51 protein-coding genes and 1 pseudogene are annotated in these 51,602 nt (G+C 63.0%); 34 read left to right on the top strand and 18 right to left on the bottom strand.

Going from position 1 to position 51,602, the window contains the following annotated elements; all coding sequences use genetic code 11:
• Positions 1-143: 143 nt before the first annotated feature.
• Positions 144-785, bottom strand: coding sequence for an XRE family transcriptional regulator (locus U5A52_RS39215; RefSeq protein WP_321939549.1), 642 nt, complete (start codon positions 783-785; stop codon positions 144-146).
• A 102-nt stretch (positions 786-887) separates the two neighbouring features.
• Between U5A52_RS39215 and U5A52_RS39210 the strand changes: the two genes are divergently transcribed.
• The 4 genes from U5A52_RS39210 to U5A52_RS39195 are packed head-to-tail and all read left to right on the top strand — an operon-like array spanning position 888 to position 5,343.
• Positions 888-2,174: an MFS transporter gene (locus tag U5A52_RS39210; protein WP_321939548.1), complete on the top strand. Its 1,287-nt coding sequence runs from the start codon at positions 888-890 to the stop codon at positions 2,172-2,174.
• A 26-nt stretch (positions 2,175-2,200) separates the two neighbouring features.
• The gene (locus tag U5A52_RS39205) at positions 2,201-3,727 is read left to right on the top strand and encodes an amidase (RefSeq protein ID WP_321939545.1); all 1,527 of its coding nucleotides are present in this window, start codon (positions 2,201-2,203) and stop codon (positions 3,725-3,727) included.
• Between the two features lie 2 nt (positions 3,728-3,729).
• Positions 3,730-4,083: a RidA family protein gene (locus U5A52_RS39200; RefSeq protein WP_233887648.1), complete on the top strand. Its 354-nt coding sequence runs from the start codon at positions 3,730-3,732 to the stop codon at positions 4,081-4,083.
• Positions 4,084-4,110: 27 nt separating this feature from the next.
• Positions 4,111-5,343 carry an FAD-dependent oxidoreductase gene (locus tag U5A52_RS39195; RefSeq protein WP_321939541.1) on the top strand — a complete coding sequence of 411 codons (1,233 nt, stop codon included), beginning with the start codon at positions 4,111-4,113 and terminating at the stop codon, positions 5,341-5,343.
• Positions 5,344-5,377: 34 nt separating this feature from the next.
• Here U5A52_RS39195 and U5A52_RS39190 read toward each other — a convergent pair whose 3' ends face one another.
• From U5A52_RS39190 to U5A52_RS39180, 3 genes are read right to left on the bottom strand one after another with little or no spacing between them, the layout of a single operon-like run.
• The gene (locus U5A52_RS39190) at positions 5,378-6,166 is read right to left on the bottom strand and encodes a MipA/OmpV family protein (RefSeq protein WP_321939539.1); all 789 of its coding nucleotides are present in this window, start codon (positions 6,164-6,166) and stop codon (positions 5,378-5,380) included.
• A complete protein-coding gene (locus tag U5A52_RS39185) occupies positions 6,166-7,071 on the bottom strand; it encodes an alpha/beta hydrolase (protein ID WP_321915251.1) in 906 nt (301 codons plus the stop codon). The genes U5A52_RS39190 and U5A52_RS39185 overlap by 1 nt, the downstream gene beginning before the upstream one ends.
• 16 nt (positions 7,072-7,087) lie before the next feature.
• Complete coding sequence (locus U5A52_RS39180) at positions 7,088-7,864, bottom strand: DUF4118 domain-containing protein (protein WP_321915228.1); 777 nt, start codon at positions 7,862-7,864, stop codon at positions 7,088-7,090.
• Positions 7,865-8,430: 566 nt separating this feature from the next.
• Here U5A52_RS39180 and U5A52_RS39175 point away from each other — a divergent pair.
• Both U5A52_RS39175 and U5A52_RS39170 read left to right on the top strand, forming a co-directional pair.
• A complete protein-coding gene (locus U5A52_RS39175; protein ID WP_321915226.1) occupies positions 8,431-8,937 on the top strand; it encodes a hypothetical protein in 507 nt (168 codons plus the stop codon).
• A gap of 151 nt (positions 8,938-9,088) precedes the next feature.
• Entirely contained in the window at positions 9,089-9,286 is a 198-nt protein-coding gene (locus tag U5A52_RS39170) for a hypothetical protein (protein ID WP_321915225.1), read from the top strand.
• Between the two features lie 7 nt (positions 9,287-9,293).
• Here U5A52_RS39170 and U5A52_RS39165 read toward each other — a convergent pair whose 3' ends face one another.
• Complete coding sequence (locus U5A52_RS39165) at positions 9,294-10,316, bottom strand: hypothetical protein (RefSeq protein ID WP_321939536.1); 1,023 nt, start codon at positions 10,314-10,316, stop codon at positions 9,294-9,296.
• Positions 10,317-10,660: 344 nt separating this feature from the next.
• Between U5A52_RS39165 and U5A52_RS39160 the strand changes: the two genes are divergently transcribed.
• Complete coding sequence (locus U5A52_RS39160; RefSeq protein ID WP_321939533.1) at positions 10,661-11,446, top strand: HpcH/HpaI aldolase family protein; 786 nt, start codon at positions 10,661-10,663, stop codon at positions 11,444-11,446.
• Between the two features lie 150 nt (positions 11,447-11,596).
• Here U5A52_RS39160 and U5A52_RS39155 read toward each other — a convergent pair whose 3' ends face one another.
• The 3 genes and pseudogenes from U5A52_RS39155 to U5A52_RS39145 all read right to left on the bottom strand — a co-directional run.
• Positions 11,597-12,184, bottom strand: a complete 588-nt coding sequence (locus U5A52_RS39155; protein WP_321939558.1) for a YSC84-related protein — start codon at positions 12,182-12,184, stop codon at positions 11,597-11,599.
• Between the two features lie 416 nt (positions 12,185-12,600).
• Entirely contained in the window at positions 12,601-12,924 is a 324-nt protein-coding gene (locus U5A52_RS39150) for an HdeA/HdeB family chaperone (protein WP_321915221.1), read from the bottom strand.
• Between the two features lie 259 nt (positions 12,925-13,183).
• Positions 13,184-13,303: pseudogene (locus U5A52_RS39145) on the bottom strand (DUF3300 domain-containing protein); the annotation flags it as partial.
• Between the two features lie 310 nt (positions 13,304-13,613).
• Here U5A52_RS39145 and U5A52_RS39140 point away from each other — a divergent pair.
• The 7 genes from U5A52_RS39140 (at position 13,614) to U5A52_RS39110 (ending at position 21,736) form a co-directional block, all read left to right on the top strand.
• A complete protein-coding gene (locus U5A52_RS39140) occupies positions 13,614-14,786 on the top strand; it encodes a patatin-like phospholipase family protein (RefSeq protein ID WP_321915219.1) in 1,173 nt (390 codons plus the stop codon).
• A complete protein-coding gene (locus U5A52_RS39135; protein ID WP_321915218.1) occupies positions 14,783-15,523 on the top strand; it encodes an acetoacetate decarboxylase in 741 nt (246 codons plus the stop codon). The genes U5A52_RS39140 and U5A52_RS39135 overlap by 4 nt, the downstream gene beginning before the upstream one ends.
• Positions 15,524-15,639: 116 nt before the next feature.
• Positions 15,640-18,381 (top strand): MGH1-like glycoside hydrolase domain-containing protein, encoded by a 2,742-nt coding sequence (locus tag U5A52_RS39130; RefSeq protein ID WP_321939532.1) that lies wholly within the window; start codon positions 15,640-15,642, stop codon positions 18,379-18,381.
• Between the two features lie 206 nt (positions 18,382-18,587).
• Positions 18,588-19,493: a S1C family serine protease gene (locus tag U5A52_RS39125; protein ID WP_321939556.1), complete on the top strand. Its 906-nt coding sequence runs from the start codon at positions 18,588-18,590 to the stop codon at positions 19,491-19,493.
• A gap of 18 nt (positions 19,494-19,511) precedes the next feature.
• On the top strand, positions 19,512-20,180 hold the full coding sequence (locus U5A52_RS39120; protein ID WP_321939531.1) for a response regulator transcription factor: 669 nt from the start codon (positions 19,512-19,514) through the stop codon (positions 20,178-20,180).
• Positions 20,181-20,522: 342 nt separating this feature from the next.
• Positions 20,523-20,807, top strand: a complete 285-nt coding sequence (locus U5A52_RS39115) for a DUF3303 domain-containing protein (RefSeq protein WP_321915214.1) — start codon at positions 20,523-20,525, stop codon at positions 20,805-20,807.
• 116 nt (positions 20,808-20,923) lie between these two features.
• Positions 20,924-21,736 carry a class I SAM-dependent methyltransferase gene (locus U5A52_RS39110; protein WP_321939554.1) on the top strand — a complete coding sequence of 271 codons (813 nt, stop codon included), beginning with the start codon at positions 20,924-20,926 and terminating at the stop codon, positions 21,734-21,736.
• 98 nt (positions 21,737-21,834) lie between these two features.
• Here U5A52_RS39110 and U5A52_RS39105 read toward each other — a convergent pair whose 3' ends face one another.
• The 4 genes from U5A52_RS39105 to U5A52_RS39090 form a co-directional block, all read right to left on the bottom strand.
• Entirely contained in the window at positions 21,835-22,971 is a 1,137-nt protein-coding gene (locus U5A52_RS39105; protein ID WP_321939529.1) for a branched-chain amino acid ABC transporter substrate-binding protein, read from the bottom strand.
• 181 nt (positions 22,972-23,152) lie between these two features.
• Entirely contained in the window at positions 23,153-24,085 is a 933-nt protein-coding gene (locus U5A52_RS39100; protein ID WP_321939524.1) for an ornithine cyclodeaminase, read from the bottom strand.
• A gap of 11 nt (positions 24,086-24,096) precedes the next feature.
• Positions 24,097-25,155 carry a proline racemase family protein gene (locus U5A52_RS39095; protein WP_321939522.1) on the bottom strand — a complete coding sequence of 353 codons (1,059 nt, stop codon included), beginning with the start codon at positions 25,153-25,155 and terminating at the stop codon, positions 24,097-24,099.
• Positions 25,156-25,255: 100 nt separating this feature from the next.
• Positions 25,256-26,230, bottom strand: coding sequence for a LysR substrate-binding domain-containing protein (locus U5A52_RS39090; RefSeq protein WP_321915209.1), 975 nt, complete (start codon positions 26,228-26,230; stop codon positions 25,256-25,258).
• A 249-nt stretch (positions 26,231-26,479) separates the two neighbouring features.
• On the opposite strand from U5A52_RS39090, the gene U5A52_RS39085 reads away from it, so the two are divergent.
• The 6 genes from U5A52_RS39085 to U5A52_RS39060 all read left to right on the top strand — a co-directional run bounded on the left by U5A52_RS39085 (position 26,480) and on the right by U5A52_RS39060 (position 30,382).
• Positions 26,480-27,280, top strand: coding sequence for a helix-turn-helix transcriptional regulator (locus U5A52_RS39085; protein WP_321939520.1), 801 nt, complete (start codon positions 26,480-26,482; stop codon positions 27,278-27,280).
• A 355-nt stretch (positions 27,281-27,635) separates the two neighbouring features.
• Complete coding sequence (locus tag U5A52_RS39080; RefSeq protein WP_321939518.1) at positions 27,636-27,905, top strand: hypothetical protein; 270 nt, start codon at positions 27,636-27,638, stop codon at positions 27,903-27,905.
• Between the two features lie 205 nt (positions 27,906-28,110).
• Positions 28,111-28,803 carry a CBS domain-containing protein gene (locus tag U5A52_RS39075; RefSeq protein WP_321939516.1) on the top strand — a complete coding sequence of 231 codons (693 nt, stop codon included), beginning with the start codon at positions 28,111-28,113 and terminating at the stop codon, positions 28,801-28,803.
• Positions 28,804-29,187: 384 nt separating this feature from the next.
• Positions 29,188-29,592 carry a hypothetical protein gene (locus U5A52_RS39070; RefSeq protein WP_321939514.1) on the top strand — a complete coding sequence of 135 codons (405 nt, stop codon included), beginning with the start codon at positions 29,188-29,190 and terminating at the stop codon, positions 29,590-29,592.
• Between the two features lie 86 nt (positions 29,593-29,678).
• Complete coding sequence (locus tag U5A52_RS39065) at positions 29,679-30,020, top strand: hypothetical protein (protein ID WP_321915201.1); 342 nt, start codon at positions 29,679-29,681, stop codon at positions 30,018-30,020.
• Positions 30,021-30,037: 17 nt separating this feature from the next.
• Positions 30,038-30,382: a hypothetical protein gene (locus U5A52_RS39060; RefSeq protein WP_321939508.1), complete on the top strand. Its 345-nt coding sequence runs from the start codon at positions 30,038-30,040 to the stop codon at positions 30,380-30,382.
• 21 nt (positions 30,383-30,403) lie between these two features.
• Here the strand turns inward: U5A52_RS39060 and U5A52_RS39055 are convergent, their stop codons facing one another.
• Positions 30,404-31,930 (bottom strand): FAD-dependent oxidoreductase, encoded by a 1,527-nt coding sequence (locus U5A52_RS39055; RefSeq protein ID WP_321939506.1) that lies wholly within the window; start codon positions 31,928-31,930, stop codon positions 30,404-30,406.
• A 144-nt stretch (positions 31,931-32,074) separates the two neighbouring features.
• Between U5A52_RS39055 and U5A52_RS39050 the strand changes: the two genes are divergently transcribed.
• From U5A52_RS39050 to U5A52_RS39040, 3 genes are read left to right on the top strand one after another with little or no spacing between them, the layout of a single operon-like run.
• The gene (locus U5A52_RS39050) at positions 32,075-33,649 is read left to right on the top strand and encodes an efflux transporter outer membrane subunit (protein ID WP_321939504.1); all 1,575 of its coding nucleotides are present in this window, start codon (positions 32,075-32,077) and stop codon (positions 33,647-33,649) included.
• A 37-nt stretch (positions 33,650-33,686) separates the two neighbouring features.
• Positions 33,687-34,838 carry an efflux RND transporter periplasmic adaptor subunit gene (locus U5A52_RS39045; RefSeq protein ID WP_321939502.1) on the top strand — a complete coding sequence of 384 codons (1,152 nt, stop codon included), beginning with the start codon at positions 33,687-33,689 and terminating at the stop codon, positions 34,836-34,838.
• An 11-nt stretch (positions 34,839-34,849) separates the two neighbouring features.
• On the top strand, positions 34,850-37,903 hold the full coding sequence (locus tag U5A52_RS39040; RefSeq protein WP_321939500.1) for an efflux RND transporter permease subunit: 3,054 nt from the start codon (positions 34,850-34,852) through the stop codon (positions 37,901-37,903).
• A 15-nt stretch (positions 37,904-37,918) separates the two neighbouring features.
• Here the strand turns inward: U5A52_RS39040 and U5A52_RS39035 are convergent, their stop codons facing one another.
• Positions 37,919-38,083 (bottom strand): zinc ribbon domain-containing protein, encoded by a 165-nt coding sequence (locus U5A52_RS39035; RefSeq protein WP_321915192.1) that lies wholly within the window; start codon positions 38,081-38,083, stop codon positions 37,919-37,921.
• Here U5A52_RS39035 and U5A52_RS39030 point away from each other — a divergent pair.
• The 3 genes from U5A52_RS39030 to U5A52_RS39020 all read left to right on the top strand — a co-directional run bounded on the left by U5A52_RS39030 (position 38,012) and on the right by U5A52_RS39020 (position 39,518).
• Positions 38,012-38,251, top strand: coding sequence for a hypothetical protein (locus U5A52_RS39030; protein WP_321915255.1), 240 nt, complete (start codon positions 38,012-38,014; stop codon positions 38,249-38,251). The two genes, U5A52_RS39035 and U5A52_RS39030, sit on opposite strands and share 72 nt — an antisense overlap.
• A 397-nt stretch (positions 38,252-38,648) precedes the next feature.
• A complete protein-coding gene (locus U5A52_RS39025; RefSeq protein WP_321915191.1) occupies positions 38,649-38,852 on the top strand; it encodes a hypothetical protein in 204 nt (67 codons plus the stop codon).
• Positions 38,853-39,143: 291 nt separating this feature from the next.
• The gene (locus tag U5A52_RS39020; protein ID WP_321939553.1) at positions 39,144-39,518 is read left to right on the top strand and encodes a gamma-glutamylcyclotransferase family protein; all 375 of its coding nucleotides are present in this window, start codon (positions 39,144-39,146) and stop codon (positions 39,516-39,518) included.
• Between the two features lie 110 nt (positions 39,519-39,628).
• On the opposite strand, the gene U5A52_RS39015 is transcribed toward U5A52_RS39020, so the two are convergent.
• Positions 39,629-40,528: a LysR family transcriptional regulator gene (locus U5A52_RS39015; RefSeq protein ID WP_321915189.1), complete on the bottom strand. Its 900-nt coding sequence runs from the start codon at positions 40,526-40,528 to the stop codon at positions 39,629-39,631.
• A 117-nt stretch (positions 40,529-40,645) separates the two neighbouring features.
• Between U5A52_RS39015 and U5A52_RS39010 the strand changes: the two genes are divergently transcribed.
• Entirely contained in the window at positions 40,646-41,074 is a 429-nt protein-coding gene (locus U5A52_RS39010) for a cupin domain-containing protein (protein WP_321939499.1), read from the top strand.
• Between the two features lie 84 nt (positions 41,075-41,158).
• Positions 41,159-41,848, top strand: a complete 690-nt coding sequence (locus U5A52_RS39005; protein WP_321939498.1) for a carboxymuconolactone decarboxylase family protein — start codon at positions 41,159-41,161, stop codon at positions 41,846-41,848.
• A gap of 149 nt (positions 41,849-41,997) precedes the next feature.
• Here U5A52_RS39005 and U5A52_RS39000 read toward each other — a convergent pair whose 3' ends face one another.
• Positions 41,998-42,816: a sulfotransferase gene (locus tag U5A52_RS39000; protein ID WP_321939497.1), complete on the bottom strand. Its 819-nt coding sequence runs from the start codon at positions 42,814-42,816 to the stop codon at positions 41,998-42,000.
• Between the two features lie 156 nt (positions 42,817-42,972).
• Positions 42,973-43,959, bottom strand: coding sequence for an alpha/beta hydrolase (locus U5A52_RS38995; RefSeq protein ID WP_321939496.1), 987 nt, complete (start codon positions 43,957-43,959; stop codon positions 42,973-42,975).
• A gap of 197 nt (positions 43,960-44,156) precedes the next feature.
• Here U5A52_RS38995 and U5A52_RS38990 point away from each other — a divergent pair, with 197 nt between their 5' ends.
• Together U5A52_RS38990 and U5A52_RS38985 are read left to right on the top strand one after the other, a co-directional pair.
• Entirely contained in the window at positions 44,157-44,318 is a 162-nt protein-coding gene (locus tag U5A52_RS38990; protein WP_158761410.1) for a DUF1328 domain-containing protein, read from the top strand.
• Between the two features lie 72 nt (positions 44,319-44,390).
• Positions 44,391-44,678, top strand: coding sequence for a DUF1488 domain-containing protein (locus U5A52_RS38985; RefSeq protein WP_321915181.1), 288 nt, complete (start codon positions 44,391-44,393; stop codon positions 44,676-44,678).
• Between the two features lie 4 nt (positions 44,679-44,682).
• On the opposite strand, the gene tkt is transcribed toward U5A52_RS38985, so the two are convergent.
• Positions 44,683-46,800: a transketolase gene (gene tkt, locus U5A52_RS38980; protein ID WP_321939494.1), complete on the bottom strand. Its 2,118-nt coding sequence runs from the start codon at positions 46,798-46,800 to the stop codon at positions 44,683-44,685.
• A 538-nt stretch (positions 46,801-47,338) separates the two neighbouring features.
• Here tkt and U5A52_RS38975 point away from each other — a divergent pair.
• The 4 genes from U5A52_RS38975 (at position 47,339) to U5A52_RS38960 (ending at position 51,380) form a co-directional block, all read left to right on the top strand.
• Entirely contained in the window at positions 47,339-48,259 is a 921-nt protein-coding gene (locus U5A52_RS38975) for a TauD/TfdA dioxygenase family protein (protein WP_415774124.1), read from the top strand.
• 62 nt (positions 48,260-48,321) lie between these two features.
• The gene (locus U5A52_RS38970) at positions 48,322-49,377 is read left to right on the top strand and encodes an ABC transporter substrate-binding protein (protein ID WP_321939493.1); all 1,056 of its coding nucleotides are present in this window, start codon (positions 48,322-48,324) and stop codon (positions 49,375-49,377) included.
• Positions 49,378-49,545: 168 nt separating this feature from the next.
• Positions 49,546-50,496 (top strand): ABC transporter ATP-binding protein, encoded by a 951-nt coding sequence (locus U5A52_RS38965; RefSeq protein WP_321939491.1) that lies wholly within the window; start codon positions 49,546-49,548, stop codon positions 50,494-50,496.
• Positions 50,493-51,380 carry an ABC transporter permease gene (locus tag U5A52_RS38960; protein WP_321939488.1) on the top strand — a complete coding sequence of 296 codons (888 nt, stop codon included), beginning with the start codon at positions 50,493-50,495 and terminating at the stop codon, positions 51,378-51,380. The genes U5A52_RS38965 and U5A52_RS38960 overlap by 4 nt, the downstream gene beginning before the upstream one ends.
• The last annotated feature ends 222 nt before the right edge of the window (positions 51,381-51,602 follow it).

Here is a 51,602-nt window from a genome sequence, read left to right as displayed (position 1 = left end):
CCCGGCCACGGGCGTGATGCGCCACGCCGACGCCGGCTACGAACTCGCGCAGCAGACCGCGCGCGAGGCAGGCCTCAAGCTGCCGATGCTCGGCCGATGAGCAACGTGACGCCGCCGCTCGAAAGCGGCGGCGTCACCCTCGCTTAGAGCGTTTCAGGAAGCCGGTGTGAGTCGTTGTCCACGCAACAGACCAGCACCTCGGCATCCTCGGCACCCGTGCTGAGGTACACGTGCCCCACGGCGCTGTCGAAGTAAAGGCTGTCGCCGGGCGACAGTTTGAAGACCGTGCCGTTTTCAAAATGCAGTTCCAGCTCCCCGCCTAGCAGGAACAGAAACTCCTCGCCGCTGTGGCGGATGTAATCGGGAAACGCGTCCATCGTGCGAGCGTGGATGCGTCCGCGCATCGGCACCATGCGCTTGCCGGTGAGGTCGTTGGCGATCATGCCGTACTCGTAGTTCGGCGTGTCGTAAATCATCTGCTTGCCCTCGCGCGTGAGCGACGGTTTCATTGGGCCGGCCGCCTTGCGCTTCCTGCGTCCGAATATCGTGTCGAAGTCCACGTTCAGCGCGTGTGCGAGCGCCGCGAATTTGTCATACGTGAGCGCAATGTCGCCGCGCTCGGCCTTCGAAATCGTCGAGACGGCGATGCCGGACAACTCCGATAGCTGCATCAACGTCAGTTCGCGCGCCTTGCGCGCTTCGCGCAGACGCGCGCCAACGGCCGCGTGATCGATCTCCGTCGGGGCCTGCTCAGTTGTGATCTCTTGTGCTGCGCGCTTTGCCATGGAAGGGACGGCTCCCGGTTAGGGGTTTTGTCGTATACGAGAATTATTTTTTTCTCGTATATGATAACTCGCATCTCGACTCCCCTTTGAAGGAGCAGCGTCGTGGCCTCAATCGCACTGGGAAAAGCCGGCCTATCGAAGGGCCAGGTCATTGCCGCCACCACACTGGGCACGGCGCTCGAGTACTACGATTTCACGATCTACAGCTTCTTCGCGATCCAGATCGGCAAGCTGTTCTTTCCTTCCGCGTCGCCGGTCAATCAATTCTTGCTTTCCATCGGCCTCTTCGGCGTGGGCTTCGTGGTGCGTCCGCTGGGCGGCATCGTCATCGGGGCCTACGCGGACCGCGCCGGGCGCAAGCGCGCCATGGTGCTCACCATCATGTTGATGGCGCTGAGCTGCGCGCTGATCGCCTGCGCGCCGCCGTATGCGGTGGCGGGCATCGCGGCGCCGCTGATCGTGCTCGCGGCGCGCCTGATTCAGGGCTTCGCTGCCGGTGGCGAGTTCGGCCCCGGCACCACGCTGCTCGTGGAATATGCGAGCGACAACACGCGCGCGTTCTTCGCGAGCTGGAACTTCGCGGCGACGGCGCTTGGCCTCGCGCTCGGCGCGGCGGTCGCCACGCTCGTGAACGTGCTGCTGCCCAAGGAGGCGGTCGACAGCTGGGGCTGGCGCATTCCGTTCCTCGTGGGCATTGTGGCAGCGCCGGTAGGCATGCTGATTCGCCGCCGCCTCGAAGAAACGCTGAGCGCGGCGCCCGCGCACGGCGCCAAGCGTAGCGGCGCATTGAAGGCCGCGCTCACTACGCACCTCAAGCTCACGATACTCGGGACCTTCGTCGAACTCGGCGGTTCGGTGTCCATCTACATCACCGCGTTTTTTCTGCCGAACCACGCTGTGCGCGTGCTTCATCTTTCGTCCACGGCGGCGGTCGCGTCGGGCGTGGTCAGCTCGCTCGTGCTGTTCGTCGCCGCGCCGCTCGTGGGCAAGCTCGCCGACCGCTACACCCGCAAGCGCGTGCTCGTGATCTCGCGCGTCGTGCTGCTGCTGAGCGTGTATCCCGCGTTCGCATGGCTTTCCGCCGCGCCTTCCATGGCGCTGCTCTGCGCGGTCTCCGCTTTCCTCTCCGTGTTCGTGGCGGGTCAGGTCGTACCGGTGCTCGTGATGATCCCCGAACTGTTCCCGCGCGAAGTGCGCGCCACCGGCATTGCGCTCACCTATGTCGTGAGCGCCTCGATCTTCGGCGGATTTTCACCGCTTGTGGCAAGCTGGATCGTTGCGCGCACAGGTAATCCGCTCGCGCCCGCCTGGTATGTCGCGGCCGCCTGCGCCATTTCGCTGATCCCGCTCGTCTGGCTGCGCGACCGTACCGGCGAGGCCATCGGCTAAACCTCATTTCATCAGGAAACCGAACGATGCTTGACAAGACCGAACTGGTCAGTCTGTCCGCCGTCGAACTGCGCCGCCTGATCGGCGCAAAGGCCATTTCGCCCGTTGAACTGCTCGATGCGTGCATCGAGCGCATCGAGGCCGTGAATCCGGCCGTCAACGCGATTACGGCAACGTGTTTCGATGCCGCGCGCGAAGCGGCCAAAACCGCCGAACAGGCCGTCATGGACGGCAAGCCGCTCGGCTTGCTGCACGGTCTGCCGCTCGGTGTGAAGGATCTCGAAGATACTGCGGGGCTGCTCACGACCTACGGCTCGCCGATGTCGCGCGGCCACGTGCCGTCTCGCGACGTGGTGCTCGTGGAGCGCTTGCGCGCGGCGGGCGCGATTCTCGTGGCGAAGACGAACGTGCCGGAGTTAGGCGCGGGCGCTAACACGCGCAACCCCGTATGGGGCGCGACGGGCAATCCGTTCAACCCCGCGCTCAACGCCGGCGGCTCGTCGGGCGGCTCGGCGGCGGCACTCGCGTGCGACATGCTGCCGGTTTGCACCGGCTCCGACACCGGCGGGTCGCTGCGTATTCCCGCCGCGAAGTGCGGCGTGGTCGGCTTTCGTCCATCGCCGGGGCTCGTGCCCAATTCGCGGCGCCTGCTCGGCTGGACGCCGATCTCGGTGGTCGGGCCGATGGGGCGCGACGTCGCCGAAACAGCGCTGCAACTCGCGGCAACGGCGGGCGAATCGGCGGGCGATCCGCTGAGCTACGCCGTGGACGCCAACGCGTTCGCGTTTTCCCCGCATATCGATCCATCGACGCTGCGCATCGGCTATACCGAAGACTTCGGCTGCTGCGACGTCGACCCGCAAATTCGCGCCGTGTTCCGTGCGCGCATAGCGGCACTCAAACGCATCGTCCACGCGTGCGAGCCCGTGGAGTTCGATCTTGGCGACGTGCATCGCTGCTTCGACGTGATTCGCGCGGAAAGCTTCGTCGCGGGCCTGCATGCCGCGTACACGCGCGACCCCGGCGCGCTCGGCCCGAACACGCGCGCGAACTACGAAATGGGCGCGAAGATGTCGCTCTCGGACAGCGCGTGGGCGCAAGCCGAGCAAACGCGCATCTTCCAGCGCTTCCAGAGCGCATTCGCGCGCTACGACGTGATCGTTTCGCCCACCACGCCGGTTACGCCATTCCCGTGGAGCGAACTGTACGCCGCGCAGATCGACGGCCGCGCGCAAGAGAACTACTATCGCTGGCTCGCGCTTACTTATGTCGTCACGCTCACCACGCATCCGGCGCTCGCGCTGCCGTGCGGCGTGGATCATGCGGGCATGCCGTTCGGACTCCAGATCGTGGGCCCGTTCCGCGGCGACATGAAGACGCTAGCGGTCTCGCAGGCGCTGGAAACGGCGTTTTCCGCGTATCCTGATCTGCGCCGCCCACGCCCCGATCTCACGCGTTTGGCACAAGCCAATCCGGCGCTGACTTCCATCGTGACGGCGCCTCCCATTTACAACCCAACCGGCGGCGACGCTGCTGGTCTTTCGGCGGTATGAACATGAGCAACGACATTCAAAGACTGCAAACCAATGCGCGCATGAGCCAGGTCGTGATCGCGGGTGGCGTGGTCTATCTCTCGGGTCAGGTGCCGGATACGGCAGGCGCGCCGATCGACGTTCAGGCTACCGAAATTCTCACGCGCATCGACAAGCTGCTCGCATCGGCGGGCGTGGACAAGACGCGCGTGCTGACCGCGAACGTGTGGCTGAGCGACCCGAAGCACTTCGACGCCTTCAATGCCGTATGGGATGCATGGGTTGCGCAAGGCCACGCGCCCACGCGCGCCTGTGTACAGGCATTGCTGATGCGCCCGGGCCTCGATGTCGAAGTGGCCGTCACCGCGCTCGCCTGAGTGCCTTCGAGCCAGGAACATTGCGTGATGAAATTCGATTCGGTCGTGCTTGGCGGCGGTATCGTCGGTGTGTCGGTGGCCTTGCAGTTGCAGCGGCGCGGTCTTGCGGTCGCGCTCGTGGACCGCAGGGCGCCGGGCAATGAAACCTCGCACGGCAACGGGGGATTGATTCAGCGCGAGGGCGTCTACCCTTATGCGTTTCCGCGCGAGCTATCCACGCTGCTGCGCTATGCGCGCAACCGCTCGACGGACGTGCGCTATCACCCGGGGGCCATGCCGAAGCTGCTGCCTTTTCTTTATCGTTACTGGCACCATTCGCGCGCCGACCGGCACGCCGAAATTGCGCGCGCGTATGCCACGCTCATCGAGCATTGCGTGACCGAGCATCGCGCGCTGATCGAGGCGGCGGGGGCTGAGGCGCTCTTGCGTACCAACGGCTGGATGAAGGTGTTTCGCAGCGCGGCCGCCATGGACGCCACGGTGGCCGAGGCACAGCGCTGGCAGCGCGAGTACGGCGTGGGTCACGAGGCGCTGGACGCCGCGGCGCTGCGTGCCGCCGAGCCCGCACTGAGCCACACACTCGTGGGCGGCGTGCGCTACACCGATTCCGATTCGGTTAGTGATCCGAAGGGACTGGTCACGGCCTACTCGAAGCTCTTCGAGCAGCTAGGCGGCCGTGTGCTGGTGGGCGACGCCGCGACGCTCGAACCATCGTGGCGCGTCATGACGCAGGACGGTCCCGTGCTGGCGAAGTCGGCGGTCATTGCCATGGGGCCGTGGTCGGGCGATCTCACGGCGCAGCTGGGCTACACGCTGCCGCTCGCCGTGAAGCGCGGCTATCACATGCACTATGCGGTTGCGAATGGCGCGAAGCTGAACCAGCCGGTGCTCGACGCCGAAGCGGGCTTCCTGATCACGCCGATGCTGCGCGGCACGCGCCTCACGACCGGCGTTGAACTCGGCTTGCGCGATTCGCCCAAAACGCCCGTTCAGCTCGAAGCGGTCGAACCGCTCGCGCGCGGCATCTTCCCGCTGGGCGCGCGGCTCGACGCCGACCCGTGGCTGGGCCGGCGCCCCTGCACGCCGGACATGATGCCGATCATCGGGCCCGCGCCCAGGCACGATGACCTCTGGTTCGCCTTCGGTCACGCGCACCACGGTCTCACGCTTGGCCCGGTCACGGGGCGCCTGATCGCGGAAATGATGACGGGCGCGCCGACCGTGGTGGACCCCCGGCCATTCCGTGCCGAGCGGTTTTGACTCGCAGCGGCGAGGCGAGACCCGGCGTACGCGTTCAGAACCGGTAATTGAGCCCCGCGAACGCCGTGATTTCGCGGCGGCTCTCGGTGATCGGGCTGTCGGCGGCGTAATGCTGAAGGCGCCCGAACGTCGCGTTCACCGAGCCGACCCAGTGCTTCGAAAAGTCGTGCGTCATGTAGAACGTCATGTGCACGTCGCGGATGCCCGCGCCGGGCGAATAGGCCGGCAAGCCGGATGCCGCGCTCTGGTCAGGCGTTACGCCGAATAGCGTGCGCATGTACACGCCGTTGGCCCACGTGAGCCCCGGTCCAACCGAAAAGAGCCACCCCGTCAGCGGCAGCGACACGTAAAGATCCGCCGTTGCCGTCGTACCTTGCCCGTGGCCGCTGATGTCCTGATACATGGCCACGGCGCCCGTGAACGCCCACAGCGTGTAGTCGGCGAAGAGGCGCAGCTTCGGGCCGTCGTCGACGTTGCTCAGGCCATGCAGATGCGGGTCGTCCGACACGGTGCGCGACTGGAAGTCGAAGCTCAGCGAAGCGCCCACATGGTAGTTCGGCGCCGAAATCACGTTCACGCCCAGCACGTCCGGCCCTTGCGAGAAGACGCGGTCGCGGTAGGAGATGTCGAGCGACGGGAACGGATAGACCTTCATGTGGCGCGCGCCCGGATACTCAGGCGCGAAATACGCGCCGGGGCCGATCGAGATTTTCCACGGCGAGTCGGTCGTGGCGGTGCTGGACGTATCGGCGTCGGCCCACGCGTGCGAGGCCAGGGTCAGCGCGGCCACGCACGCCAGCCCTTTCAGTGCTACGGCTTGCATCACGTATTTTTCCTTCCCACTGCCGCCAGTTGGCGCAGACGCCGGGCAAGCGCCTTGGAGACGACCGGCGCGTCTTTCGCGCCGCGTGCGACTTCGCTCTCGCGCAGGAACAGGGCCGTTTCGCGCGCAACGATCTCGCGTTCGTTGTCCGAAGTGATCATGTGATAGGAATCGTCGAGCCATAGCGTGCGCAGGAAGTTCGAGCCGATACGGTCGATCACGTGGCGCGGATTGCGCGGACTCGATGTTTCGTCGTCGATCGCGTGGATGACGAGCGCGTCGTTCTCGATGGCGGGAACGTCCTTGCGGGCCGCGCGTGCGAGGCGCAGCGCCTGATGCAGGGCGGGCAGGGCAATCGTCGAGGGGCCGACTTCGCTAAAGTCGCTGCGCTGCATGGCGCGCGCAATTTTCTTGCGCAGCGCTTCGTTACGCACACCGAACGGTTCGGCCTCGCGATAGCGGTAGCGGTGGCGCAACGGCGTGAAATACGCCCAGTCGAGCAGGAAGCGATACCACGGGATCGCCCAGCCGTCGTAGGCGAGCGTGAGCGAAAGCAGGACGAGCGACTGCGCCGCGGGCCGCTCGCGAATCAGACGCAGCGCGAGCGCGCCGCCAATCGAAAGCCCGCAGATCGAGACGCGCTCGTAGCGTGCCGCGAGTGCGTCGAACTCGCGCGCGGCGTTTTCGACCCATTGCTCCATCGGCAACTGGCCCGTGCCGGCGCTATACCCGTCGATCACGGGCGCACACACTGTGAATCCTTCGCCTTGAAGATAGCGCGCGAGATAGCGCAGTTCGATTGGCGAGCTGGACAGGCCGTGAAGCATGAGGACGGCGTGGCCGTCGCCTTCGCAGAAAAAGCGCGTGGATTGCACGGCTGGCGCATCGGTCGCGGCCAGCTCCATTTCGAGCGTGGCCATGTCAGCTCTCCGTGCGCAGCACGAGAAAATCGCCTGCGTGAGTGGTGAAACGTTCGCAGCTGCAGTTAGCGTGACGGTATTCGCGCTTGTGCTGCTCGCTACGCAAACGCGCGCGATGATGGCCCGGCGAGAGTGCGTGGGTCAGGCGCTGCACGTCGTCGGGATGCAGGGCGTCGAAGAGCGGGCCAGGCGCGACTTCGGCCGCGGCCGGCAGCGCTTGCGACATGCTCTGCCCCACGCTCGCGCGCTGGGCGGCATTACGCTCGAGGCCCTTGATCAGGATGAACCCCTCGTGATGCTGCGCGAGGTGGCGCAGCAGGCGATGCGTCTCGTCGATGGCGCGGCGGGCGAGCGCGCGCTCGTTATCCTGACGCAGCAGCATTTCATAGCGGGACTGCGCGACCGAGGCGATCAACTGCGCGCGGAACTGCTCGCGCCGCAGACGCTCGATCAGCGTGATCACGAGCACCGTGACGAGCGGATACGACACCAGCAGAATCAGATCGTGGGTGTCGAGATACGTAATGTAATTGTAGGGCGGCACGAACATATAGTCCGCAATGGCGAGACCGAGCACCATCACGGTCAGCGCAGGCGCGAGGCCGAGGAAGTATTCGACCAGCGAAGCGGCGATACAGAACGTCGTGCCCGGCATCATCGGGCCGAGCACGGGATGCAGAGCGAAACGGATGGCACTCGCGAGCGCGAGCGCGCCAGCGGCAATACACCAGCGGCGCGGGCCTCTTGGCGCCCACAGGCGGGCGTTACGGACTTTCATGATTTCCCGGGTCGCCCGCCTCGTGACGGGCTGTTGCGCGCGTATTGCGCATGGGCAATCGCAGACGCTCTAGTTGTAAGCAGTGCAAGGAATTCGACAGGAACGGCGGAACGGAGCGGCGGTGACCGACCAATTACTGTCAGTGCTCCGACGGATTTTTTGCGTCCGGGATATTACCACTGTTTACAAGCATGCGATTGGCGACTCCCGACCGCAGGAAACCGCGACGCGAGACAGGCTGGCACGACGGCGGCTCGGGAACGGGAGTGGAGGTCATGCCGGTCGCTACTGTCCATGGCATCGTCACATTGAGAAGACGGGCGAGTTCCAGTCTCGGTAAAGCCGCGAAGTCCGCTCAAATTGATAAGCAGAACAGAGATTCCATTCTGGTGGAGAGAGGCGATTGAAATGAGTTGGCGTGGGCGGCGCCGTTGCCGACGTGAAGATGCGGGCGCAAGACGAGGGAAGACCCCGATTGGTCGTACTTCTGATTGATCTAGACTCCAGGGGCGAGTGCCGCGCATCGATTCGATGCGGCACCAGTTTTCCAACGCAGATTCCGTTCCATGAAGCATCCGATCCAGGGATGGCTTTTGGGTGTCATTCTTCTGGCGCTCGCCAGCGTCTCGGCGGCCGAGCCCGCCAAGGCGGCGCACACCCAGAAGCTTGTCCAGAAGCACGTCCAGAAGCACGCGAGGGGCCACGACGCCCCGAAACACGCCGTCGCGGCCGCGCCTGCGCCGGCGGCGCCTTCAGTCTCCTTGCCCGCCATTGCGAAGCGTTACGAATACCAGTCGCCGTTTGAAAGGCAGTACAACGCGCGTTTGGGGAAAACCACCGCTGCAACGCCTGGCACTCCGGACGACACCAATAGCGCACTCGATGCGGCGGGCAATGGGCTGCGCGCGCCCGGAGCCCAGGTCGACAGTAACGGCATCCCGAACCAGGCGCTTCATCCGCAATCGCCGCCGCTCGTCTCGGTTGGCGACTGGGATCTCTCCGCCGATGCGCATCTTCCGCTCACGCGCTCGCACGATACGGGCGCGGCTATCAGCGCGCGGCACGGGTTCTAAAAAATCCCACGCCGCCCACTTCCTTACCGCCGCCAGGTAATCGGTAAGGGATTGCCGTTGTCACACGTTGCTCCCGGGAATGCGGATAAGGCGAGCCAGTAAGCTGACAAGCTCACATCCCGCAAAAGAATCCTCCCCGGACCCACGCCTTATGTCACAACGACGCCCAACCAGTTCGCGCATCCTGGGTCAACTCCTGCTCCCCGTGCTGCTCAGCTCGACGCTGATGCTGCAAGGCTGCGCCACGACCGCAGAGAACATCGCCCTGGGGTTTGGTATCGGCTCGGTCGGCACCATCTCCGCGCTGGGCTGCCTGCTCGCCTGCCAGATGAACGACGCGCGCTGGTAAGCGGCGCTCAGTAGTACATCCACCGCCCGTACTGCGGCGACCAGTACACCCAGCGCGCCGGCGGTTGCTGGTACTGCGAGCCCCACGGTGCGGGCGGCGGGTAGTAAGCGGGCCGAGGCTGCGCGTACATGGGCGGCTGCTGCGGATATTGCTGCTGGGCGTATTGCTGTGCATACACCGGTTGCTGCTGCTGCGCATAGGCGGGCGGTTGCGCGTAGGCCGGCCGCTGAGGCGCATACGCCGGCTGCTGCTGGGCATAACCGTACGGCTGGGGTGGCGGCGCGTATTGCTGGATCTGCTGTTGGGCCTGGACCTGGGGCGGGACGCGTGGTTGCGCCGGTTGGGAATAGGGTTGGGCGTAACCCTGGCCTTGCGTCGAGTAGATCTGCGCGGAGCGCGGCGGCTCCGATTCGTCGACGGCTTCGTCGTTCGCCAGCGACTCCGGCGGCGCAACGTCGTCCTGCGCGGGCGGCGTTGCCGCAACAGCGTGGTGGTTGGCGCCTGCCTGCGCATAGGTGTGAGGCTGCGGCTGCGCTTGCCGGGCAGCCTGCGCGGGCGCTGCGCTGGCGTTGGCAACGTTCGCGTGTGCAGTCGTCTGCGCGGGCGCTACCGCTTCGGCCGGGGCCGCGGCGGTGGAGTCCTGCACGTCTTGCGCCTCTTGTGCTTCCTGGGTTCCTTGCGCGCCTTGTCCGCCTTGTTCATCCGCGAGCGGCTTGACCACCACCGGCACGGTCATGACCGTCGAGACCTCGCCCGCGTCGCTATATGTGTGCTTGATGTCGAGGATCGGCTTCTGGGCTGCTGCGCCGGCTGCCTTCTTTGCGGGCGCTGTAGCCGGCGCCGCGGCAGGCGCACCCGCCTGCGCCATCTCCTCCCTGGCTGCCTTGTAGCCCCGGTCGTAGGCCGCCTGGACTTCGCGGTCCTGCGCCGCGGCTTCTTCTTCCTTGCTATACGCGTGGGACGCTGCGGATATCGTGCAGCCCACTGCAAGCAATGCGAGGGCTGTAGCGTGCCTTGCGGTCGTGTCCATGGCGGGACCTTTATTTCGTTTTTCGATGATCTAATCGTACTACGCGGCCGATGACATTCAAGCGGCGGGAAACCCCTTGAGTATGCGGCCGAACGCAAGCGCTCAACCCCGGCGACGCTTGCGCCAGCAACCACCGCCGGCACCCGGTCGGGCGGCTCGGCTCGGCGCCGGCTGGATGACGTCGAACACGAGGCCTCGCAATTTATTTCATTTTCCTTTCGGGTTGGCCGCCGGCGATGCGGGACAACAGGCATTCGCCCAGCGATCCTGGCAGACCGCCTGGCAAGGCCGTCGCGCCATGCATAGACTGATTGGCAGCGAGCGTGTACGTGCGAGGAGCCAACATGACGACTGGTATTCCGGCGCCCGGTGGCATCAACCGGCTGAAATCGATGTGGCGAAATGGCCAGGCGGCGCTCGGCGCGATCGCGACAATGCCGTCAGTTCAGACTATCCAGATCATGGCGCGCGCCGGTCTCGATTGGGTCCTCATCGACATGGAGCACGGCGCAATCGATGCGGGCTCGGCGCACGCGATGATCTGCGCGACCTCCGGCACCCCGCTTGTCCCGCTTGTTCGGGTTGCCGCCACCGATGCGTGGCACGCCAAGGTCCCGCTTGACCTCGGCGCTCTCGGCATTTGTTTTCCGATGACGACGACCCGCGCTGCCGCGGAGGCGGCGGTCCGGGCGGTTCGTTACCCGCCCGACGGAGATCGCTTCTGGGGGCCGTTCTACGCGCCGCCGAGATGGGGTTTGTCGATGCGCGAGTATCTGGATTGCGCAGACAAGGAAGTGCTCGCGATTGGCACGATCGAGCATGTCGACGCGATCGGCAATATTGGCGACATCGTCGCGACGCCCGGACTCGACCTTGTCTTCATTGGACCGGGGGATCTTGCAACCAGCATGGGACACCGAGGCAAGACGGATCTTCCAGAGGTGCAAGCGGCGATCGCGCAACTCGAGGCGCCCATATTGAAGAGTCAGGTTTTGCTCGGCGGCGTCGCGCCGAACGCCGACCTGGCGAATGCCATGATCGCACGCGGCTACCGTGCGATCGTCGTCGGTATGGACTGGTCCTTGCTCCAAAGAGGAATCGCATCGGCCGTTGACGGCATTCATCGGTAAAAAGCCTGATGAGCGCAGGCGCCGCTATCGGACCATGGTCCGATAGCGGGCCTCGCGAACGGGGCGCCATTGCTCGCCTCAGCGTGCCGGCGGCAGGCGCACTTCGGGGGGCAAATGCAGCATGCGCGAAGTGGCTCAGCGCAGCCGTCATCAGATATCCAGGGGCGATACGTTGGTTCCCTGCAGTGACAGATTGGCCATCAGTCCCGCGTTGGTCAGCACAATGCACTCGACGGGCTCCGTAGCCGTGGTCGCGTCGATCATGCCGTTCGCGCCGACCTTCACGAGCGCAACCGACGAATCGACGCCAGCCGTCCAGCCTTTCGAACTACGAAACTTCGCGAGCGCATCCTGAGTCATGAACAGGAAGATAAGCGCCTTCGACTGCGCGCCGACCTCGAAGCCAAACGAACCGGAAACGGTGCTGTAGTAGCCAACCGAGGCGCCGCCGACGCGTAACGCGCCCTCGCCATATCGCGCCCCGACGATGAAGCCGGCTTCGATGATCGATGGAAAGACAAGAATTCCATTCGCCTTGGCAACGAGTTCTCGCGATCCGCCCACCGTGGTGTAGAGCCGGGACATCGTGCCGTCGATGCCCGCATCGATCGATTGACGCTTGTCTGAGTTACCCGCGGCTGTTGGCGCCGAGGTTCCCGTCATCGTGCATCCGGTTAGAGCGAAACCTGAGAGCGCGATCGTGGCCCCAGCGGCACACAGAACATTTCGTCGATTCATTGTCGACTCCTTGGTGCTTCGGTCACGTTTCACGCAAGCCAATTGTGCGAGCGGCGTCACGCCTGCGCCCCAACACGCCTGCTTGAGTCATGGCGGCCGCCCATTGACCGTTGGCGTGCGTGCGGTTGGAAACGTCGATGCCCCGCGCAGGTTTCACCGCGTGATGCTGCGCGTGACAGGCAAGCGCTTTGCGCCCGTGTTCGTTTTTCTGCGAATCCGTCACGGGCGACCGGAAAAACGCGTAGTCCTTATCAACAGGCGATTGCGTGTTGTCGTGATTGGCAAACCCATACCGGAACGACATGAATCGCCCAATGTACGGCAGCCATGGAAGGGCTGCGCGACGGGGCCGTCGATGCAATTCCCGCCGTCAATTCCCGGCAGTCCGGCAACACGTGAAAACCGGAACCGCTCTTTCAATGGTGCTCAAAGAGTTTGATCTGACCACTCTTGTACATCTCTTTGACTTTTGTATGGAGCGATGCCTTCGGCGCCTTCTGGCATTCGGCAACAATTGCGGCCACTGGCGTTGCTGTGTCTTCCACCATGGTGTCGGTTTCCGTGACACCGAGCTTGTCTACTCCGACCAGGTAATAGACGACAGCCGGCCGGTAGACTTCGCCGACGGCAAGGAAGTCCTCGCATTTCATCTTCAGAGGATTGGTTTTTGTGGGCGCCTGAGCCCATGACGGTAGCGCGAGGGCTGAACCCAGTAGCAGGGCAACAACGGTACGGATCATCTTGCACTCCTGGAAGTTTCCACACGAAAAAGCCGGAAACTTTCCGCTGGTGCTCTAAACAACGAGAGAAACCGCGGGAAAGCTGACCCGACCTGTTTCGCAGCAGGTACGCGAAGCCTCTGCTGTTCGTGTCTCTTAGGATGATCAGTATTGACACTTGCACCAAAAGTACAATAGGACCTTAGTCCAACATCATGCATGTTGGGCGCGTAGCTTGAACTTGCTTCGCGCCATGCCATCCTGCACGCAGTCCCGCGCACGCGAGAAACGCGTCGCCAGGTTGTTTGACCCACTCCGGTTTCGAGCCCATCGTGGCAATCACCTGTGCAAAGGCAACGAGCGACTGTACGCTCGGATCCCACGGCTCTGATGTGACCGCTGCGCTTTGCGCACAGACTGCGGTGGGCAGCATGACCGTCACGATGAGCAGCGCGGCTGCGAGCGTCGTGCAAAGGAGCGACGCACCGCGGTTTTTCGCGTGCCCCAGGCAGATATACATCCGCCTGGAAAGCGGAGAGGCTCGCGGGGATAGGACCAAGGTCCGATTGTTCACGGGCAGGGGGCGACGTAGGCTCTTTTAGCCCCTTGATCGTCGGCGCGATCTGGTGCGGTGACATGTCCATGCAGGCGGCCTTGCCTATGGAGGCCAGTTCGATCGATCGCAGCATCGCCCACCGCCGGGGACCACCATGGCCCGTACACGCAAAGCGGCATCGCCCATCCCCTCGCTGCCCACCATAAAGTTCGACAACACGATCCTCGTCCTGCAAGGCGGGGGGGCCCTCGGTGCGTATCAGGCCGGTGTGTTCGCAGGGCTCGCCGAAGCGGGTATCGTTCCCAACTGGGTCGCGGGTGTGTCGATCGGCGCGATCAACGCCGCGCTGATCGCCGGCAATCCGCCCGAGCGCCGCGTCGAGCGACTGCGCGAATTCTGGGAGCGCTCCTCGGCATGGGCGCCTTTCAAGCCGCCTTCGTCGCTCGATTCGATGCGCCCCCTCTTCAATCTGTACAGTGCCGCTTCAGCGGTTTCGTTCGGCATTCCAGGATTTTTTTCGCCCCGCATGCTGCCGCCGTTCATCGCACCCGAGGGGTCACTTGCGGCGCTGAGTTTCTACGACACCGAGCCGCTCAGGGCCACGCTGAACGAGCTGGTCGACTTCGATCTCATCAACAGCAAGGCGGTGCGCCTGTCGCTCGGTGCGGTCAACGTCTGTACAGGCGAGTCCGTGTATTTCGACAACACGAAAACGCCGCTTGGGCCCGAGCACGTCATGGCGAGCGGCGCGCTACCGCCCGGTTTTCCGCCCGTGCAAGTGGACGGCGAATGGTACTGGGATGGCGGTATCTCGTCGAACACGCCGCTCTGGTACGTGGTCGACGAAGCCTACCGTGAAAGTGGGCTCGTGCTGCAGATCGACGTGTTCAGCGGCGCGGGCGCGCTGCCGCAAAACCTGAGTCAGGTGCAAGAGCGGATGAAGGACCTGCAGTACGCCAGCAAGACGCGCTTTAACGCCGCCCGCGTCAAGCAGCAGGAGGCGTTGCGCGCGTCGCTGCGGCGCGTGCTGGCGATGCTGCCGGAGGATGCCCGTTCAGACCCGGACGTCGAGCAGCTTGCCGCGGTCAGTACGCGTGGCGAAGTCATGCTCGTGCATTTCACCAACCGCCACGACACACGCTCGTCCGACTTCAAGGACTATGAGTTCTCGCGCGCGACCGTGCTGGATTTGTGGGAAGGCGGCCATAGCGACGTGCGTCACGCGATTGCCACCGAGGCCTGGCGCAATGCAACGGAAATGGCGCAAGGCATCCACGTTTGCGACCTCACACCGACGAATCCTGCTCAACGGGAGCCACCAAGATGACTGAATCCGAAGTGCTGGAGCGTGCATTCGCGATGCCGCTCACGAGCCCGGCGTTTCCCCCGGGCCCCTATCGATTCGTCGATCGCGAATTCCTGATCATCACATACCGAACCGACCCGGACGTGCTCGCTAGCGTCATCCCGGCTCCGCTGGAGATGACGGACCCGATCGTGAAGTTCGAATTCATCCGGATGCCGAACTCGACGGGCTTCGGCGACTATACCGAGAGCGGACAGGTGATTCCTGTGAGGTTTCGCAACGAGTTAGGCGGATACGTCCACGCCATGTTTCTCGACGACGAGGCGCCGATCGCCGGCGGGCGCGAAATCTGGGGATTTCCAAAGAAGCTCGCGGCGCCAGTGCTGCACGTCGAAAAGGACACGATCAGCGGCGTGCTTCGATACAACAACATCCCGATAGCGGTCGCAACGATGGGCTACAAGCATCGCCCGGTGCCGACCGAAAAGATGCTCGCCTCGCTCACGGCGCCGAACTTTCTCCTGAAAATCATTCCCCACGTGGACGGCACCGTGCGCATCTGCGAGCTTGTGCGCTACTTCTGCGAAGACGTCACGGTGAAGGGAGCCTGGGAAGGACCGGCCGCGATCGAGTTGTTCCATCACGCGCTCGCGCCGGTCGCGGCGCTGCCGGTGCTCGAGGTGATATCGGGCGTGCATATTCTGACTGACCTGACACTCGGGCTTGGCACGGTGGTGCACGACTATCTCGCCGGGTAACGCGACGGCGGGCGCCGCGCTCGCTGCGTACAGCAGGCCGGCCATCGCCTGGGCGATGCGTGACGCGACGTGAGTCATGTCGGGCGTTCTCAGCGTGCGTCGCGACGGAGGCAAACATGTGTCCTGCAATGAACGACGCGACAGAAGAAGAAAAGCGTCTGGACGACGCGCGGACTGCGCAAGTGCCGTGGAAGAAGTGGGGGCCTTATCTCAGCGAGCGGCAATGGGGGACGGTCCGCGAGGACTACAGCGCAAACGGTGACGCCTGGAATTATTTCACCCATGATCAAGCGCGCTCGCGGGCCTATAGATGGGGAGAAGACGGAATCGGCGGTCTTTGCGACGACAAGCAAAGGCTGTGCTTCGGGCTGGCGCTCTGGAACGAATGCGATCCAATCCTGAAGGAGCGCCTTTTCGGCCTGACCAATGGCGAAGGCAATCACGGCGAGGACGTGAAAGAATATTATTTCTATATCGATAGCACGCCTACGCACTCGTACATGAAGTATCTGTACAAGTATCCGCAGAGGGAATTTCCTTACGGGGATCTGGTTGAGACGAACGGAAAGCGATCGCGAGACGAATTCGAGTACGAACTGATCGATACCGGCGTTTTTAATGATGACCGGTATTTCGACGTGTTCGTCGAATATGCGAAGGCGGCCCCGGAAGATATCTTCATACGCGTTTCGGTGTTCAACCGCGCACGGGAAGCGGGGCGTCTTCGCGTCCTGCCAACGCTATGGTTTCGCAACACCTGGTCGTGGTGCTACGACGATTGCAAACCGTCGCTAGCCGAAGCGGATACCGGTGTGATTCGTGCAACGCATCAGGACTTGGGCGAGTACTGGCTCTATTGCGACGGCGCGACAGAACTGCTCTTTACGGAAAATGAAAGCAACGCACAGCGTTTGTGGAACCAGCCCAACGCATCACCTTATGTGAAGGACGCGTTCCACGCCTATGTCATTGCCGGGCGGCGCGAGGCCGTGAACCCGGCTCGAACAGGGACCAAGGCCGCAGCGCAGTACGTGTGCGATATACCCGGCGGCGGCAGCGCGATCATCAGGCTGCGGTTGTGCGCAGCCAGGCAAGACCATGCGTTCGATGAATTCACACGTACTTTCGACGAGCGTATCGCGGAGGCAGACACGTTCTACGAACGTATTGCGCCGAAGGTGCTGTCCGACGACGAGAGAAGGGTGCATCGGCAGGCCCTGGCGGGCATGTTGTGGAGCAAGCAGTACTACTACTTTGATCTCGATCTGTGGCTGCGCGAGCACCGGAGTCATCCCTTGCTCGAAGCCAGCCGGCACACGGTGCGCAATACCGACTGGTATCACATGCTGAACGCAGAAGTGATCTCCATGCCGGACAAATGGGAATACCCTTGGTTCGCTGCGTGGGACCTGGCTTTCCATACCATTTCTCTCGCCGCTGTCGATTTCGATTTCGCGAAGGAGCAACTGCTGTTGATGCTGCGCATTCTGTACCTTCACCCAAGTGGGCAGATACCGGCCTACGAGTGGAACTTCAGCGACGTCAATCCACCCGTGCATGCCGCCGCGACGCTCTGGCTCTACAAGTATGAGAAAGCGCTGGGACGCGCCGATGCGCGCTTTCTCGAGCGCTCGTTCCAGGGGTTGATGCTCAATTTCAACTGGTGGGTGAACAGGAAGGACCCGTTGGGCCGAAGCGTCTTTGCCGGCGGATTTCTTGGACTCGACAACATTGGCGTGTTCGATCGCAGCGCGCAACTTCCGACCGGGGGCTCGCTTGAGCAGGCGGATGGCACAGCGTGGATGGCGTTTTATTGCCAGTGCATGCTCGAGATGGCGATGATCCTGGCCGAGTACGACCCCATGTACGAGGAACTCGCCTTCAAGTTCGTTCAGCATTTCATGTGGATTGCCTACGCAATGGATCGGCGCGGTAATCATCCGGACGACATGTGGGACGAGCAGGACGGATTTTTCTATGACCTGCTACGTCTGCCCGACGGCCAGACGATGCGTCTGAGAGTCAGGTCCATGGTGGGTTTGCTGCCGCTGTGCGCATCGACGGTTTTCGAGGCCGATGCGCTTTCGCGCTGTCCGAAACTCATGGCGCTGATCGCGCAATTTCGAACGCGCTACCCCGAGCTGGTGAGCCATGTGGCGCCGACCGATGGTGGCTTCACCGGCCATAGAGGGCGCAGACTGCTTTCGATCCTGAATATGCGCAAACTCGAGCGCGTGCTCGGTTACTTGCTCGACGAGAACGAATTCCTGGGTCCGCACGGTATTCGTTCGTTGTCCAGACATCATCTCGACCACCCGTACGTACTCAACGTGAGCGGGCAGGAGTACAAGGTACAGTACCTGGCGGCAGAATCGAATACCGGCATGTTCGGCGGCAACTCGAACTGGAGAGGGCCGGTGTGGATGCCAGTGAATCTCCTGATCGTGAGAGCGCTGACGAATCTTTATGGATTTTTCGGCGACGAGTTCAAGGTTCAGTGCCCGACGGGATCAGGGCAGATGATGACGCTATACGAGGTGGCGCAGGAGATCGTTCGCCGCCTGACGAGTACGTTTTTGCGCGGGCCGGACGGGCGGCGGCCCGTTTATGGCGGAACAGGCAAGTTCCAGAATGATCCGCACTGGCGTGACCTGATTCTGTTCTACGAATATTTTCACGGCGACAACGGCGCAGGCCTGGGCGCAAGTCACCAGACAGGCTGGACAGGGCTTGTCGCGCCGCTCCTGGACCTGTTCAGGCGTATCGACGCCCAGACCGTTCTGGAAAGCGATCGCTGGCGTGTCATGGCAGGCGTAGTCGGGCAGCGGCTGGACGGATCGCAGAGCGAGGGACGTTGAGGTCGGCTGGCGTCGAAGGGTTCTGCTGACGACGCTCACGCATGGGGGCGGCCCGCTTGCCGTGGAGCGTCTTCGGCGACGAATTCCACCACGATCTACCGACTACCCATTTGGGTGGTGCGCGCCGCTTGTCGTTCTGTCATTGTGAACCCGCAAATGACAGGAGACTCGAAATGGAAACCCCTTCCTCGAGCGGAAGTCCCTTGATGGATTTATCGGACAATCTGGCCGGCATTGCCGGGCGAGTCGGGCAGAGTGTCGTGGCAGTACACGGCCGGCATCGCGTGCCCTCAAGCGGGGTAATCTGGCGCCACGGCGTCGTCGTGACGGCTGCACACACGATCCGGCGCGAGGGCGGGATCGAAGTCACACTGAGCGACGGCCGCACGGTCGCCGCAGTCCTCGCCGGGCTGGATCCGGGCACCGATCTCGCCGTGCTGAAGCTGGATGGCGTAGACCTGGACCCAGTCGAAGCCGGCGATGCCCGCTCACTGAAACCGGGTCATCTGGCGCTCGCCGTCGCGCGTACCGACGAACTCGGCATCAGCACGGATTTTGGCGTGATTGGCAGCACCGGCGGCCCCTGGCGCACGTGGAGAGGTGGACAGCTCGATGCGTTCGTGCGACTGGACGGCGGATTGCGCCCAGGTTTCTCCGGGGCGGCCCTTGCGGATATGCACGGGCAGGTCGTGGGCCTCTGCACGTCGGCGCTGGTGCGCGGTCCCGGCATGGTGATTCCCGGGGTGACGGTGGAGCGCGTGACCGACGAACTGTTGGCGAAAGGGCGCGTTTCAAGAGGCTACCTTGGCGTCGGCACGCAGACGGTCCGCCTGCCGGATGCCTGGGTAAGCAAAATGAATCTGTCGCTCAGTAGTGGACTGTTGATCAGTTCGCTTGCGCCGGGCGGTCCAGCAGATCAGGCGGGTGTGCTCATAGGCGATGTGCTGATCGAAGTGAGCGGCGAACCTTGCCGCGACATGGACGATTTGTATGCCGTGCTCGGCTCAGCAAGCATCGGACAGCCGTTGCAGATCGCGTTGATCCGAGGCGGCGAGCGCCATGCGTGTGCGGTCACAGTGGGCGAGCGCCCCCAACGGAATGCGTGCAGGTGAGGTCCCGGAAGCGGCGAAATGTCGGATCGACTGATGGTACCCATGGGCCCGGTGCGGGTCGCAGTGATTGCGGCATCGTCGCAGGTGCGCGAGAACCTGCAAGCGATTGTCGAGGCGCACCCGGCATTCAGCGTCATGGGTAGCGCAGCCGACGCCGACACGCTCGTCGAAAGTCTCGCAGGTTCGGTGCCGGACGTGGTCGTGATCGACAGTGAGCCGGATGAGAGCGACCCGCTCAAGGCACTGTTCGAACGCGAGCACGCACCACCGGGGCTCGTTCTGTTGCTCGACGATCTGGATAGCGACTGGGTCCTTGACGCGCTGCGCACCGACGCGGCCGCGATCCTGTCGCGCAACGTGACGCCCGCCGAAATCGTCGCGTCCATCGAAGCCGTCGCCGCCGGCCTGTGCGTGCTGTCGCCCGACGTCCTCGCAAGGCTGCTGGCCGGGCGAAAACCGTTGCGATGGACGGCGCCCAGCGGGCCGTTCGAAGCGTTGACGTTACGAGAAGTGGAAGTGCTGGCAATGCTCGCCGACGGACTCGGCAACAAGGAGATCGCGCGGCAACTCGACATCTCGGACAACACGGTGAAATCGCACCTCTCCACCATCTTCGGCAAACTCGGCGCGGCCAATCGCACCGAAGCCGTCATGCTCGCGATGCGGCACGGACTCATCATGGTGTAGCCGCGTAGCCGAAATTGCGAGGGCGGGTATCTGAGTGGAACGGTCGTTGCAGACCATCGCCAGGGGGCAGTGATTCGCCTTACCTGAGAACCATCGTCCGATCGCCCGGCAAGTCATCGAATTCGTATGTGCGGTGTCGCACACTTCGCTCACCGGGGTGGAGCCGGGGGCTATCTGGTTGACCTATCCTCGATGCTATCTCGTGGCTTCGCCCGACGACATGGACAATGCGAAGACTCCATGCGGGCAAGTGGGCGACGAACCGTCGCGATGTCGAGGCGTCCACCACCATGTGCGGGCGTGCCACGAGCCGGCGTCGCGATCCTGGAGGGGACATTCGCCATGAAATTCATTGTTCAATGGAAAGGTGAGCCGGCAACGCAGCAGGCCGCAATTGAGCGCTTCATGAAAACAGGCGGTCAGCCGCCCGACAATGTCACGATGCTGGGTCGCTGGCATGCAGCCGGAGAGTTCAGGGGCGTGGCCATCGTTGAAGCGGCGGACGCCAGCGCAGTCGCGGCAATGACAATCCAGTGGGGGGATATCTTCTCCTTCACAACGGCGGCCGCACTGACTGACGAGGAACTCGGCGCTGTTTTGGCGTCTCAGCAACGGCCGGCAAACTGAAATCCACAAGCGTTGGATAGCCGGGGCCTGGAGCGCGCCGGAGGGGGGCGCGCTCAGGGCATATTCACGTCATGCCTTGCCGCCGGCTGGACGTCCGGCATCAATACGGGAGCACCATGTCTGAGCGCGATAAGGTGTTTGCAGGCTCGATCCCGAAGTTCTACGACACGCTGATGGTCCCACTGATCTTCGAGGACTATGCCGCTGACGTAGCGGAGCTTGTCGCGGCCTCCTCACCCGACGCGGTGCTTGAAACGGCGGCTGGCAGCGGCGTGCTCACGCGGGCGCTTGCGCCAAAACTCCACGCCGGCGCGCGCTACGTCGTGACCGACCTCAATCAGCCCATGCTCGACCATGCCGCCGCCAGGCAGGTGTGTGATAGCCGCATCCAATGGCGGCAGGCGGACGCGCTCGACCTGCCGTTCGAAAGTCGATCATTCGATGTCGTTTGTTGCCAGTTCGGTGCGATGTTTTTTCCGAACCGGGTCCTCGGCTATACCGAGGCGCGCCGCACGCTCAGACCTGGAGGGCGCTTTATCTTCAATGTCTGGGACCGCATCGAAGAGAACGACTTTGCCGAAAACGTCACCCACGCCGTAGCCACGGTGTTTCCGCACGATCCTCCGGGATTCCTCGCGCGCACGCCGCACGGCTACCACGATGTTGCGTTGATCCGGGCGGAGTTGAGGCGCGCAGGGTTCGCCGACATCGAGATCGAGACACGCGAGAAAGTGAGTCGCGCGAACTCAGCGCGCGACGCTGCCACCGCTTATTGCCTGGGGACGCCGCTGCGCAACGAAATCGAGGCGCGTGACGCCAACTTGCTTGAACTCGCTGTGGATCGCGCTACGCAGGCAATTGCCCGTGTTCATGGCGAAGGCCCGGTCGCCGGCAAAATCCAGGCGCATGTGATCGTGGCGTCAGGATAGTGGAGTCTCGGCGCGGGCCTCTCGAGTGGTGGCGAGCGCGAACATTTCCAACTCGGGCTTCGGGTACCCTGGCACAGGAGCCTTCGATTCCGCCTTGTTCACCTTGCCCCAATGGTTGTTACGGGGACCCATTTGCCGTTTTTAACCTGATACAGCGTTGAGGTGGGATTGGTCAAATCTCCAATCTTGTCGAATGAAATGTGGCCCGTGATCCCGTCATACTGGGTTGAGCGAAGCGCCGACATAAAGACGGCCGGGTTTGTCGAGCCTGCCCTTTTCATCGCATCGATGGCTATCCATGCACAGTCATAGGAGAACGGTGAATATGTGAGGAGGTCCGTGCCGAACCGCTTCTTGTATTTCTGGACGAACGCTCGGCCTGCTGGCAGAGCGTCAATCGGGCGTCCATACTCCCACGCCATCGATCCATCCGCAGCATCTCCGGCCGACTGGATAAAAACGGTATCTGCGATGCCTCCACTTCCGACAAACTGGGTGTGCATCCCAAGCTGTTTCATGCGCTTCGCGATCAGGCCAGCTTGGGCATTACTGCCGGAGAAAAATAGCAGATCTGCGTTCGCCGCCTTTATGTTCGTCAACAGCGCATTAAATTCGACGGCTTTGTCGTTTGTGTATTCGGATGTGACGATCGATCCGCCTGCCGCCTGAACGGCCTTTTTAAACTCTTCGACCGCACCCGATCCAAAGGCAGTTCGATCGTCCATTGTTGCGATTCGCTTTGCCTTTGTTACGGTGACGGCATACTTACCCGCATTGCCCGAGTTTTGAACGTCTGTCGCGATGATCCGGAACACATTCGGGAGTCCGAGGCGCGTGATTTGTGGATTGGTCGCAGCAGGGTCAAGCAGCGGAATACCCGCCTTCGCAAAGATGGGCGCAGACGGCAACGCGACGCCGGAATTGTAGTAACCGATGGTTGCCGCCACGCCGTCGTCGACCAGCTTTTGCGCCACCTGAACACCGATTCGCGGGTCGCCCTGGTCGTCAACGGAATCAAGTTCGAACTTGACCTCTTGGCCGCCAATATGAAGATGCTGTGCATTCGCCTCTTCGACTGCGAGGCGCGCGCCGTTCTCCATGTCCTTGCCATTCGCCGCGCCGATACCGGTGAGCGGCGCGGAGATGCCAATCTTCACAACCTGTTGCGCGAGCGCCCCGCCTGTTATCCCGCAGAGGATAGTCGTGACGAGGATGAATAGAGGGGATTTTCGCATGATAGGCACCCGTTCAATCAATGTTCAATTTGCCGAATTCGCGGCATCGTCGCGCCAAATAGCATGGCATACGTACTACTAATGATTAGTTTTTTGGCATCCAGTACACCCCCGATGTCACGTGTTTCTGCTCAAACCGGTGGCTATCCAGTAAAGCGCTCTGATACGACACCGGGCGCCGTTAGCGTGCTTTCAATTGCTCGACAACATACTGACTGACGATCAGGTCCAGGTGCGCGCCGCCGGCATTCTTGTAAACCGTCCGATCTCCGGGCGAGCGACGGAATGCGTGCATCCTGCACAGATCGAACAGATCCGCTTCGATGTCGCCCTCCGCAATCACGCCCGCTCGCATAGGGATCTGGATGTCGCCCGATTCGGCAGCATTCTGGCGGTCGTCCACGAAGATCCGGGCACCCCGGAATACATCGCAATCGGCCTCTTGCATGTCGGGCCGGTATCCGCCTACCAGATCCACATGGGTACCGGGACGAACGCACTTGCCCCGAATCATGGGCGTGGTTGCGCTGGTGGCGGCCACGATGATGTCTGCGCTGGCGACCGCGGCATCGAGGTCCTCGACAATCCGTACCCGGAGGTGTCTCGCTTCGAGCGCGAGGCGTGCCGCTTCCAGCTTCGACGGCGTGCGATTCCACAACAATACGTCGCGGATCGATGGCCGGATGTGCAGGTAAGCGTCAGTCAAGGACCGTGCAACCGGACCCGCGCCCAGGACCAGCAAGACCTCGCTGTGCTCGCGGCTCAACCATCGCGCCGCCAGGGCGGAATCGGCCGCCGTCTTCCAGCGCGTGATTTCGGGGCCGTCCAGCATGGCGACGAGCCCCTTGGTACGCTCGTCCAAAACCAGAAACGCAGCCTGCTCCGTCGGTAGGGGAGGATCCGCAGCGCCGTTGGCCGGATGGATCGAGGCGATTTTGACCCCGGCACCCTTGCCCGGCAGGATCACGCCGCGGCTGAACAGGCCAAAGCTCGCGTCTCCAATGAAATAACCGTCGCCGATGGGCCGGGGTCCGGAATGCCCTTGGCGCAACGCCTCCAGAATGCCGCACCAGTCCAGTACGGACTGGATCTGCTGCGCGGATATCGTCTGCATGGCTAGCGTTCCTACTGTTTCGGCCAGATATCCCCAAGGGTGTAGCCTTCGGGAAAGGGGTCGTCATGATCCAGCACGATGGTGTGGATGCCATGGATCCAGCTGGTGCCGGCCAGTGTCGGCACCACGGCCGCCTGCTTGCCGATCCGGGTCGTTTGCTCCAGGCGGCCAGTGAACACCGTACCGAGAACGCCCTGGTGCCGGAAGTCCTGGTGCAACGGCAATTCGCCCTTGGCGTGCAGCACCGCCATCTTGGCGCAGGTGCCGGTGCCGCAGGGGCAGCGGTCGATCGCGCCGGTCCAGGTGGCGGGATCGTCCCATGAGAGCGGGCCGGTGGGCATCGTGACCACGTTCTTCCAGTCGGCCCGCGGGTCGTCGGTGGGCCCCGAGAGCTGGGAAATCGTGATGCCAACCCCTGGATAGTCGGGATGCGCAACCGGTAATTGCTCGATGGCGGCCTGCCGGATCATGGCGCAGACCCGCGCAATCTCCTTGCCATGTTCGGGCTTGAGTTCGAGCCCCGGAAACTGCCGCACGTCGGCAATGGCATAGAACATGCCGCCCCAGCCGACATCCACGCGCACCTTGCCCAGGTGCGGCACGTCGACGACGGCGTCGAGATGCGCGGCGAACGCCGGTACGTTCGTGAACTTCACGCTGGTGACCTTGCCGTTCCGGCATTCTGCGGTAATGCGGATCAGCCCGGCCGGCGCTTCCAGTGTCAATTCGGTCACCGGCTCCTGCATCGGAAGCATGCCCATTTCCAGCAGTACGGTCGCCACGGAGATGGTGTTGCCGCCCGACATCATCGGGTACTCGACTTGTTCCAGGATGATGTAACCCGCATCCGCCTCCGGGTGACAGGGAGGCACGACGATGTTGCAGCAGTGGGCCGGATAACCGCGCGGCTCGCGCAGCAGCAGCTTGCGCAGGCCGTCGTCATTGGCCTCGAGCCATTTCATCTTGGCCTGCACGGTGTCGCCGGGAATATGGGGGATGCCGCCAGTCACGACGCGCATCGGGATACCCGAATGGGTCTCCACAGCGTGGATGCTTCTCTTGAAACCCATGAGCTGATTTCCTCTTCCGTATCGCCACTCCTGAGCGGCGTGAAGAGAAATTTAGGCTCGTTTCACCGGTAACGAAAACGACATTTCCTCCGGCATTGCTTCAACTTTTGGTTGAAGAAGGCAGGGTGAGCTGCTGCCTGATCCACCGGCAGAATCGTTCGCACACGCCGGTGTCCGCCTTGTCTTTGCGCACGGAGAGGTAATGACCGCGGTTCCTCATGATCGTCTTGTGCGGCAGCGGACGCACCAGGTCGCCGCTGTCGACCAGGTGTCCGACGAGATGATGCCAGCCCAACGCCACGCCCTGATGTGCGAGCGCCAACTGGACGATCGCCGGATAGTCGTTGCTGGTGAACAGCTGCCGCGGAATGTCGGCACACCAGCTGGTGTACACGTCATGCAGCGCCAGCCAGACTTTCCAGTCGATATGCTCGGAAATCTGCGATCGACCGTAGGCACTGAGGTCCAGCAGCGACATGTCGAGCAGTCCTTCGGGCGCCTCGATCGGGCCGTGTCCCTGCAGGTACTGCGGCGTGCAAACGGGATAGACCTCGTCGTCGAACAGGTGCTCGCTGTCGTATCCGTCGCGCACGCTGGCCAGCTTGGCGATGTACACGTCCGGCTGCACGCCCGCTTCCATCGAGACGAAATTCTGCGTGGCCAGCACGGTGAGTTCGATATCCGGAGCGTCCTGAAGGAATTCGGGCAGTCGCCTGTGGAGCCACAGCGCCGAAAACGCGGGCGAACAGCATACGGTCAGGGTCTGCCTGGCGGGAATTTTCTTGCGCAGGCGTTCGGCGGCTTGATGAAGATTGATCAGCGAAAGCTGGGCGGCATCCTTGAACATCTCCCCGTCGGCCGTCAATGCGACGGTCCTGCCCGAGCGGACAAACAACGTCGTCCCAAGGTAGTCCTCCAGTTCCCGCACCTGCTTGCTTACGGCTGCGGGGGTCACGCTCAATGCATTGGCCGCCCCGGTAAAACTCCTGAATCTGGCAGCAGCGAGAAACGATTTGATGGCCCGCAGCGAAAGCGCACCGACCAGGGTTTCGCTCATTTCGAATTGAGATGCCATGACGATGTCGACCGACCTGGTTGATCACGATAGAGTCCGAAGCAAGGACCCGCCCGAGACTGCATAAGACAACGCGGCCATTCTCATATCGCGACGGGAAATGTTCAAGACAACCATCGCGCCACTGGAGCGGCGCCGGATCGGTGCGGTGGGTGAGCCCAACGAACGGGGCTTGCGCTCGAAGTTCCTTGTCAGGCGAGGCCGAAATCGCCGAAGATCGGTGAACCGCCGATTCTTCCTGGGGACGACATGCACCCATTCGCGAATTCCGCCAATCCTGCAGTCCAGGAAGACGTCTTTGCACTCTGGGACCGGCTGGCCGGGTTCTCCGCAGCCGATGGCGATGCCGCACTGACCCACTTGCTAAACACGCTCTGTGCGATGGTCGCTGCACAGAATGCGCTTTGGGCCGTCGTGGTGCGATTGCCGTCGCCCGCGCAAAACGACCCGCTGTTCGGCTGGCGTCCACGTCTGGTTCGGCTTCTGCATCCGGTACCCGCGGTGATCGCGTCCGTGCAGGAGCAGTACGACACGCTCTGGTCCGGCAAGGTCGACTCGTCACATGTCGTGGCCGCGTCGGGGAACGAGCCATTCCTCGCCAACCTGCTCTTCGAGGCGATGCCCGCCGAATGGTTTGAAGGCGAGCACTACCGCCGTCACTACCTCGAAGTGGGTCACGGCGACAGCATCCAGATGCGTTGCGCCCTCAACGACGACGTGCGGATTCATCTCTTCGTGTTTCGCGAGGTACAGGCGCCTCGCTTCGCCGCGCCCGAACTCGAGCTTCTCGGCTTCGTGATGCATGGGCTGAGATGGTACTGCCGGCAGCAACTGCTCAGCCACGGCCTGCTTATTGCCGAAGCGCCCCTGACGTCGGCCGAGCGAAGGGTGCTGTTAGGGCTGCTCGACGGACTCACGGAAAAGCAGATCGCGCAGACGCTCGACCAGAGCCCGAACACGACGCATGTTCATATCAAGTCGATCTACACCAAATTCAACGTCGGAAGCCGCTCAACCCTCACCGCGCTGTGGCTCGGCAAGTTGAGATAGCGAACCGCAGGCGGTAGTGCCGCGGGCAACGATGTCGAGCCTGTCCGAAGCCGACTGGACAGGAGATCGGCACTGGCTGGAAGCCGGTCGCGCGCTCACCTGTTCAGGTTATGTTCGGGTGTTCGCGAAACCTCTACGATTGACTCCATGCCGTCGTATTGCAGCGTGCCCGCTTTGAACGTGCCGCTGGCGACAGCGCAGCAGGAGACCATTGAAGGCCGTACCCTCCGAGGCGCCGCAGGCGTCAGGGGTATCGTTTGCGTCGCGTTTTGCGAGGCACGAATTAACCGTTTGGCGGAACAGCAATCTGCCGTTACGCGTACCTTTTTTGAACTGGTCTTTGAGGAGCCTCGACATGAGCTACCTGAGCCGGATCACAACTGTTTTCGCTTACTGCGTGCTCACGGCGATGGCCACCGCCGGGTTCCAGTGCTGCATTGCCGCGACCGGTAACGCCGATTTCGATTCCGGGCTCGATGACTCCGCCCAGGCGCCCCATGCTTCGGGATACACGCCGTTTCCGCGCTTCGGCCCATCGCACATGTCGTTTGCTCCGCAGCCGGCACTGGATAACGCGATTGCCCTTTGCATTCCGGACCTCTATTGCTCGCTAGACGCCCGGTAGCACCGTCGGCGCGGGCGCGCTCAACAACAGGGCAGGCCTGTTAAAGGCGGGGCTTTGCCCACCCAGCGGCGCGCAAGGCCGCAATGAAATCAGGTTGTGGAATCAAGGCGCCTCAGCACCGGGCGATCGGCCCGGGGCGGTCTGCCAAAGCCACGCGAGGGAGCACCCGATGAGGACCCGTCGCGAATACGCAGGAGAAGCCACCATGCGCGCACGAGACATCATGACCGCGTCCGTCATTACCGCCACACCGGCTATGACGATCCACGAAGCGGCAACACTGCTGGTCGACAACCATATCGGCAGCATGCCGGTCGTCGACGAGAACGCAGAGGTTGTCGGTATCGTCGGCGAACACGATCTTCTACATCGCGTAGAGAACGGCACCTGCCAGAGTAAGCGCAAGTGGTGGCACGAACTCCTGTTGTCGTCCCCCCGTGCTCAGGCCGCGAGGTATCTGAAGGAGCACGGGCGCGTCGTCGGCGACGTGATGTGCGAAGCGGTGATTTCGATTCCGGGGGATATGCCGCTCCAGCAAATCGTGGACCTTCTGGAGCGTCGGCGTCTCGACAGCGTGCCAGTGCTGAGGGGCGGCAAGCTGATCGGACAAGTCAGTCGTGCGCACCTGGTTCGCGCAATCGCGCGGGCGGCTCCCGTCGTGGCACCCGCTCCGTGCGACGATGCGAGCCTGTGCAACGCGATAGTCGAGGCCATGCACGGGCAGCGCTGGGGGTTGTCCAGACACGGCGTGCGCGTCAAGGACGGTGTTGCGCATCTATGGGGGGTGATCGAATCCATGGAAGAAAAGCGGGCCATCCGCATTGCGGCCGAGAGCGTGCCGGGTATCAAGCGCGTGGTGTCCCATCTTGAGTCTCCAAGCGTGATTCCGGCGCTGTAGTCCGTGTGGTGAACCGGCCCTGATGTGAATGAGCATCTGGAGTCCAGGCAACGGCGCGCTCGGGAAAGTTCTCATCAGATCGCATGATCGGTGCCGCTGCGCACCAGAACCGTGCCGCGCTGCGCCGCCGTGCAGCGCTATCACGCCCGCAACGGGCGATAAGGACTGGCACAGCCCTTGCGTTGCCTTGTGCCGGGGCGTGTCAACGGCGATTCGCTCCATGGCACTGAGCATGACTGAATACTGAACCGCCCGCCAACGGGCTCATTGGACAACGGCGTCCTGCGTAACGGGTTGAAAGACCTGATGTGCAGGACGCCGTTCTCGTTTTCGATCCGCTTGGCCATGCGCGATGGAACGGAAAAACTGGGGCGATAAAATCATATGTTCGAATGGAGTTGTTCTTGCGCGCTCGTGTTGATGACGCTTGCGATCGCTGGCCGGATGATCGTGCTCATTCACCAGGAAAATGACGACACGGCGGCTTTCCTCGACCTGCAGCTGGCGTTGCATGTCGCGTTGATCCTGGCTTTGGCGATGACTTTCGACGTTGGGATCAAACCGGCATTCATGTGGCTCCGCCACGGGTTGCCGCATAGCAGTACGCAGGCAAACCAGACGCTTGCAGCCGTGCTTACCGGATTTGAATGCGTTGTATTCGTATTTGTCGCGCCATGGGCCATGGTTGCCTTCGGACGGTTGCGGCGCGATTTATCGACAGCTCGCCGGGTCACCAACGACCTGATTGATCGACTCCGCGCCGGGCAGAAAGCGTCGGCGCTGATGTGACGGCTGGCACACGCACCCTCGCTGGCAGAAGTGATAGATTGTCGATTGACTCATCGTCGCGAATCAACGGCGGTAAGAAGATCCTCATGAAAGGAGCTGCCATGTGCCGTCGATACATCGTTGCCGCTGCCTTCCTCATCCCCACCTTGTCGCAAGCGTTCCAGCCTGTGGCAATTCCCGAATGTCATGCAGCCGGCCCTGATGCTTCAGTTCAGGAAACGATAGACGCCGCAAAATGCCGGGCGCGATGGCTGCTCGCTGGCGCCTACAACCGGACGGAAGGAGACGCGATGAGCGCGGTCTCGCAGTGCGCCGGGACATTCGACGAGGTGCTCAATCATCGGTTGACCGAGGGTGTTTCGCACGACAAGCTGGTTGTCATGTGTGCGGACACCGCGATGCATATGGGCATCATGAAGCTCGACTAGTCGCCGATGCCAAATAGATGGGAACCCGCACTGTCCCGCCCAAGGGTGAACGCTTCTACGTGCTCGACGCAAAGAACAGACCTTTCGAGGTTTTCGACCGCAGCGAGTGGTCGCGCTGGATGGCGGAGAACGAACTGATCTTTCGCCGCACGTTGCTCGAAGAGTCGGGCGTGACGGTCACGACGCGCTTTCGCGGTGTGGCCGACACGAAGGAGGGGGAACCCGCGCTCTTCGTGACGCGTATCGCCGGAATGCAAGCGCGAGACGACAACGAGAGCTATGGCGCGAGCACACTCGAAGAGGCGCTCGCGCGGCACGAGCGCATCGTTCGGAAAATCCTCAAGAGTCTGACCGGGCGGTGACCGGTGCGATGCGTTCCGCCGTCAACGCATGTCGCGCTCCATTTCGACTTCTGCCCGCAGACTTTCTGCATCGCGATAGATAGAGGCCACGGCGACGACGCGTCCGTCTCGCTTGTAGCGCAGGAAGCAGTCGCGTCCTGCGATATCCCCATCAACCGAGATCTCGTCCCAGCTCTCGGCGTGCCCGAGATAATTGATCGGGACATCGTAATGCTGGCTCCAGAAGAACGGTACGGCGTCGAACGTCTCGCGTCCGCCAATCAGGTTCATCGCCGCAGTTTGTCCCTGGCGCTGCGCGACAACCCAGTGCTCCACGCGAATTGCCGTGCCACTGTGCGGATCGGGCCAACGCGCGATGTCGCCGGCAGCGAACACGCCAGGCACGCTGGTCTGCAGGCAGGCATCGACCACCACGCCGCGGTCAATCGCGAGGCCGGCTTGCTCGGCCAGTGCCAGTCTGGGCCGCACGCCGACGCCGACCACCACCAGATCAGCCGCCAGGTTGCCGCCCGCCTTGAGCGATACCTGCTGCGCATCGATCGCGCTGGCGGTGTTCCCGAGGTGGAAGACGACGCCGTGTTCTTCATGCAACCGCTGCACGAATTCACCCATCTGCGGCCCCAGCACACGTTCCATCGGACGCTGCTCCGGCGCCACGACGTGGACCTCGAGTCCACGCGCGCGCAATGACGCCGCCGCTTCGAGCCCGATGAAGCTGGCTCCGATGACAACCGCGCGCCGCGCGTTCGCCGCGCGAGCGATGATGGCGCGGCTGTCGGCCAATGTGCGCAAGGTATGCACGTGCGGCAAGTCCATGCCGGGGATCGGCAAGCGGACCGCTTCGGCTCCTGTGGCCAAAAGCAGGCGGTCGTAGGGCACCCTGCTTCCATCCGCGAGTTCCACTTCCTGCGCGGCGACGTGAAGGCGGGTGACGCCGGCGTTCAGCCGCAGATCGATGCGTTGATCGGCGTAGAAAGCGTCGTCGCGAAGCGGCAGCCAGTCCTCGGGCGCGCTGCCGGCCAGATAGTCTTTGGACAGGTTTGGCCTGTCCACCGGCGGGGCGTCGTCGTCGCTCAGCATCGTGAGACTGCCCGCGTAGCCGAGGCGCCGCAGACGCTCGGCGGCAGCAAAGCCTGCAGCCCCTGCGCCGACGATCACGATCTTCTGTGGCGCATCGGCCGGTGCGGTCACGGAACGTGCGGGCGGCGCTTTCTTGTGCAGCACGACAAGCTTGTCGCCACGGATCTCCGTAGACCAGCACGCGACCGGGCTGAGCGCAGGCGCGCGCACCGCTTCCCCCGTGCGCAGGCTGAAACACGCGTGATGCCATGGGCACCGTACCGTTTCCCCGACGATCAACCCTTCGGCGAGCGGGCCGTGGTAGTGCGTGCAGGCGGCGTCGATCGCGAAGAATTCATTGCCGAGCCGTGCAATCAGCACGGCGTCGTTACCGACGTGTCCGGACAACATGCCCGCTTCACCGAGAGATTCGATGGGCACGCCTTGGGCCAGATCGGGACCGTTTTCATTCGATGCGTCACTGCTCATGTCGACCTCCGTGGGCACGCCGCCAGCAAGAGCGTAGATCCCATGGTAGTCCACGTCGATCAGACCCGCGCCACCTGTGGCATGATTTCAAGCTCTGCATCTGCCGTTTCGTTCGTTTTCCACGCAGTGAAACAAGGTGGATCGATGATCGACGACGTCAACCACGGTTTCAGTCGCAGCCGCCTGCACTGGCATTCGCGCAGTGCATCTCGCCGCAATGCAGCATGCGAGACGGTTACGCGTGCTGCATGGGTCACCGTCCTGATCGCCTTGTCCGGCTGCACGGTCGGCCCGAATTACCATACGCCCGCGCCGCCCGCCACCGGCGCTTACACGTCCACGCCGCTGCCCAATCAAACGGCCTCGGCGCCGGGCGCTTCGGGTGTCCCGCAACATTTCGTGGCCGCACAGGACATTCCCGCGCAGTGGTGGACGCTCTTTCATTGCGAGCCGCTCGACGCGCTGATCCGCGAAGCGCTCGCCAACAGCCCCAACGTGGCCGCGGCGCAAGCGGCGCTCAGGCAGGCCGGCGAAAATCTTCGTGCGCAAATCGGCACTACGCTGTATCCGTCCGTCGATGCAACGGCCAATGCGACGCGCGAGAAGTTCAGCGGTGTCACGTTCGGCGAGCCGCAGCTCACGGAACTGCTGAACCTCTATAACGCTTCGGTGAACGTGTCGTACAACCTCGATGTGTTCGGAGGCGGCAGGCGCCAGCTCGAATCGCTGCGCTCCCAGGTCGATTACCAGGGCTTCCAGTTGCAGGCGGTGTATCTCGCGTTGACCGCGAATATCGTGACGGCGGCCATCAAGGAAGCCTCGCTGCGCGAGCAGATCGAAGCGACCGCGCGCATCGCCGACGACGAAGACGCGCAGCTTCGCATCATGCGCCAGCAGCTCGAACTGGGTGGCATAAGCCGCACCGCGGTGCTTGCGCAGGAAACGCTCGTGGCGCAAACACGCGCGACCTTGCCTCCGTTGCGTCAGTCGCTCGACCAGACGCGTCACCAGCTCGCGGTCCTGGCGGGCAAGCCGCCAAGCGATACGGACGTGCCGGAGTTCAGGATGTCGATGTTCACGTTGCCGCAAACCTTACCCGTCAGCGTGCCGTCTTCGCTCGTGCGGCAGCGCCCCGACATTCTCGCCGCCGACGCCACGCTGCATCAGGCGAGCGCCCAGGTCGGCGTCGCGACAGCGAACCTGTACCCGCAGCTCACGCTCTCCGCGAGTTATGGTCCGCAAGCGCTGACACCCGCGGGCCTTCTTAAGTACGCCGACATGATCTGGAGCATCGGTGCAGGCATCACGCAGCCGATCTTTCACGGCGGCCAGTTGAGCGCGCAAAAGCGCGCGGCAGAAGCGGCATTTGACGAAGCCGACGCGCAATACCGCCAAACGGTGCTGCTCGCATTCCAGAACGTCGCCGACACGTTGCGCGCGCTCGAACACGACGCAACCGGCCTGAGCGCGCAGACGCAGGCATGGCGCGCGGCCAGCGATTCGCTCGACCTGACGCGCGGCCAGTTTCGCATTGGCGGAGTCAGCTATCTGGCGCTGCTCGACGCACAGCGTCAGTACCAGCAGACCGTCGTGAACCTCGCGCAGGCGCAGGCCGCGCGCTATGCGGACACGGCGGCGCTGTTTCAGGCGCTCGGCGGCGGCTGGTGGCACGACACGACGAGCCAGGCAGCCGAGCCCGCGCCGGCCGCGCCGAAATGAAACGGTGCGCAATGGCCGCCCTTGCCAGGACATGACGATGACGACGAAAAAACCGATGGCAAAGCGGATGATCCTCATGCTGATCTGCGTGGGCATACTGCTCGCGGCGCTGGTCGGCTTCAATCTGTTCAGGGCGCACATGATCAAGCAGTTCATGGTGAGCAACGCCGCGCCGCCCGCCACCGTCACGGCCGCTATCGCAAGCTATCAAACATGGCAGCCGCAGCTTGCCGCCGTGGGTAGCCTGCGCGCGGTGCGCGGCGTTGACGTGACGACGGAAGTGGCCGGGCTCGTGCGCGAGATCGCGTTCAACTCGGGCCAGGAAGTGAAGACGGGCCAGGTGCTCGTGCGCCTGAACGACGACTCGGACCGCGCGCAGCTCGCGTCGCTGCGAGCAGCCGCGGACCTCGCGCAAACGGTCTACAACCGCGACAAGGCGCAGTTCGGCATTCAGGCGATTGCGAGGGCGCAACTCGACGCCGACGCCGCGGACCTCAAGAGTAAAAGAGCCCAGGTCGATCAACAGGCCGCGCTCGTCGAAAAGAAGACGATTCGCGCGCCATTCGCGGGACGCGTGGGCATCACGACGGTCAATCCCGGCCAGTATCTCAATCCGGGAGACGCCATCGTCACGCTGCAAGCCATCGACCCGATCTACGCCGACTTCTTTCTGCCGCAGCAGCAACTCGGCCAGTTGCAGGTTGGCCAGGCCATCGTCGTCAATACGGATGCGTTCGGCAACCGTACGTTCGACGGCAAGATCCGCTCGATCAATCCGCGTGTGGACAGCACGACGCGCAACGTCCAGATCGAGGCGAGCGTCGACAATCGCGAGCGCAAACTGTTGCCCGGCATGTACGCGAACGTGAAGATCGACGCGGGCGGCGCGCAGCGCTATCTGACCTTGCCGCAAACGGCGATCACCTATAACCCATATGGCGCGACCGTGTTCATCGTGAAGTCCGGCGAACAAAAGAATGCGCAAGGCAAGATCATGCCCGTCGCGCAACAGGTGTTCGTCACGCCGGGGCCGACGCGTGGCGACCAGGTTGCGATTCTCAAGGGCATCAGCGAAGGCACGCAGGTCGTGACGAGCGGCCAGTTGAAACTGAAGAACGGCACGCCGCTCGTGGTCGACAACCGCGTGCTGCCTGCGGACAGCGCGAACCCGACGCCTCAGGAACAATAGAAGAGCGCGCGATGAAATTCACCGACATCTTCATTGAACGCCCGGTGCTCGCATCGGTGGTGAGCTTGCTGATACTCGTGCTCGGCTTGCGCTCGCTTGCGGCGCTCAAGGTCAGCGAATATCCGCAAACCGAAAACGGCGTGGTGACGATCACCACCGCGTACTACGGCGCGAGCGCCGACACGATGGCCGGCTTCATCACGCAGCCGCTCGAAGCCGCGATTGCACAGGCACAGGGTATCGACTACATGTCGTCGACGAGCACGACGGGCGTTTCGACGATCACCGCGACGCTGCGCCTCAACTACGATTCCAATCGCGCGCTCACGGAGATCAACACGCAAATCGCTTCGGTGCGCAACCAGTTGCCGCCGCAGGCGCAACAGCCGGTGCTGACCGTGCAAGTGGGTCAAACCACCGACGCGATGTACATGGGCTTTTACAGCGACGTGCTGCCGAGCAACAACGTCACGGATTATTTGCTGCGTGTCGTGAAGCCGAAGCTCGATTCGGTCCAGGGCGTGCAAACGGCGGAAGTGCTCGGCGGCCGCCAGTTCGCGCTGCGCGCATGGCTCGACTCGAGCAGGCTCGCCGCACACAACGTGACGGCCGCCGACGTCTTCACGGCGCTCGGCAACAACAACTATCTGGCGACGCTTGGCACGACCAAAGGCCAGATGATCAGCGTCGATCTGAATGCGGGCACCGACCTGCATTCTGTTGAAGACTTCAGGAAGCTCGTCGTCGCGCAGAAGAACGGCGCGATCGTGCGCCTCGAAGACGTCGCGAACGTCGTGCTCGGCGCGGACAATTACGACTTCAACGTCGCATTCAGCGGCAAGCGATCGGTGTTCATCGGCATCAAGGTGGCGCCCGATGCGAACGTGCTCGACGTCGCGAAGCGCGTGAAAATCCTCTTCCCGGACCTGCAGAAGCAGTTCCCGACGGGCATGACCGGCGACATCGTCTACGACGCGACCGACTTCATCAACACGGCGATCGAAGAGGTGGTGAAGACGCTCGTCGAATCGCTGCTGATCGTGACCGTCGTGATCTTCCTTTTCCTTGGCAGTTTTCGCGCGGTAATCGTGCCCGTGATTGCGATGCCGCTCTCGATGATCGGCACGTTCTTCGTGATGCAGGTGCTTGGCTATTCGATCAATCTGCTGACACTGCTTGCGCTCGTGCTCGCCATTGGCCTCGTTGTCGACGATGCGATCATCGTGGTCGAGAACGTCGACCGGCATATGAAGGAGGAGGGCAAGCAGCCTTTCGACGCCGCACTGATCGCCGCGCGCGAACTCGGCGGCCCGATTCTCGCGATGACGGTCGTGCTGATTGCCGTGTACTTGCCCATCGGCTTTCAGGGCGGACTGACGGGCGCGCTTTTCACCGAATTCGCGTTCACGCTGGCGGGCGCCGTCACCGTATCGGGCGTGATCGCGCTGACGCTTTCGCCGATGATGTGCTCGCGCTTTTTTCGCACGGACCAGCAGTCGGGCCGCTTCGCGCGCTTCGTCGACCGGCAGTTCGAGCGGGTGCATCACGGCTACGGGCGCCTCTTGCATGCGATGCTCGACACGTGGCCTGTGTTCGTCGTGATGGGCGCGCTGCTGCTGTGCGGCACCGTCTATCTCTTCATGACGTCGCAATCGGAGCTTGCGCCGCAGGAGGACCAGGGCATCGTGCTGTCCCAGGTGCTGGGGCCGCCCGATGCGACGATCCAGCAGATGCAAACCTACGCGGATCAGGTCTTCGAGATCTCGAAGCAGTTGCCCGAATACGCACAGATGTTCCAGCTCACGGGCGTGCCGACGCTGAACCAGGGCATCGGCGGCGTGCTCTTCAAGACGTGGGACCAGCGCAAGAAGGGCGCAACGCAATTGCAGCAGGAATTGCAGCAGAAGTGGAACGGCATCGCGGGCGCGCGTGTCGCGGCATTTCAGTTTCCGCCCCTGCCGGGCGCGCAAGGATTACCCGTGCAATTCGTCATCAGCACGACAGAGCCGTTCGAGAACCTGAATGAAGTGTCGCAAGCCGTGCTGCAAAAGGCGCGTGAAAGCGGCATGTTCTTCTTCGTCGACAGCGATCTGAAGATCGACAAGCCGGAAAGCGTGTTGCTCGTGGACCGCGACAAAGTCGCATCGCTCGGCCTGACGCAAAGCGATATCGGGCAGACGCTGGGCGCGGCGCTCGGCGGTAACTTCGTCAACTACTTTTCGATTGCCGGCCGCTCGTACAAGGTGATTCCGCAGGTGCTACAAACGGACCGGCTGAACCCGTCGCAAGTGCTCGACTATTATTTGCGCACGCCCGACGGCAGCGTGATTCCCGCATCGACGGTCACGCATCTGAAGCGCAACGTCGTGCCCGAGTCGATCAACCACTTCCAGCAGCTCAATTCGGCAACGATTTCCGGCGTGCTCGCGCCGGGCATCTCGCAGGGCGAAGTGCTCGACTTCTTGCGCCGGGCCACCACCGACGCCGCGCCGACGGGCTACACGGCCGACTATTCGGGTTTGTCGCGCCAGTTCGTGCAGGAATCGGGCGGCTTCGTGACCACGCTGCTGTTGGCGACGATCATCGTGTTTCTCGCGCTTGCTGCTCAGTTCGAGAGCTTTCGCGATCCGGTCGTGATTCTCGTGTCGGTGCCGATGGCGCTGTTCGGCGCGCTGATCTTCATCAACGTGGGCCTGACGACGCTCAACATTTACACGCAGGTGGGCCTCGTCACGCTGATGGGCCTCGTCAGCAAGCATGGCATATTGATCGTGCAGTTCGCGAATGAACTGCAGCGCGCGGGGCGGCGCAAGCGCGAGGCACTCGAAGAAGCGGCTGGCGTGCGCTTGCGGCCGATCCTGATGACGACGGCCGCGATGGTGCTGGGCGTCGTGCCGCTCGTGATCGCATCGGGTGCGGGCGCGGCCGGCCGCAACGCGATGGGACTCGTGATCTTCACGGGGATGTCGATCGGCACGTTGTTTACGCTGTTCGTCGTTCCTGCGATGTATATGTTCCTTGCCGCGGACCATCATCGGGACAGGGTGCAACCGGCACAGACCTGAGCGACTGAAGAGATTTCACGACTTTCTGGATGTTTTCGCCACAAAGGGTGTGGGTATGTGCTGAACCTTCTCGCTGCCGCACTTGGGGCAAGGCGGATGAGCGGTTGCATGTTCGGCAAGATGCTCGGCATGCTCGAACATCTCGCCGCACTTCTCGCACCGGTACTGGTAAGTCGGCATGGTATTCCTCTAAGGAGAACACTAGTGCTTGCGATGCATCCAGCTCATATGGTGCGCGTCGAGCCACTGGCTCAGGCTCTCTCCCGGGTGATCGCGCCTGTAGCGACGGGACAGGACCATGGCAATGACAACGAGAACCACAAGGCCAACCCAAAAACTGATCATTGACTGAGTCATGGCAGCCTCCTTCGGGAATGCGACCATGTCTGAATTCTAGTGCCGGGGCGGCGGATTTTGCCCCGAAAGTTGGCGCGCCGATCACTTTCGACCGTCGCGTGCTGCAGGGGGCGCGTCCAGGGGGCCCAGTGGTATGTCCATTCCCATTGCCTAAAATAAAGTGTTGCAAGGGGAGGGGCAGCAGGGCCGTACCCCATGCGGCGCTCCCGGACGTTGGCTCGTAACGGGGAACCGCGATGGCGAGTTATGGAGTGCTTGCACAAATCACCGATCAGATCGTCTGCGCGATGATCTGCGGGCTGACTTGATCTGTGAGGGCGCCCGCGGGACGCATGCTCCCCCGCTGCGCGAGGCGCCGCTACCGGTGTTTTCCTGTCGAGGAGGTCAAATGAACACCAAGGACAAAGGCAACGTGCGTGCGTTCGTGCAGACGGCCGAGCAGATCGGCGGATGGGTGTGGGTTATCTCGCTCGTCGACTTCGACGCACGCGAAGTGCGGCGCTCGCTCGTAGCCGAAGAACCCTTCGCCACGGAGCGCGCGGCGAAAGACGCAGGCCACGCTCGTCTCGAAGCACTCGCGCACGATCAGTAGTCAGGCTGGGCACATCCATATGCACAGTCCACAAGGGCGTCGGCGTTCGATGGATCGGTCGACGCCCGCGGTTTTCGCGTTTCGCGTCCTGATCATCTGCGCCAGGTTATCGAACGACTGGGCGAGCACGAGATCCACAGCGTTGACCGCAAGTTCACCGATACGCCTGGTTGCTGGCAGCGCAAACGCAATATGTCCACGACCATGGTCCATTGAACCCGGCAAACCGGCTGGCAAGCCATTCGTGTCCGGTTGTAAAATGCGGGCCCACACGCGTCTTGCTTGCACATTATGGCTAACACTGATCCGGTATTTTCAGAAAATCTCTTTTCATACGGCACGCTTCAGCTCGAGCAGGTGCAACTGGCAACGTTTGGCCGGAAACTTGACGGCCACGCTGATGACATGCCCGGCTATTCACTGACCATGCTGAAGATCGACGACCCCGAAGTCGTCAGGACAAGCGGGAAGACGCATCATCCTGTCGTGACCTATACGGCCAACACGACCGACAAGGTGAGCGGTATGGTCTTCGCGATCACACCCGAAGAACTTCAACATGCGGACGACTACGAAGTCGATGCATATCGGCGTGATCGCGTCGTTCTTGCTTCAGGCGCATCGGCATGGGTGTACGTAGACGCCGAGTCGCCGCGGCAACCTTGAGCAGGCATACGCAAGGCCGCACTCACTCCACTAGCGGCGACCCCGAAGCATTAGCACATCTTACTATCTACGACTTCAGTCGCCAATCACCTCGCAGTCGATGAGTTCATTCAATCGGCCGCGCCATCGCGCAACGCAGCAATGATCAGCCGTACCGCGAGCGCGGACTGGCGCCGCGTCGCATAGTAGGCGTGGTGGCCGGTAAAGGTGGGGAACCAGTCTTCCAGCACCCATTGCAATCGGCCTTCGCGCACATGGTTTTCGGCCAGCGCACGCGGAATGTAGGCGAGTCCAAAGCCGCGCAAGGCTGCGTCGAGCATCTGATACGAATTATTGAAAACGAGCTGGCCGCGAACCCTGACCTCGATGTGCTTGTTGCCCTTGTGAAACTCCCACGGCAGGTCGGTATCGGTGCGGGGCAGCCTGAGATTGATGCAGTTGTGCGCCGTCAACTGCCGTGGATGCGCGAGCGCCGGCGCTGTGGCGAGATAGTCGGGCGCGCCCACGATCGCCAGCGTTTCGTCCGGCGCAATGCGCACGGCGATCATGTCTTTTTCCACCTGATCGCCGAGCCGCACACCAATGTCGAACCGCTCGGCGACGATGTCGGTAAATCCGTAGTCGTTGATGAGTTCGACGCGCAGATCGGGGTTCTCGCGCAGCACCCCCTGAAGCTTCGGCCAGATGTACTGGTTGGCCGCGTAGTCCGTTGCCGTGATGCGCACCGTTCCCACGGCGCGCTCACGCAATTCGGCGATCGCGCGCAGTTCGGCGTCGATCTCTTCGAGCTTGGGCGTGACGCCGTTCAGGAGCTGCTGACCGGCCTCGGTGGTCGACACGCTGCGTGTGGTGCGCACCAGCAGAAGCGAGCCTAGCCGCCGCTCGAGCGCCGCCACGCTCCTGCTAAGCGCCGATTGCGATACGCCAAGCCTTCTCGCGGCGCGCGTGAAGCTGCGCTCCTGTGCCACTGTGAGCAGCGCGATCAGTTCGTTCAGGTCGGGGATTTCCATTTATGCACCATAGCATAAATCTATGCCGATTCTGCCATCTAGTCGGCGCGCGACCGAGGAACTAGATTGTCGGTTGGGTGTTTTCACCATCGGACCACACTGCAAAGGACGCAAATCATGACCACGCCGGCACAAACCATCATCCGTAATGGAACAAAGCCTTCGATCAAGGGGCCGGAGACCTTCTTCACGGGCTCGGTGCGGATCGACAGCCCGTTCCAGGCGGAGGAACCTGGCCGAGCCGGCGGCGCCATCGTGACATTCGAGCCCGGTGCGCGCACGCATTGGCATACCCATCCGTTGGGGCAAACGCTGGTCGTGCTGTCGGGCGTGGGCTGGACCCAGTGCGAGGGTGGTGCACGCACGGAGATCCGGGCCGGCGATATCGTCGCCTGCTCATGCGGCAAGCGTCACTGGCACGGCGCAGCGCCGACCACTGCGATGTCGCACGTCGCGATCACCGAGATGCTCGACGGAAAGAACGTCGAATGGATGGAGCCCGTTACGGACGAGCAATACACGTCGGGCCTGCTGGTCACCGACTGATTCCGGCGTCAGTATCCGCACGGAAATCGTCGAGGGAGAACGTCGCGAGCGTTTCCTATTTTTTCAGGATGACGAATGAATATTATGAATGTCTACGCCTGCTCTCCGGCACTGGCTCGCTATGAGCAGGAATCGCTCTTTGGCAAGGTGTGGTCGCGCGCCGGCCTTTCGCGACGGGATCGGAGCATTGTCACGCTGGCGGCTGTCATCACCCAGGGGCGAATCGATGCGCTGCCGTTCTACGCGAACTTCGCCCTCGATCACGGAGTCGCGCCAAAAGAGATGTCGGAGATCGTGACGCATCTCGCGTTCTATGCGGGCTGGTGCACCGGCACGACGGCGGCGGCCGCTATCGGGCGTGTGTTCGCCGACCGGGCCATTGGTGAAGATCAGCTTCCCGCTGAATCGCCGGCCTTGATGCCGCTGGACATGCAGGCGGAGGCGAGGCGTGCGCAGGCCGTGGAGCAAATGGTCGGCACGGCTTCACCGGGACTCGTGGCCGACACGGGTGAGGTTCTGTTTCGCGACCTCTGGCTTCGGCCCGATCTATCGCCACGCGACCGGAGTCTCGTGACGGTTGCGTCGCTGATCACCGCCGGACACGTCGCGCAGGTGACGTTCCACCTGAACAAGGCAATGGACAACGGGCTGAAACCTGAAGAGGTTTCCGAAGCGGTCTCTCACCTTGCCTGGTACGCGGGATGGCCGAACGCCTTTTCAGCCGTGCCGGTGGTAAGAAGCGTTCTGGAGAGTCGCGCGGGTGGCATTGCCTGACGCCGATATCAGGTTCTCCTGGTCCGCGCCGTGACCTTCGGTGCGGACTTCTCCGAACGCCAGGCTACCGACTGCCTCATCATCGTGCTTAATTCGCCGTGCCTGCAATCGCGTGCGTACCTCGTCTTTCGAGCGCTGCTTTGCAGTAATTATATGGATTCCGAAAGAGTGGCGGGTGCCGAATAGCCAAGTTGCGTCGCCGCCTTTTCCGCAAGGGCGAGCAGCGCGTTATCCGTTGTTGGGGTAGGCGGGACGACGTAGAGATCGGCGATATCGGTCACCGGGTCGCTGAACGGCGTTGGCGCACTGCGCTGGGCATGCAGGTAATCGCGGATCGGCGAAGCGTCCGTGAGGCCCAGAAAGCGGCTGATGCTTGCGATCGTCGTGTCCGCATCTTCGATCAGATTGCGATAGCCGACCGTCAACGTCTGCTCCGCCGGAATCTCCGCAAAGAAGTCGATGATTTCGGTCACATACTGCCCCCACACGCGAACGCCGTCGTTGACGGACCCGATCCAGTGCTTGCGCACCAGCGAATTGGCGACCCAGCCGGGGTCGCGATGAAGATGAATGAAGCGCGCGTTGGGCAACAGTTCGTGGATGAGCCGCAGGCACGACCCGGAGCGCGGCAAGCGCTCGATTGCGCCGATGCGGCCGGAAAGAATCGTAGGATCGGCGTAGGGGGGATGTTTGTCGCCCCAGATCGGCGCCGACATTTCGAGGTCTTCACGATAGAAGCGCTCGACCCAGGCGCCAAGCGTGCGGCGGCCAAAGGCGTTGAAGCGGTCGCGGCATGCGGCGCTCATCAGATCGGGGCGCTGGCTGCCCACATCCAGCATTTCCTTGACCAGCGCGAAAACCCGGCATTCGTTGGTTAGCTGGATGTGCGGGTGCGCATTGAGAACAGAGCAGAGAAACGTTGTTCCCGAACGCGGTGCGCCGACAATGAATAGCGGAAAAGAACGCATTCAGCCATCTCCCTGTTTCGTCTTGCGCCGGTTTTGCGTGATGCCTTCCTTTGCACCGATGTTACCTGCCGATGCTGGCGCGAAACTGACGACGCGATGGCCGAAGCGACAATGCGGCGGCTCGGCCACAGGGCCGCACGAAGGGAAGCGGGAAAGCTAGCGCAAGTTCGCCTGGAAAAACGCGAGCACGCTGGCGTCGAATGCCTGATGAAAGGCGACCCGGTCGAAGCCGTGCTCATCCACGCAAATCTCGCGCATCTGCTCTTTCATAGCCTCGGCGCAGGGCGCGAGAAAGGCGAAATGCGCCGAATTCGGCACGAAGTGATAGTCGGGTTTGCGGGGCAGTGTCTTCGCGAGCGCGGGCGCGTTGTGGGGCATGACGCCGTCGCCGCCATACTGCGAAGCCCACATCTGGATGGGCGCGGTGACGTTCTTCAGATCACTCGCGGCAGGGAATTCATTGAGCGGGTCGGCGAGCACGAACGCCTTGATTCGCGCGTCGGCCGGCAGCGGCTGCGTGGGCACGTCTCCACGCGCAACTTCGTCGCAGACCGGCGGCCGCGGGTCCGGGCAAGGCACATCGGCGTGCTGGAAGTCCGGCACGCCGCCCGCTAACACGAGACCCGTATAGCCGCCGCGCGAAAAGCCAAAGAAGCCAATGCGTTGCGGGTCGATTTTCGCGGCGTCTGGCGCGGCGCTCAGCATGTAGTCGATCACGCGCTTGATATCGGCCGGCCGCTCGATGAACACGGAGATATCGCCCGAGCGGCCCGGATCGGCGAACGAGTCGCCTGGGTGATTGATTGCGGCCACAACGAAGCCCGCGTCGGCCAGCGTCTCGGCAAGGTCATGATGACCCAGAAACGAGCCGGTGTGGCCGTGCGAAATGACGACGAGCGGGAGCTTCTCGCCAGTCGTCGGACAGTCGCGCCGCCCGCGCAGGACGTATGGACCGAACGGCACGTCCTCCGCGGGCTCGGCGCATGGCGTCCATACCATGGCTTTCAATGCCGGGCCGTTGGCGTCGGCGGGAATGTCGAGGCGCTTGAAGCCTGCCGCGTGTGCGGTTGCCGCAAGCAGGCAGAAGAGCACGGTCAATATCGAAGCAGCGGCATACCGAAGTTTGTTGTGGGTTGTCGTCATGGCGTTTCCAAAGAGATTGCGGAATGTTTCCACCTTCTCGCTACAAGATCCGCTACGCGTGGCCATGCGCGCCCACGCGCCGTGAGACATGTTGGACCTGTCCCCACTGGAGGCCCGGGAATTCTCGCGCCTGCGCGAAAGTCCGCTCGGGCACGGCCGTTGCGCATAGAGGAGGGATACTTCCAAAGGAGCCGGCAATGCTTTACTACGCGATCGTATTTTTCGTCATAGCCATCATCGCGGCTGTCTTCGGGTTTGGCGGGATTGCCGCGGGTGCTGCGGGCATCGCCAAGATTCTGTTCCTGATATTCGTGATTCTCTTCCTGGCCAGCCTGCTTTTCGGCATCTCGCGGCGTTGACAGATCGCCTGCGCGCCGGCACGCGGCGGCGCCTGATTGGTTACGCGCCCGATATTCAGGAGTCCACCCACTATGAACATTTCTTTTCCCGAAGGTCCGGTCGAGTACGACACGCAGGAGTACGCGCTCACGTTTGTTGCCGTGGCGGATTCGGTCCCGGTGGACTGCGCGATAACCGCCGAAGCGCTGGAGGATCGCTTCGGCGCGAGATCGTTGCGCGAGCCCGACCTGCGCCTCGCGTTCCACCGCAATCGCGCCGCCATCGAAGCGGCCGCCGCCCGGCTCATCGAGGAGACGGACGGCAAGCCGGTGACGCTTCACAGCGGCTATTTGCGCATGTACGGCACGAGCAGGCACTGACGGCTTACTCGCGGGCTCCCGCCTTGCAGCGCGCAATCTGCTTCTTCGCTTCTTCCACCACGTGCTCCGGCGTGAAGCCGAATTTGGTCCTCAGCGCCTTGATAGGCGCGGAGGCGCCGAACGTGCGCATCACGATCTGCGCGCCGAAGCGGCCGACGTAGCGGTCCCAGCCGAGCGAAGCGGCTTGCTCCACGGCCACGCGCGCATGGACGCCCGGCGGCAGCACCGCATCGCGGTATGCCTCGTCTTGTAGTTCGAACAGGCCCCATGAAGGCATCGAGACCACGCGCGCGGCGATCCCCTCGTTTTGCAGCGTTTCGTATGCGGAAATGCATAGCGAAACTTCGCTTCCCGTGGCGAGGAGCAGCACTTCGGGCTGCTTGCCATCGGGTGCGTCGGCGAGCACATAGGCGCCGCGCCGCACACCTTGTGCGCTCGCGTATTTCGTGCGGTCGAGCGTGGGCAGGGCCTGGCGTGTCAACACGAGGCAGGCCGGTTCATGCGCGCGCGTAAGCGCCACGCGCCAGGCCTCTGCGGTTTCGTTGGCGTCGGCGGGGCGCAGCGTGAGGAGGTCGGGTACGCTGCGCAGCGCGGCGAGTTGCTCGATCGGCTGGTGCGTGGGCCCGTCCTCGCCAAGACCAATCGAATCGTGCGTGAACACGTAGACCACGGGCAGCTCCATGATCGCGGCGAGCCGGATGGGGGGCTTCATGTAGTCGCTGAAAATGAGGAACGTCGATGCGAACGGTCGCAAGCCCGAAAGCGCGAGGCCATTACAGACCGCGCCCATGCCGTGCTCGCGAATGCCGAAGTGCAGGTTGCGGCCGTCGTAGTGATCGCGCTCGAAGCTTCCTGCGCCCTCGAACTTGAGATTGGTCTTGGTGGAGGGCGAGAGGTCGGCGGCGCCGCCGATCATCCACGGCACGCGTTGCGCAATGGCGTTGAGCACCTTGCCCGATGAATCGCGCGTGGCAACGCCCTTTTCATCGGCTTCGAAGGTCGGAATGTCGGCGTCCCAGCCCTCGGGCAGCTTGCCCTCGAGCATCAGGCTCAGTTCTTTCGCCGGCTCGGGGTAGCGCTTCGCATAGTCGTCGTAGCGTTGCTTCCACGCTTCATGCGCCGCCTTGCCGCGCGCGCCCATGCCTTGCGCGAAGCGCTCGTACACGCCATCGGGCACGAGGAATTGAGCGTCCTCCGGCCAGCCGTACGCACGCTTGGCGAGGCGCACTTCCTCTTCGCCCAGCGCCTCGCCGTGCGCCGCCGCCGTGTCCTGCCGGTTCGGCGCGCCCCAGCCGATGATGCTTTTCACCACGATGAGCGTCGGCTTGTCGGTCACGGCCTGCGCTGCTTCGATGGCGGCTTCGATCGCGTTCGTGTCGTTGGCGTCGTCCACGTGCAGCGTGTGCCAGTGGTAGCCGCGAAAACGCGATTCGACGTCGTCGCGATAGGCGAGGTCGGTGCGTCCTTCGATCGTGATGTGGTTGCTGTCGTAAAACCAGATCAGATTCGACAGACCGAGGTGGCCCGCGAGCGAAGCCGCCTCGTGCGAGACGCCTTCCATCATGTCGCCGTCGCCGCACAGCGCATAGACGCGGTAGTCGAAGATCGTGGCGTCGGGGCGATTGAAGCGCTGCGCGAGCCAGCGCTCGGCCATGGCCATGCCCACGCTGTTGCCGAGCCCCTGGCCGAGCGGCCCGGTGGTCGTCTCTACGCCCGTTGTCATGCGATATTCCGGGTGCCCCGGCGTCACGCTGTCGAGCTGGCGAAAGTGTTTGATATCGTCGAGCGAGACCGCGGGCTTGCCCGTGGGCTTGCCTTTTTCATCTACGGCTTGCACGCCTGTAAGGTGCAACAGCGAGTAGAGCAGCATGGAAGCGTGGCCGTTCGAGAGCACGAAGCGGTCGCGGTTTGGCCATAGCGGCGCGGCAGGGTCATAACGCAGATGATGCTGCCAGATCTGGTACGCGAGCGGCGCGAGCGCCATGGGGGTGCCGGGGTGGCCGGAATTGGCTTTTTGCACGGCGTCCATCGACAAGGTGCGGATCGTGTCGATGACGCGGCGGTCGAGATCGGATGGGTCGGCCTTGGTGGGCGTGGCATTCGAGGTTGCATTCGATGACATGAGCTCGGACTCCTCGGCAGGGGCGCGCTGCATGCGGTCGGCAGCGCGCGAAGGCATGGATGCGCAAAAGCGGTGCCAGCTAGTCAACCGCGCTTGGGACCCTGGGGGCGCACGTTTTGCGGATTGGCACCATCGCGTCCCTCCATTTGGCTTACCGAGCCGATGCATAGAAAGCGCATCACAAGGTTGCTGTCGAGGGCGGCGCGAGCGTGGGCGCGCCGCGCTTCACGGAGCGGGACGTTCAAACGTTGATGGGCGGTGTGGCGAAGGCAGTGCCCGTTCGCGCAGGCAGGGGTGCTCACGCTTGTGATCGTATTCCCATTTGGACAGGCACGCTCCAGGCGCGCGCACCGCGCATGGAAGTTATGCGCGGTGTGCGCGAAATGGCGGTACGCCGCGCGCTTCACCAGCGCACGCGCCGTATGCCTTAACAGCGCCTTTATGACTCGAACGGATAAACGTATCGGATTTGCTTCGTTGTCAGCCGGCGTGCGGATCACGTAGATTGAAGCTATTGCTTACCTGAAAGGCTTGCTGCGTGACTACCCCCGCCACATTCACGGCTTCTGCCGCTGCTTTTGCCCCTTCGAGCGCGGCCGCCGCGTCCCAGCACTTCGAGATTCTTCCCTTGAATGCGCCACTTGGCGCGGAAGTCGTCGGCCTCGATCTCGCGAAGCCGGTTTCAAGCGAGGATTTCGCACGCATTCATCGCGCGCACCTCGATCATCACGTGCTGGTGTTTCGCGACCAGCGCATCACGCCGGAACAACAGGTCGAGTTCAGCCGCCGCTTCGGGCCGCTGCAGATCCACGTGCTGCACCAGTTCGCGCTGCCGGGCCACCCGGAAGTGCTGATCGTTTCGAACATCGTGGAGAACGGCAAGCCCATTGGCCTTGGCGATGCGGGCCACTTCTGGCATTCCGATCTTTCATACAAGGAGAAGCCGAGCCTCGGTTCGCTGCTGCACGCGCAGGCGTTGCCCGTGGAGGGCGGGGACACGCTGTTTGCCAACATGCATCTCGCGTGGGATACGCTGCCTGCGCACTTGCGCAGCGCCGTGCAAGGGCGGCGCGCCGAGCACACCTATCTCGCGCGCTATGCGGAACTTCAGGCGCGCAGCCCGTGGCGGCCGAATCTCACCGCGGAGCAGATCGCGCAGGTCAAGCCCGTTGTGCATCCGGTCGTGCGCACGCACCCCGAAACGGGCCGCAAGGCGCTGTTCGTGAGCGAGCACTTCACGACGCGCATCGTCGATCTGCCCGAGGACGAAAGCCGCGCGCTGCTCGACGAGTTGTTCGCCCACAGCGTGCGGGCGGAGCATTGCTACCGCCACGAATGGCGCGAGCATGACCTCGTGTTCTGGGACAACCGTTCGCTCATGCATCTCGCGGCGGGCACGCCCGATCATCTGCGCCGCAAGCTTTATCGCACCACCATCGAAGGCGACACGCCGTTTTGATACGCGCTGCGGCGCGCTTCTCGCGCGCCGCGCATTGCACAGAATAAAAAGGAATCCATAGCATGTCGCTTTCTATAGGTAATGTGTTCGCCAGCCGCGCGAACGTGTGGCGGCGCGCGGGCGCCGCTTCACTCGCCGTTGTGCTCGCATCGTTTGGTCTGAGCGCGCCTGCGCCGGCGCGCGCGGAAGGGCAGATCCGCATTGCGGAGCAGTTCGGCGTTGTGTACCTGATGCTCAATGTCGCGCGCGACCAGCATTTCATCGAGCAGGAGGGCCGCAAGGCCGGTATCGACATCAAGGTCGACTGGCTGCGTCTTTCCGGCGGCGCGGCCGTGAACGATGCACTGCTTTCCGGCGCAGTGGACGTGGCCGGTGCGGGCGTGGGCCCGCTGCTCACGGTGTGGGACCGTACGCACGGCAAGCAGAATGTGAAAGGCGTGGCGTCGCTCGGCAATCTGCCGTATTACCTCGTCACCACGAATCCGAACGTCAAGACCATTGCCGACTTCACGAGCAAGGACCGCATTGCCGTGCCGGCAGTGGGCGTTTCCGTGCAGTCGCGCGTGCTGCAATACGCGGCGGCGAAGCAGTGGGGCGAGAAGCAGTTCGACCGGCTCGACGCATCCAGCCAGGCGATTCCGCACCCCGATGCGACGGCGGCGATCATCGCGAATAGCAGCGTGATCACGGCGCACTTCGGCAATCCGCCGTTCCAGCAGCAGGAACTGGCGGCCAACCCGAAGGCGCATATCGTGCTCAACTCGTACGACGTGCTGGGCGGCCCGAGTTCGGCCACGGTGCTTTACGCCACGCAGAAGTTCCGCGACGAGAACCCGAAGACGTATCGCGCATTCGTGGCGGCGCTCGCCGACGCGGCCAGCTTCATCGCCGCGCACCCCGAGCAGGCGGCGGACATCTATATCCGCGTGAACGACTCGAAGATCGACCGCAATCTGCTCCTGAAGATCCTGCGCGATCCGCAGGTGCAGTTCAAGACCGCGCCGCAGAATACGCTCGCGCTGGCGCAATTCATGTATCGCGTGGGCGCGATCCGCAACGAGCCGAAGTCGTGGCGCGATTACTTCTTCGACGATCCGGCGGTTGCCAACGGCAGTTGAGCCAGCGCGGTTCGAGCACCGGATAACGGGCCCCCTTGTGGGCCCGTTTGCATTGATGGCAAGCATCCAGCGCTTATATGCAGGCCTGGTTTGAATATGTCGATTCATTGGTTGGGCGGCGCGCCGGGTGCCCGTATGTTGACGTTTTATCTGCTGGATTTGCGAAAAGTGAACGTCACCACCACCAGATTCTGGGAGCGCGCACCGGCCGTGCGCCGTGAAGCGGGCGCGTCGCAACGCGTCGCTGCGAGCGAGCGGCCAGTGCATACCGAACGCGCAGAGCAGGCAGGGGCGCACAGCGAACGCCTGCTTGCCATCGAAAACGTCAGCCTCGAATACCGCAGCCGCGAGCGCATCGTGCGCGCCACGCAGGACGTGAGCTTCGACGTCTACGGCGCCGACCGCTTCGTGCTGCTGGGCCCTTCGGGTTGCGGCAAGTCCACCTTGCTCAAGGCGATTGCTGGCTTTATCGAGCCGGTGTCGGGATCGATCTCGCTGGCGGGCGAACCCGTGCGCGGACCGGGCGCCGACCGCGTGGTGGTGTTCCAGGAGTTCGACCAGTTGCCGCCCTGGAAGACAGTGGCCGAGAACGTGGCGTTTCCGTTGCGCGTGGCGCGCAAGCTGCCGCGCGCCGAAGCACGCGAGCGCGCGCTCCATTACCTCGACAAGGTAGGACTCGCCGCGTTCGCCGATGCTTACCCGCACACGCTTTCGGGCGGCATGAAGCAGCGCGTGGCGATTGCGCGTGCGCTCGCCATGCAGCCGCGCGTGCTGCTGATGGACGAACCCTTCGCCGCGCTTGACGCCCTCACGCGCCGCAAGATGCAGGAGGAACTGCTGCGCCTGTGGGACGACGCGCGCTTCACGCTGCTGTTCGTCACCCATTCGATCGAGGAAGCGCTCGTGGTCGGCAACCGCATTCTGCTGCTCTCGCCGCACCCGGGGCGCGTGCGCGCCGAGGTGAACAGTCACGCGTATTCGCACGCGAGCATGGGTGGCGTGGACTTTCGCGAGAGCGTGGCGCGCATCCATCGCCTGCTATTCGATACCGATAGTGAAGCCGGCAGTCAAGCCGACAACGAAGCCGATAACGAAGCTGAAAAGGAGGCCAGTCGATGAGCACGCCACACCCTACGCTGCCGCCTTTGCCGCCTGTGCGCGCGGAATACGAGCGTCCCTTGCTGCCGGTGCAGGCAGGCGCCGACTCCGCGCCGCTGCCGCTTGCGCGGCGTGTGCTCGATGCGGGCTGGTTTCGGCGCACGCTCATCGCGCTCGTGCTGATTGCGGGCTGGGAGGTCACGGCGCGCGTGGTAGCGAACGATTTGCTCGTGCCGACATTCGGCGCGACGCTTGCTGCGTTTGTGCAGGGCATTGTGAGCGGTGAATTGCTCGTGAAAACGGGCATATCGATGTCGGTGCTGCTGCGCGGCTATGCGATTGGCGTGGTGCTGGCGTTCGTGCTCACGTCGCTTGCGGTTTCCACGCGTGTGGGTCGCGATTTGCTTTCCATGCTTACCGCGATGTTCAATCCGCTGCCTTCTATCGCACTGCTGCCGATTGCGCTGCAATGGTTTGGGCTCGGCACCGGCAGCTTGTTGTTCGTGCTCGTGCATGCCGTGCTGTGGCCGCTCGCGCTGAACATGTACACGGGTTTTCTGGGCGTGCCCGCGACGCTGCGCATGGCGGGGCGCAACTATGGGTTGAGCGGGCTGCGCCAGGTCGTGCTGATTCTCGTGCCTGCGGCGTTGCCCTCGATCATCGCGGGACTGCGCGTGGGCTGGGCATTTGCCTGGCGCACGTTGATCGCCGCGGAACTTGTGTTTGGCGCGAGCGCCGGGCAGGGTGGGCTTGGGTGGTATATCTTTCAGAACCGCAACGAGCTTTATACCGATCGTGTGTTTGCCGGGCTTGCTGCCGTTATTGTGATTGGGCTGCTCGTTGAGCATCTGGTGTTTGATACGCTGGAGCGGCTCACTGTGCGGCGCTGGGGTGTGCAGCATTAACGGCTTGCGCTTGGCCTTTTTTTTGTGGTGCCTGCCTCTTTGGCCTTTCCTTGTATTCGCGTCGGTATGCCAGCGTTGCCCCTGTGCGGGGCGGCACCTACTTTCTTTGCAGCGGCAAAGAAAGTAGGCAAAGAAAGCCGCTCAAACCGCCAGCGCCTGCCACAGTTCATCTCGCGCCACGACAGGTGAATGGCTCCGGAGCGTCTGTCACCTCGTACCACC

The organism is Paraburkholderia sp. J8-2, from assembly GCF_905220195.1.
Taxonomy (GTDB): domain Bacteria; phylum Pseudomonadota; class Gammaproteobacteria; order Burkholderiales; family Burkholderiaceae; genus Paraburkholderia.
Note: the sequence above shows the minus strand (reverse complement) of the source record. Positions and strands in the feature narration are given on the sequence as shown.

What these genes read in the sequence shown, in the direction of transcription:
- U5A52_RS38960 (WP_321939488.1), top strand. Translation starts at nt 50,493, where the DNA reads ATGAGCACGCCACACCCTACGCTGCCGCCTTTGCCGCCTGTGCGCGCG.
- U5A52_RS38985 (WP_321915181.1), top strand. Translation starts at nt 44,391, where the DNA reads ATGAACATTTCTTTTCCCGAAGGTCCGGTCGAGTACGACACGCAGGAG.
- U5A52_RS39180 (WP_321915228.1), bottom strand. Translation starts at nt 7,864, where the DNA reads ATGAAAGTCCGTAACGCCCGCCTGTGGGCGCCAAGAGGCCCGCGCCGC.
- U5A52_RS39060 (WP_321939508.1), top strand. Translation starts at nt 30,038, where the DNA reads ATGGGAACCCGCACTGTCCCGCCCAAGGGTGAACGCTTCTACGTGCTC.
- U5A52_RS39070 (WP_321939514.1), top strand. Translation starts at nt 29,188, where the DNA reads ATGTTCGAATGGAGTTGTTCTTGCGCGCTCGTGTTGATGACGCTTGCG.
- U5A52_RS39100 (WP_321939524.1), bottom strand. Translation starts at nt 24,085, where the DNA reads ATGCAGACGATATCCGCGCAGCAGATCCAGTCCGTACTGGACTGGTGC.
- U5A52_RS38990 (WP_158761410.1), top strand. Translation starts at nt 44,157, where the DNA reads ATGCTTTACTACGCGATCGTATTTTTCGTCATAGCCATCATCGCGGCT.
- U5A52_RS39050 (WP_321939504.1), top strand. Translation starts at nt 32,075, where the DNA reads ATGATCGACGACGTCAACCACGGTTTCAGTCGCAGCCGCCTGCACTGG.
- U5A52_RS39055 (WP_321939506.1), bottom strand. Translation starts at nt 31,930, where the DNA reads ATGAGCAGTGACGCATCGAATGAAAACGGTCCCGATCTGGCCCAAGGC.
- U5A52_RS39025 (WP_321915191.1), top strand. Translation starts at nt 38,649, where the DNA reads ATGAACACCAAGGACAAAGGCAACGTGCGTGCGTTCGTGCAGACGGCC.
- U5A52_RS39120 (WP_321939531.1), top strand. Translation starts at nt 19,512, where the DNA reads ATGTCGGATCGACTGATGGTACCCATGGGCCCGGTGCGGGTCGCAGTG.
- U5A52_RS39065 (WP_321915201.1), top strand. Translation starts at nt 29,679, where the DNA reads ATGAAAGGAGCTGCCATGTGCCGTCGATACATCGTTGCCGCTGCCTTC.
- U5A52_RS39150 (WP_321915221.1), bottom strand. Translation starts at nt 12,924, where the DNA reads ATGATCCGTACCGTTGTTGCCCTGCTACTGGGTTCAGCCCTCGCGCTA.
- U5A52_RS39095 (WP_321939522.1), bottom strand. Translation starts at nt 25,155, where the DNA reads ATGGGTTTCAAGAGAAGCATCCACGCTGTGGAGACCCATTCGGGTATC.
- U5A52_RS39040 (WP_321939500.1), top strand. Translation starts at nt 34,850, where the DNA reads ATGAAATTCACCGACATCTTCATTGAACGCCCGGTGCTCGCATCGGTG.
- U5A52_RS39190 (WP_321939539.1), bottom strand. Translation starts at nt 6,166, where the DNA reads ATGCAAGCCGTAGCACTGAAAGGGCTGGCGTGCGTGGCCGCGCTGACC.
- U5A52_RS39200 (WP_233887648.1), top strand. Translation starts at nt 3,730, where the DNA reads ATGAGCAACGACATTCAAAGACTGCAAACCAATGCGCGCATGAGCCAG.
- U5A52_RS39160 (WP_321939533.1), top strand. Translation starts at nt 10,661, where the DNA reads ATGACGACTGGTATTCCGGCGCCCGGTGGCATCAACCGGCTGAAATCG.
- U5A52_RS39075 (WP_321939516.1), top strand. Translation starts at nt 28,111, where the DNA reads ATGCGCGCACGAGACATCATGACCGCGTCCGTCATTACCGCCACACCG.
- U5A52_RS39000 (WP_321939497.1), bottom strand. Translation starts at nt 42,816, where the DNA reads ATGCGTTCTTTTCCGCTATTCATTGTCGGCGCACCGCGTTCGGGAACA.
- U5A52_RS39015 (WP_321915189.1), bottom strand. Translation starts at nt 40,528, where the DNA reads ATGGAAATCCCCGACCTGAACGAACTGATCGCGCTGCTCACAGTGGCA.
- U5A52_RS39045 (WP_321939502.1), top strand. Translation starts at nt 33,687, where the DNA reads ATGACGACGAAAAAACCGATGGCAAAGCGGATGATCCTCATGCTGATC.
- U5A52_RS39115 (WP_321915214.1), top strand. Translation starts at nt 20,523, where the DNA reads ATGAAATTCATTGTTCAATGGAAAGGTGAGCCGGCAACGCAGCAGGCC.
- U5A52_RS39195 (WP_321939541.1), top strand. Translation starts at nt 4,111, where the DNA reads ATGAAATTCGATTCGGTCGTGCTTGGCGGCGGTATCGTCGGTGTGTCG.
- U5A52_RS39155 (WP_321939558.1), bottom strand. Translation starts at nt 12,184, where the DNA reads ATGAATCGACGAAATGTTCTGTGTGCCGCTGGGGCCACGATCGCGCTC.
- U5A52_RS39080 (WP_321939518.1), top strand. Translation starts at nt 27,636, where the DNA reads ATGAGCTACCTGAGCCGGATCACAACTGTTTTCGCTTACTGCGTGCTC.
- U5A52_RS39030 (WP_321915255.1), top strand. Translation starts at nt 38,012, where the DNA reads ATGTTCGGCAAGATGCTCGGCATGCTCGAACATCTCGCCGCACTTCTC.
- U5A52_RS39140 (WP_321915219.1), top strand. Translation starts at nt 13,614, where the DNA reads ATGGCCCGTACACGCAAAGCGGCATCGCCCATCCCCTCGCTGCCCACC.
- U5A52_RS39135 (WP_321915218.1), top strand. Translation starts at nt 14,783, where the DNA reads ATGACTGAATCCGAAGTGCTGGAGCGTGCATTCGCGATGCCGCTCACG.
- U5A52_RS39215 (WP_321939549.1), bottom strand. Translation starts at nt 785, where the DNA reads ATGGCAAAGCGCGCAGCACAAGAGATCACAACTGAGCAGGCCCCGACG.
- U5A52_RS39165 (WP_321939536.1), bottom strand. Translation starts at nt 10,316, where the DNA reads ATGGACACGACCGCAAGGCACGCTACAGCCCTCGCATTGCTTGCAGTG.
- U5A52_RS39035 (WP_321915192.1), bottom strand. Translation starts at nt 38,083, where the DNA reads ATGCCGACTTACCAGTACCGGTGCGAGAAGTGCGGCGAGATGTTCGAG.
- U5A52_RS39010 (WP_321939499.1), top strand. Translation starts at nt 40,646, where the DNA reads ATGACCACGCCGGCACAAACCATCATCCGTAATGGAACAAAGCCTTCG.
- U5A52_RS39185 (WP_321915251.1), bottom strand. Translation starts at nt 7,071, where the DNA reads ATGGAGCTGGCCGCGACCGATGCGCCAGCCGTGCAATCCACGCGCTTT.
- U5A52_RS39105 (WP_321939529.1), bottom strand. Translation starts at nt 22,971, where the DNA reads ATGCGAAAATCCCCTCTATTCATCCTCGTCACGACTATCCTCTGCGGG.
- U5A52_RS39020 (WP_321939553.1), top strand. Translation starts at nt 39,144, where the DNA reads ATGGCTAACACTGATCCGGTATTTTCAGAAAATCTCTTTTCATACGGC.
- U5A52_RS38995 (WP_321939496.1), bottom strand. Translation starts at nt 43,959, where the DNA reads ATGACGACAACCCACAACAAACTTCGGTATGCCGCTGCTTCGATATTG.
- U5A52_RS39205 (WP_321939545.1), top strand. Translation starts at nt 2,201, where the DNA reads ATGCTTGACAAGACCGAACTGGTCAGTCTGTCCGCCGTCGAACTGCGC.
- U5A52_RS39170 (WP_321915225.1), top strand. Translation starts at nt 9,089, where the DNA reads ATGTCACAACGACGCCCAACCAGTTCGCGCATCCTGGGTCAACTCCTG.
- U5A52_RS39005 (WP_321939498.1), top strand. Translation starts at nt 41,159, where the DNA reads ATGAATGTCTACGCCTGCTCTCCGGCACTGGCTCGCTATGAGCAGGAA.
- U5A52_RS39110 (WP_321939554.1), top strand. Translation starts at nt 20,924, where the DNA reads ATGTCTGAGCGCGATAAGGTGTTTGCAGGCTCGATCCCGAAGTTCTAC.
- U5A52_RS39090 (WP_321915209.1), bottom strand. Translation starts at nt 26,230, where the DNA reads ATGGCATCTCAATTCGAAATGAGCGAAACCCTGGTCGGTGCGCTTTCG.
- U5A52_RS39130 (WP_321939532.1), top strand. Translation starts at nt 15,640, where the DNA reads ATGTGTCCTGCAATGAACGACGCGACAGAAGAAGAAAAGCGTCTGGAC.
- U5A52_RS39175 (WP_321915226.1), top strand. Translation starts at nt 8,431, where the DNA reads ATGAAGCATCCGATCCAGGGATGGCTTTTGGGTGTCATTCTTCTGGCG.
- U5A52_RS39125 (WP_321939556.1), top strand. Translation starts at nt 18,588, where the DNA reads ATGGATTTATCGGACAATCTGGCCGGCATTGCCGGGCGAGTCGGGCAG.
- U5A52_RS38970 (WP_321939493.1), top strand. Translation starts at nt 48,322, where the DNA reads ATGTCGCTTTCTATAGGTAATGTGTTCGCCAGCCGCGCGAACGTGTGG.
- U5A52_RS39085 (WP_321939520.1), top strand. Translation starts at nt 26,480, where the DNA reads ATGCACCCATTCGCGAATTCCGCCAATCCTGCAGTCCAGGAAGACGTC.
- tkt (WP_321939494.1), bottom strand. Translation starts at nt 46,800, where the DNA reads ATGTCATCGAATGCAACCTCGAATGCCACGCCCACCAAGGCCGACCCA.